This window comes from Formosa sp. Hel1_33_131, from assembly GCF_001735745.1.
Taxonomy (GTDB): domain Bacteria; phylum Bacteroidota; class Bacteroidia; order Flavobacteriales; family Flavobacteriaceae; genus Hel1-33-131.
This window is the reverse complement of sequence record NZ_CP017260.1, coordinates 555,172-612,842: the sequence shown is the minus strand read 5'-3', so window position 1 is coordinate 612,842 and position 57,671 is coordinate 555,172. Positions and strand designations below refer to the sequence as shown.

Sequence of the window (57,671 nt, the reverse complement as noted above, 5' to 3'; positions counted from 1 at the left end):
ATTTTGGAAATTGGCTGATTTATATAGGCAGTAAAAAAGTAAACAGCAAATGGAACATTCACAACGAGGTTCAGTACCGTAATTATGATGCCATTGGCGATTTAGAACAATTGTTACTCCGTACGGGAGTGGGTTATAATTTGTCTGAAAACAATCACAATGTATTGTTAGGCTATGGTTATATACTATCTCAAAATTATGTGGCAGATGCCCAAGAAAAATCAGACGTTAACGAGCATCGTATTTTTCAGCAATTTACATCGAAACAAAAAATAGGAAGTATGTCTTTGAGTCACCGCTACCGATTTGAACAGCGTTTTGTGGAAGCCGATTTTAAACTGCGTTTGCGCTATTTTTTAGCATTTAAAGTGCCAATAATTAAAACTGACACATTGCCGTCAAAGCTTTATATATCGGCGTATAACGAAGTGTTTTTAAATACCGAGAGTTCGGTGTTTGATCGCAACCGTGTCTATGCCGGATTGGGCTATCAGCTTCACAAAAATGTCCGTATAGAAGCGGGGTATATGAATCAGCTTTTTGAAAACTCCAGTCGTGATCAATTCAATCTGATTACGTTTGTGAATTTTTAAAGACTATATTTTCGTTAATTCTTTTTTGTTCTTTTTGTTTGTTGATGACTTCTCTGAGAGCTTCTTGACCTATGGGTTTTGAAAGAAAATCGTTGAAGCCTGCGGCAAATACGCGTTCTTTATCTTCGGCTGATGAGAAGGCTGTTTGCGCAACGATTGGTAATTCTGGACGAAATTCTTTTATCAATTTTATAGCTTCAAACCCATCCATGACAGGCATTTTTAAGTCCATTAATACGAAGTCAATTTCAGGGTTTTTTCGACAAATAGCAACGGCTTCTTCTCCGTTTTTTGCATGAACAATACTGCAATTTAAATCCACTTCATTTTTTAATAAAATTTCAAGGAATAAAAAATTTATTTCTTCATCTTCAGCAATTAAAATGTTGCATTTGTGCGCTTCTTCTTCTTCTTCTTCTTCTTCTTTTAAATTAGAAGTTGAGCTATTGTTGTCTAAGTAGCTAAGTGCTGGGTTGTATGGAAGTGTCACAAAAAAAGTACTTCCTTTGTCTTTTTTCGATTTAAGTGTGATTTCCCCACCCAGTAAATTAGTGTTTTCTCTAGCGATCCACAGCCCTAAACCGAGCCCTCCAATATTCTTTGAGGATTCTTTTTCTTCTTTTGAAAACCGCCCAAAAATGGATTTTTGACGATCGCTTTTAATGCCAATTCCTGTGTCTTTTACATAAATCTCTAAATTAGAACCTATTTTTTTGTAGCCAAATTCTATAAATCCATTTCTTGTAAATTTCAGCGCATTTTCCAGTAAATTGCCTAGGACGTTATTTAATTTAGTTTCGTCAATTAAAACGGTACTTTCTTTATCGGAAAGCCCTTTCCTTAAATATAAAGGGATTTTGTTTTCTTTGGCTTTCACATCAAAAACGGTAAACAATTCAAAGAAAAAATCATTTAAACAAACTTCTTTTTCAATGACTTTCACTTGTTTGGTTCCTAGTTTTGAGAATTCTAAAAGATCATCCATGGTACGCATCAATTGTTTTCCACTGTTTTGAATGATACTCACATAATGTTTTCTTTTAATATCCGTTAAATTTGGGTCGCTAAGAAATTTTGTAAACCCTAAAACCCCATTCATGGGAGTGCGGATTTCATGGGATAGATTGCTTATAAAATCATTGCTAAGTTTTTTGCTCTCTTCTGCTTTTTCTTTATCCGATACTCGTTTTAATTCAATTTGTTTGCGCTTTGTAATGTCTTCAAAAATCACAGCAATTAAGTTGATGCCTACCTTCCAAGCAAATATTTCAAAATAGTGTCCGTTATTTGTTTCATTATTTTGGTAAGTAACGGGCATTCCTGTCTTCATGACCTTATTGTAGGTTTCCAACCAGTAATTCTCTAAAGGCTCAAAGCATTGCGTTGATCGTTTGTCTATGAGTTGTTCCCTTGACTTTCCAATGAACATTTCGAATGCCGGATTTGTTTGTCGATAATAGTAGTCTATGCCTTTTCCATTTTCGTCATAAATTAACTCAATAATTTTAAACATTTTTGGAGTTGAATTCAGTAAGTCAGTGTACTGCTTTTTTCTCTCTTTCAAATGCTCAATAGTTGTTTTTTGAGCTAAGATTTGATTTTCTAATTCTTGATATGTAGGCTTGTTCATAAACTTAAATTGGGTTATAGTTCTATTTTCCTAAAAATAAATTTAATAAATGTTTAAGTAAAAAACAAATTAATTCAACAAAATAAATTTATAATTCCTTTATTATCATTTATTTGGGTAGTTTTGTGCTATAATTTTATTTCAAAATAGCACACGTCTGCTTTGTGGTAATGCGAAGGTAAATCAGAAGTATTTTTGAGTTTTTTCATTCCCAAAAACTCAAACCCAGAGTTCGTGTAATGGCTAATGAGTTTTTGATTATTTCCACAGGTGTCCATCCGAATGAACTGCTTGTTATGTTTTAGAGCATAATTTTTAGCCCAGTCCACAATTGTTTGCACAAAGTTATTGCCTCTAAACTCTGGGTTTGTGGCAATGCGGTGAATGTAGATTGAAGCATGGTTTTCACGTGCTTCCCAGATCTGAATGTCGCTAAATGTGAGTGCCCATATACAGGCTATTTTACTGTCAATTATTAATTTGAATTGTCTGTTTTCTAGGACTTCAGTTTTAATGAGTTTTTGATCAAATTCAGGCCATTGGTTTTCGGGGAATTTTAGGTTCTGAAAATCGGTTGCCAATTTATACAATCTGAAAATCTCAGAAATATCCTCTAAATTACTGTGGGTGATGGTCATGGTATGATTTATATAATTGCTTGACTTTTTGTTTAAGCAATTAAAGTATAAAACTAACACAATTTATTTAAAGTACAGCGGACAGAAGTATTGGAGATTGTAATCTGTTTGTTCAAAGACTCTTTGTCACATGAACCAAGCATAAATCAATTCAAAAGCGAAGGCTTCAATTATAAAAATAGGAAAATAGCTCAACCGAATAAAATCATGTACAGAATCATATTTACCTCTGTAATGCGATTCTGAAGGCGATTCCCCAAAAATAAGGTGTAATGTGTACATACAAATGTATTCGCCTGCATGGAAACAAAGCCCATAGATAAACCCTCTCAGTCCCCAATCAAGCGGATATACATAAGGAACGGCTACAAGGATCCAAAAGCTACTCAGTACAACGCCATACACGAGGATGTATAAAATACTCCAGTACCCGAAAAATCGTACATCCACTTTTTTCCGCCCCTCTTTGATGTATTGCACGATACTGTCATAAATGGATGTGAAAACCACTTCAAAAAAACATCCAAAAGCGGAAAAAAGAAGTCCTAGTTTAAGGTAGTCCATGAAATTTTGATGTTAGATATTGTTATACAATCGCACTTTTGTTGGTCGTCAAGTTTTGTTTTTTATAATTTGAATGTGAGCTTAATTCCTTCGGTAACCATCACTGTTCCCATGATCGCAAGAATTAAACCCATTAACTTTCCAATTACAGAAATTAAATTTACACCTACTTTTTTAACGATTAAATCACTTAAACTAAATGCTAAATAAGTTAGAAATATCATGAAGGCAAAAATTGTAATCACAATTCCAATATGAATGAACTCCGCATTAGGAACAAAGTTCATAGCTGTGACAATTGTGCCTGGGCCTGCAAGAATTGGGATGGCTAGCGGCGATATCGCAAGACTGCTTTTTTCTTCTTGACTGCTGTTGGTATGGATTTCAGATTTCTTAGACATGAGCATTTCAAATCCAACATAAAATATCAGTATTCCACCTGTTATTTTAAAGGCGGGAATTGTAATTCCGAACAACTCAAATATATATTTTCCAGCAATTACAAACACAACAACAATCACAAACGCTGTAATGGAAGCCGTCTTAGCAATCTGTTTTTTTTGTTCTTTAGACTCGCCTTCCACAAGACCTAAGAAAACGGGGGTGTTTGCTATTGGATTCATAATCGCAAAAAATCCCATAAATACTGTTAATCCATAAGTGACTAAATTTTCCATATTTATTTATTTTTTAGCTTTTTTTGACATCGTCAATAAAGCATATTTTGATAATTTACTATTATCGACAACGAGTTTAGATAAAATTCCACTATTGTACATTTGTGCTTGCGTCTTTTTTGCACGTATTCCTTTCACGATGTAGGTCTTTCCACCCAAAGCTTTCAAAGTTAATTTTTCCTTTTTTCTAGAATTCCCTGAGCAATACAATTCATACGTTTTATTTGCCTCAACTCTATATAAGTAATAGCTGTGTTTAGTAATCCTTACTACTTTCTTTTTATTTTGCATGACAGTGTAAGGGCGGTCATTCGCAGCATAAAAATAGATGTATGAGTATTTTTTATTAGGTTTTTCAACTTTTATGTTTAAAGGGTTTTTAACAATATCCGTTTTACTAAACTTAACATCCTTAAAATTACTGAGGTCTTCTGTTTTAATAAAAATGTTACCTTCTTGTTGAAACTTTATTTTTCCATTTTTTATTTCTCGAATGTTACAGGAGATTTTTTTGTTGTTTTTATCTAATAAATAATCTGAATATACTTGACGATCATTTGAGTAACCTTGTGAAAAACATAGGCTCGATATGAGCATTAAAAATGAGGGGATGAGTGTTTTCATTGGGGGTGTAGGTATTTTGTTGAGGTTATGTAAAGTTTGTTTCTAAATTTTTAAAGTAGGTAAAAGTTAGAAGTTATTTTATGTCATTATTTCGTGTTTTTTAAATCATTTTTTTTCATATTTAAGTATCTTAAATTGGATACAGCCACTGCGTATAAACCACTTTCCCCCAAGTGTTACATCTGTGTGTACTAATAATTCACAATAAAATAATCGCTTAACTTCGGTTAAGTTGCTTATGAAGATTTAAACTTGGGGTCGAAATCGGTTATAAATGTATAAAAAAATCACGTATATCCAATGATATACGTGATTTTAACAGTTTTTGTACTTTAATTTAGCTTTTATTAAATCGTCCAATTTTATTCACCTTATAGAAGTTAAAACAGGCAATTTGAGATGAAATTTTACAGCAATAATTCTGAAAACAATGACCGTTAATACCCCGATTACTTCAGGTAAAAAACCTTGTAGTTCTAATTTGAGACAAATGAAATATATAATTCCTCCCAAAATACATGTGAGCGCATAAATATCTTTACGAAAAATCAAGGGAACCTCATTAATTAGAACATCTCTCATGACACCCCCTAGACAACCTGTTATTGTGCCCATTAATATGCAGACCCAAATAGAGAGACCAGCGTCATAGCTTTTGCTTATGCCAACTATTGTAAATAATCCAAGACCAATAGCATCGAAAATAAATAGGGTGTTTCCCCATTTAAATAGTTTTTCTTTAAGTAAAATTATGGCTAATAGGGCCATCCCTGTAATAATAATATATCTAGAGTCAAGCATCCAAAACGGAGTTGCGTCCAGTAATAAATCTCTTATTGTACCCCCTCCAATTGCGGTTACCAATCCAATTAGATAGGCGCCCAACAGGTCAATGTTTTTGCCAGAAGCAAGCTTAATGCCACTTATTGCAAATGCAAAAGTACCAAGAAAGTCAATGATAACTGTAAAGTTTGTGATTAACTCATTCATCATAGTTGTCATTTTTTTATTTTACAACTCCAAAAGTGGTAATAATTCACAATAAAATAATCGTTTAACTTCGGTTAAGTTTCTTGTGAAGATTTAAACTTGGGGTCGAAATCGGTTATAAATGTATAAAAAAATCACGTAGATACAAAGATATACGTGATTTTAACAGTTTTAGAGTTATGACTGTGATGCATAATCACAAGCCTAAAAAACATTAAATTATGCCCTAATTATTTCTATTGAAATATTGATTGATCCCAGCAGAATCAAATTTAAAAGCGGTATTATTTTCCGATTTATCCAATTTATTGTGGACGGTCAATCCCCATAAAACCAGTTCCATACAAAAAGTTTGATCCTCTTTACTTAATTTAGAAGCATGTTCCTCCACAATAGCGACTAAGGGTTTTATAGATTGAAGGCTGGTAAAGAATTCGTCATCCGTGTCCGTATAGTTCAGTTCAATAAAATTGTTATCGAACCAATCAATCAAATCCGTGTAAGGAGTTTTAACACCTTCTTTTTCTAGTTTCGAAATGCGGGGAAATAGCTGACCAAATTGTATCATGACAGCATTGTCAATAAGTATTTTGGCAACTTCATCGGCACCTTCTTGCTCACCTTCGTACACCAGTTCAATTTTCCCAGTAATAGACGGAATGATGGACATGAAATCAACCAAACGAATGGTTGTTTTCGCGACCTCTTTTTCAATCAATCTCAATTTAGCTGCCGCCATTAGGTTTTCCATCGCACTGATCGTTAGCCGTGCACTCACACCACTTTTGGCATCGACGTATTCGCTTTTACGAGCTGTAAAGGCCACTTGTTCCAGAAGGTCTTTTGCCAATTCAGGAACCATTATACTTGCTTTATCTTCTTTAGAGACGTTTGCTTCTTGTGCTGTAATTTCTCGAGCCAGTGCAATTGATTTTGGATAGTGTGTGAAAATCTGAGACCCAATTCGATCTTTTAGTGGCGTTACAATACTGCCTCTGTTGGTGTAGTCTTCCGGATTTGCGGTAAATACAAATTGAATATCCAAGGGCATCCTTAGTTGAAATCCACGTATTTGAATGTCACCTTCTTGCAAAATATTAAACAAAGATACTTGAATGCGCGCCTGTAAATCCGGCAGTTCGTTTAGTACAAATATAGATCGATTCGCTCTCGGAATCATTCCATAATGCAAGACACGTTCATCGGAATAAGGCAACTTTAAAGTCGCGGCTTTAATAGGGTCAATATCCCCAATTAAATCCGACACATTCACGTCGGGAGTGGCTAATTTTTCAAAGAACCGATTCGAACGATGTACCCATGAAATTGGTGTTTCATCACCCATTTCTGAGATCAAATCTCTTGCATATTTCGAAATCGGTTGAAAGGGACTGTCGTTGATTTCAGAGCCTTTCACAATTGGCATGTATTCATCGAGCAAGTCCACCATACTTCTAGCTATTTTGGTTTTCGCTTGCCCGCGTAATCCTAATAAATTAATATGATGCCCAGCAATAATCGCCTTTTTTAATTGAGGCACAACCGTGTCTTCATACCCATAAAGCCCTTCAAAAACAGGCTGCTTCGCTTTGATGCGCGCAATTAAATTCGCCTGAATTTCTTGGTTAATGGTTTGGTTTTTATAATCAGAATTTTTCAATTCTTTAAACGTTATTTCTTTGCTCATATTCTTTTAATTCTATTTTTTTCGTAATCTTCAAATATCATTTCTCCCAAACCATCCAGTCCCGTTAAAAAGGCCTTTCCTTGATTTTGCGCCGTAAATACCTCCACAAATTCACGGAGATAGTGGTCTTGGGCAATCATAAAGGTGGTGATTGGAATTTTTAATTTCCGTGCTTGTGCTGCTTTGTTAAGGCATTTAGAAACGATCATATCGTCCAAGCCGTTACTGTTTTTATAAAACTCACCCGATGGCAGCTGAATACAACTCGGTTTCCCATCCGTGATCATAAAAATCTGTTTGTTTGTATTTCGTTTTCGACGGAGAATGTCCATGGCCAATTCCAGTCCAGCCACGGTATTGGTGTGGTAAGGGCCTACTTTTAAATAGGGGAGGTCCTTTACTTTAATGGGCCAGGCTTCATTTCCAAACACAATAATATCGATGGAATCTTTTGGGTATTTTCGATGGATCAACTCCACCAATGCCATGGCGACTTTTTTGGCGGGTGTGATGCGGTCTTCGCCGTACAATATCATAGAGTGACTGATGTCAATCATCAATACGGTACTCATCTGTGCTTTGTGCTTTGTCTCTTCTACAATTAAATCGTTTTCTGTTAAGCGAAGGTCTGAGATACCATTATTGATTTGTGCATTTTTCAAACTCTCGGTCATGTTGACCCGAGATAAATCGTCACCAAACTGAAACGATCGGTTATCGCCATCACGTTCATCACCAACACCTGTTTTTTTGGTGTTGTGATTTCCGAGTCCACTCTTTTTTAGTTTTCCAAAAATCTGGTTCAGGGCATAGTCGCGCAAAGCAGATTCTAGCTTGGCAGTGAGTATATTTTTTCCTTTTCCAGTTCCGTTTCCTGATTTGACCGCATCGGGATCAATGTCTTCTTTGATATAACCTCGCTTCTTAAGGTCGTCTTCGAAATTTTCGAGGGTATAGTTCTCGTTAAAAATATTGTATTCGTTGTCCAGTGTGTTTAGCCATTCAAACGCTTCCTCAATATCGCCTGAGGTATGTGTGAGGAGTTCTTTAAACACCCCAAACACCCGATCAAAATCCGATACGTCCTTTGGGATGTGCTTACTGAACGTAAACCCTTTTCCATAATTAAAATCTATTCCTGTCATTCTTACAAATATCGGGATATAGAATTCTTAAATGCGTTAAGGAGGTATTAATGTTTAAATATTCTAACAACTAACATTTAGGTTTCGTTAGGGTTTTAAGGTTTGGTATATTTATTTTTACTGTACACCACGCTAAAGCGTATGGCGCTAGTGGGGAGATTTTTAGTCCGTAGGTTTTTCTTGAAACCTCGTCAGACCAAATATTTCAATTTGATTTTTATTAATTCGAAAGACTATCGTATATCCTTTATGAATTAAATCTCGAACAGAATCGTTTTCAAAGTAGATTGATTTTTTAAATAAGTATGGGTTATCAGGAATCGTTTTTATCCGTTGAATAAATTCAGTCTTTAATTTTTTTTTGCGGATTTAGGGCTGTTTTCAGAAATATATTTTAGTTGTTTTTCTAGCCTCACAACAAAGGTTTCTTTATAAATGATTTTCATAAAAAAGTCACTTACACTATTTCATTTAATCGTTTTTCAAAATCTTCTTGAGAGATAAAAGTAGCTTTGCCATTCTTAATTTCATTCAATTCATTGTTTAAGTATTCTTTAGTCCAAGTGAAATCAGAACTTTCACTAACAATCTCTATTTCTTCTTTATTGAATTTACTTAGTAACCAAATAAACTTATCGTAAACTTTATCGCTAATTTTTAATTGAATAGTGTACATAATATTTTATTTTACACAAAAGTACAAAAAGCGTTGTTAAACTTATATTTTTTATAAAAAAAGAGTTTTTCAGTATGTTCTTGCTCAATGTCAAAATCATTTTGAAGCCCAACCAAAATTGAGCTGAGTTCCCAAAATATTTACTTCTGGCTGGCGTCACGCTTTTGGCGTGATGCCGTTAACAAATTCAAATAATTCAGTAACTCATTTATTTCTCTTTCGCATACTCGGCACCACACTAAAGCGTGGCGCTAGCGGGTGTTTACTTTCCGTTCATTCTTAAACATCAAGTGATAATTTTAAACTGCCTCCTAATCCTTCTCGGATAATTCTCATAAGAGTTGAAAGTCGTATATCACTTGCGTTATTTTCAATTCGAGAAATATAGTTTTTAGTTGTTCCAACTTTTTCAGCAAGCTGTTGTTGTGTTAAATGTTGTTTCTTTCTTTCCTCTTGAATGAGCACGCCAATTTTAAAGGTTTCAAATTCTTCTTGAAATCCCTGACGAGATTCAGTTCCGACTTTTCCGTACTGTGTATCTAAATGGTCATCAAATGATGTGATTCTTTTATGTGTTTTCATAATATTCTTTTTTTAACCGTTCCGCTTTTTTAATTTCATTTTTGGGCGTTTTCTGAGTTTTTTTTTGAAATCCATTCAAGAGAATTATTAAGTTTCCTTTGTCAAAAAAACAGAATAGTCTAAATATTCCATTTCCTGCTGAAATTCGCAATTCCCAAAGTCCGTCTGTATTCGTAAGGTTTTTTAAAAATTTTTCTGGAACAATTCGGGTACTTCTTAAAATTAAAAGTGTCCAATCTATTTTCTTATGCTATTTCAATATTCAGATGTTTCCCAAGACCTAATTCAATTAGTTTGTAATAAGTAGAAACTTGAATATCGCTTAATCCACGTTCAATTCGTGATATATAGCTTTTTTTAGTTCCAGTTCTTTCAGCCAATTCTTCTTGTGTTAAATTCGCTTCTTTTCTAGCTTCTTTTAGCATAATCCCTAATCGAAAAGCAAGAGAGTCAGCGTCATATTTATCACGCTTTTCTGTTCCTTTTTTTCCGTGTTCTGCAATTAGTAAATCTTCGAAATCTCTTATATTATTCATATTTGTTTTTATCTTTTAAATACTCTTTCTTGATTTTTTCAGCAAGCTTAATTTCCTTTTTTGGTGTTTTTTGAGTTTTCTTCACAAAACAATTCCCAAGGACAACTAAATTGCCACCATCGAAAAAGCACAATATTCTTATACTTTTAAAACTTGTAATTACACGTACTTCATAAATTCCGTCTGTATTTTCCAAATACTTAAAAAACTTTTTTGGTACTTGTCTTTCAAACCGAACTAAATCTAAAGCGTATCCAATTTTTTTTCGAACCTTTTCGTCTTGAGCTTTATAGAATTTAGTGAAATATTCTTTATATATAATCACCTTCCTTGTCACACTACAAAGTTAACTAATTAGTTAACTAAATTCAAATTAAATTCCAATTTTCTGTAAATCCACGAATTTTTTCACGTATTGTGGGCAACATGTTTGTGTATGGTTAGTGGCGTGTTTTAAGCACTAAAGTTAGCAAATAAATACTGAATAGAAAATCCGTGAGCTTGCCTGTGGTAGGCAGAGATTTCCGTAAGTAGACTAAAACCAGCAATTAGTTTTATACGGAGTTGGCAACTGTATTTTTTAATTCAGTCGGTTTATTATTTATTCGTCTAATTACATATGAAATTAAAAGTCCGATTGAAAATGTTGTTAGAATCGTACAAACAACAAAAGCAATAATAGGTGGAATCATCATTAGAAACCTTTCTTCTGTAGCAGTCAGTCCTATAATCAGACAAAAAGTTGTCCAGATTATTAAATTCACAACAGTTGAGTATTTAAAAGAGGTCAGAATTAATGATTTTCCATTTTCAATATCCTTATAGGCTAATTTTCCACCAATCCAAAGAGCAATCAAAAACGCAACTACAAGTCCGATTGTTGAAATGCCGTATGTTCCAAGAATAACAATTATCATTAGTCCTTTTCCAAATAAAAAACTCGGAACAAAAATCGTAGCGAAAACAACAATAATGCCAATTGGTGCTCCAATCAGATAAGAAGTCAGAATACTTTGTTTTAATTTCTTTTCCATTCGTTTTGCGTCTCGTTTAGATATTGTTGCCAACGGATAGTATATGGTTTTGTGGCGGTTTTGAAACACAAAACTTTCAACTTGCACCGATGTTTATTAATTGTTAAATCGCTCATAATTAGCACTTCACCCGCCATAAACTATATACAGTGTTACCACCTTTTGTTGTTATTTTTTAATGCATACATCCCATATAAATCTGACTGTTTACAATAAATGCTCTGTCAGAATATTTTTTCACTTCTGCCAATTTTTTTTCCGCCTTTTCCTTGTTGTCAGTTATGATTGTAACTAATGCGATAGTTCCTTCTGTCGGTTTCTTTCCATTTGTGTAATAAATCAAATATTCTAAACTTAAAGTCTCGGAAGGATAACGTCTCGGGAAATAATCACCTGCATAAATTTCGTCTTCGTCATTTTCAGGTAAGCAAATAAGGTTTTTCTTTTTATTAAACCCTCTTCCCATTGTGTCAATTTCCGTCTTCAGTTTCTCATTTAGGTTAAGCATTTTTTGTCTTAATTCAAAATAGTTTTGTGAAGTGTCAGATACTACAATATAGGCATTCATATACTGTTCGTCAGAAATTTCTTGAGCATTGATATTTAAACCCAAAAGTGAAATTAAAAATATGGTTATTATTTTTTTCATTTTAAAATCTCGTACATTTTGTCAATTACATTTTCACACATTAATCCAAATTTGTTCGGATTATATTCTCTATCAAAGCCTTGATAAACCAATTTGTCTTTAATTAATTCGTCAAATTCCATTGCTTGCTCAAAGTCCACAAATGATAAAATATATTCAGAATCATTTATTTGACTTGGTGTAAATAAATTTTTATTCTCGTCCAAAATTCCGCTAATTAAATCAAATTCAGACTTTGTAATCCTAATTTTCATATGTCTCTCAATGTCTTTCATTCAATTGGTGGTAACTAGTTATATCCAAATAAAAAGATGTGTTAACGGCTATATATCCCGGGAAAACACACCGTTTTGCTTGTCATTATACGTCACTGATTTTAGTGCAAACATCTTGTTTGCTCCCCCATATCTAAAATTCAAATAAAATAATTGCTTACAACGGGTTAAGTCGCTTATGAAGATTTAGATCTGGGGATTAAAATCAGTTATAAATGTATAAAAAAATCACGTACTTCCAAAGAAATACGTGATTTTAATAGTTTTCTAGCCTCTCAATAGCGGCTGCGTAAACGCTCCCAAATCATTCACTCCATGAGCCGTCACATGCTTTATAAACGCACTTCCAATGATGGCGCCTTTGGCATACTGCGTGGCTTGGCTAAACGTCTCATGATCAGAAATTCCAAATCCAATAATCTGTGGGTTGGTTAGCTGGAGGTCGGCGATCCGTTTAAAATAATCCGTTTGTTCGTTTCCAAAACCACTTTGGCTTCCCGTCGTGCTGGCACTACTCACCATATAAATAAATCCTTCTGAAATACTGTCCATATAACGGATGCGTGACTCGCTTGTTTGTGGCGTGATCAAAAAGACATTGAGCAATCCATACCGTTCAAAAATAGCTTTATATTCTTCGTGATACACTTCCACCGGCAAGTCCGGAATGATCAATCCATCAATGCCCACTTCTTGGCATTTTTTACAAAAGGCTTCTACTCCATATTGAAGCATTGGATTAAAATAGCCCATCAGAATCAACGGAATCGAAACTGTTTTCCGGATGTCTTTCAGCTGCTCAAACAAGACCGTTGAGGTCATGCCATTGTGCAAGGCTTGTGTAGAACTCGCCTGAATCGTAGGGCCATCTGCCAACGGATCGCTAAACGGCAAGCCAATTTCAATCATGTCCACGCCGTTTTTTTCTAAACTTTCAATCGTCGTTATCGTGTCGTTTAAGTTGGGGTATCCCGCCGTAAAATAGATGGACAATAGTTTTTTGTCTTCTTGTAATTTTGCTTGTATTCGATTCACAATCTTAGAGTTTAAAATAATCAATATAGGTATTCAAATCTTTGTCGCCACGTCCTGATAAACTAATCACCACCACATCTTCAGGATTGAATTTTTTATCTTCAAAAATAGCCAAGGCATGGGAAGTTTCAATCGCTGGAATAATGCCTTCCAGTTGCGACAATTCAAGTCCTGCCGTCATGGCTTCATCATCCGTCACCGAAATAAATTCGGCACGTTTGGTTTCATACAAATGCGCATGCATGGGGCCAACGCCCGGATAATCCAAGCCTGCCGAAATGGAGTAAGGCTCCGTAATTTGTCCGTCAGGGGTTTGCATCAATAAGGTTTTACTCCCATGAATCACGCCTTCTTTTCCAAGCACCGAAGTCGCGGCACTCTCGCCTGTATAAATTCCTTTTCCTGCCGCTTCCACTGCAATCAGTTTCACGTCGGGTTCATTCAAATAATGGTAATAGGCACCGGCTGCATTGCTGCCACCACCCACACAAGCCACTACATAATCGGGGTTTTCACGGCCTTCTACTTCTTTTAATTGCCATTTGGTTTCTTCAGACACCACCGATTGAAAACGCGCCACCATATCTGGATAGGGGTGTGGTCCCACAGCACTTCCAATAATATAATGCGTATCCACAGGATTATTAATCCAATCGCGAATCGCTTCATTGGTGGCATCTTTTAGAGTACGACTTCCAGACAATGCAGGACGCACTTCCGCGCCGAGCATTTTCATACGTGCTACATTGGGCGCTTGTCGTGCAATGTCAATTTCTCCCATATACACAATGCATTCCAAACCGGCTAAGGCACAAACAGTCGCCGTAGCTACCCCGTGTTGCCCAGCACCTGTTTCGGCGATGATGCGTGTTTTTTTGAGTCGCTTTGCCATCAATATTTGACCAATCGTATTGTTGATTTTATGCGCACCTGTGTGGCATAAATCTTCGCGTTTCAGGTATATTTTGGTATTGTATTTTGCAGACAATCGTTTTGCGAAATACAAAGGAGTTGGGCGACCGACATAATCTTTCAACAATTGATCGAACTCTTCTTTGAAATCAGGTTCCGCCATTACCTTTAAATAATTTTGACGTAATTCTTCAACATTCGGATACAGCATTTCTGGAATAAATGCGCCTCCAAATTGACCATAATAGCCTTTTTCATTCACGTGATAACTCATAATAAATCTTTAAATTTTTCTAATAATTCTTTATTTTTTTTGGCGGGTGCAACTTCAAACTTGCTATTCACATCCACCGCGTGGCAGTAGGTTGCTGCCGTACTCTTTTTAAATTCTTTAAGTTGGTCCAAGCTTTCCAATCCAATACCACCACTTAAAAAATAAGGTTTTGTGGAGGGATAGGTTTCTAATACCGACCAGTCAAAGCAGTACCCATTGCCGCCAGCCAAAGCCCCTTTGGTGTCAAAAAGAAAAAAGTCACAGACCGTTTCGTAAGGGGTGAGGGTTTCAAAATCAAACTCATTTTTAATGGAAAACACTTTGATGATTTCTATGTTGAAACCACTCAAGGATTTACAAAATTCAGGCGATTCTTCGCCATGCAATTGCACCGCTTGTAAGTCGTAGAGATTGATTTTTCCGACAATCGTATCGTGAGACGCATTGACAAAAACACCTACTTTTTTAATGGAAGAAGAGAGAGTCGGAATTGAATCCGTGACATGACGTGACGAGCCTTCAAAAAAGATAAAACCCATATAATCGAGTCCAATCGCTGAGATCTCCCGAATATTGTCCTCATAGCGCATGCCACATACTTTTAGTTTCATGCGTTCAATTTTTTAATGAAATCCGCTGCACTGGCCCCCGGATTGTCTGTTTTCATAAAATTCTCTCCAATCAAAAACCCTTTATACCCATAAGGCTGTAAACTCTGAATGTCTTTCACCGTGCGAATCCCGCTTTCTGAAATCTTTACAAATTCATCAGGGATGAGTGTACTCAGTGTTTTACTGGTTTCTAAACTGACCTCAAACGTTTTAAGATTGCGGTTGTTCACGCCTATCATATTCAGAGAAGGCATCAGCGATTTGTGCAATTCTTCTTCGTTGTGAATTTCCAATAAGACCTCCATCCCCAAACTTTGGGCGAGAGTTGAAAAGGTTTGAATCTCTTCGCGACTCAGAATGGCAGCAATGAGTAAAATCACATCGGCGCCGTAGGCTTTTGCTTCTACAATTTGATAAGTATCAATAATAAATTCTTTCCGAAGCAAGGGCATCTCACAACTGGCTCTGGCGGTTAACAGGTCTTCTAAACTACCACCAAAATATTTCATATCTGTGAGTACCGACATCCCGCAAGCCCCTGCAAATTCATAGCCTTTTGCGACGTCTTGCACGTTCAAATTCTGATTGATGCAGTCCTTTGAGGGCGAACGGCGTTTGTGTTCTGTAATCAAGCCTGAAGTACTTTCTGACAATCGTGTACTAAGCGACGGGCAGTGGCGTTCAAACAACACCGATTGTTCCAGTTGTTTCAACGGAATCAGTTGTTTCCGAAGGCTAACCTCGGTGCGTTTATCTGCGACAATACGATCTAAAATACTGCTCATTAGAGGGCGATTAATTTTGTGAGACATTCATTTGCTTTTCCTGAATAAAGGGCTTCTTTGGCCAATTCATAACCGTCTTTATGGTTAATTTTTTTAGCGGTTGCGATCGCAAGACCGGCATTGGTACACACCACGTTATTTTGTGCTTCGCTGCCGTTTCCACTAATGATGGTTTTAAATATTTTTGAGGCCTCAGCCACTGTATTTCCACCAAAAATGGCTTCTTGAGTATTGTTTTTTAACCCTAAATCTTCTGCCGAAAAAAGCACCTCCGAATGATTGGATACAATTTTCACTGAATTTGTTAAGGAGATTTCATCATAGCCACCAAGGTCATGAACAATGCTGTAATTTTTGTCAGAATCCTGATAGAGATAATTGTATAAGCGCAGTAATTCCAAGCTAAAGACGCCTACCATTTGATTTTTTGGAAATGAAGGATTCACCATAGGGCCTAACATATTGAAAAATGTTTTGACTCCCAATTCGCGTCGGATGGGTGCGACGTTTTTCATAGCCGGGTGAAACAAGGGTGCGTGTAATACACAAATCCCTGTTGTGGCAATGGCGTGTTCTAAAAAGTCGGGATCGTTTGAAAATGTAACGCCTAAGGATTCTAAAACATTGGAAGATCCACAAGCCGAAGAGACCCCGTAATTTCCGTGTTTTGCGACGGGTACGCCAGCCGCTGCGGTCACAAATGAGGAGAGCGTTGAGATGTTAAAAGTGTCTTTTCCATCACCGCCAGTACCACACAAATCGATGGGGTTGTAAGCCGATAAATCCACAGGAATACACAATTCTAAGAGGGCATCTCTAAATCCTTTCAATTCTTCGAGGGTGACCGTTCGCATCATGTAAATGGTGAGAAAGGCCGCAATTTGACTTTGATTGTAATCGCCTTTGGAGATGTTGATCAAAATCTGCTTTGCTTCCTCAGCAGAAATCGTTTCGTGGTTAATGAGTCTGTTTAAAACGTGTTTCATTGGTGTCTGTTATGAATTAATCCAGTTTTCTAAAATTTGTTTTCCGGTGGGTGTGAGTACCGATTCGGGATGAAATTGAACGCCTTTCACATCATAAGCTCTATGTCTTAAAGACATGATTTGTCCATTTTTATCTACCGAAGTGGCTTCTAAAACTGCGGGTAAATTCGCGTCCACCACCCACGAATGGTAGCGTCCAACTTGAATCGTTTTGTCCATATTATTGAATAAAGGCTCGTCCTCCACACAAACAGTAATGTCGGTATGTACCCCGTGATAGACTTCTTCTAAATTTACAATGTGCCCGCCAAAAACTTCACCAATGGCTTGTTGACCCAAGCACACGCCCAAAATACTTTTACTGGGAGCATAGCGCTTAATGACCGCTTTTAGAAGTCCGGCTTCTTCTGGAATCCCTGGACCCGGCGACAGCACAATTTTATCGAAGTGTTGGATGTCTTCCAAATCGAATTTGTCATTCCGAAGTACCGTCACTTCACAGTCGAGGTCTTCGAGGTAATGGACTAAATTAAACGTAAAACTGTCGTAATTATCTATGACTAATATTTTTTTCATTCTCTAAATGGTTTCGGCGAGTTTAATCGCTTTGGTTAAGGCGCCTAATTTGTTATATACTTCTTGAAGTTCGTTTTCGGGACTCGATTTGGAAACAATTCCAGCACCGGCCTGCCAATGGAGTTGGTAGTTTTTACTTAAAAACGTTCGAATCATGATGGCATGGTTATAGTTTCCATCAAAATCCATAAACCCAATGGCACCGCCATAAAACGCACGGCTTGTTTTTTCGTAGGCTTCAATAAGCTCCATTGCTTTGTATTTGGGCGCACCACTCAAAGTGCCTGCCGGAAAGGTGTCGGCTACAATTTGCATTGTTGGCGTATTTTTTCGCACTTTACCCATGACCTTACTTACCAAATGAATGACGTGAGAAAAGAACTGTACTTCTCTGTATTTTTTAACTTCCACTTCGGTACAATGACGACTTAAATCGTTTCGTGCCAGATCGACTAACATGACGTGTTCGCTGTTTTCTTTTTTATCGGCGACGAGTTTTTTGGCCAATTCGGCATCTTTTAAATCATCGCCAGTCCGTGCAAACGTCCCTGCAATGGGATGAATTTCGGCGTTTTGATCTTTTACGACCAGTTGTGCTTCAGGAGAACTTCCAAAGATTTTAAATTTTCCATAATCAAAATAAAAGAGATAGGGCGAGGGGTTGATGCTTCGCAATGCTCTATAGACATTAAAGTCATCGCCTTTAAAATCTTGTTGGAATTTTTTCGACAATACGAGTTGGAATACATCGCCGCGGGCACAGTGTTTTTTGGCTAAATCGACATTGGACTTAAACTCCTCGTCGGTCAGGTTGGAACTGATGTTTCCTTTTGATTCAAAATCATAGGACGAAAAACTTTGCACGTTAATCAGATGGTGAATGGCATCGATATTGCTTTCAGACTCGTAGCAGTGCGCAAAAATATAGGCTTCATTTTTAAAATGATTAATCGCTATGATATTTTGATACACGGCGTAATACATCTCCGGAATTTCAATAGAATCGTCCTTTTTTGAGATGGTGATATCTTCAAAATATTTTACAGCATCGTAAGCTGTAAACCCAAACATCCCATTATTTATAAACTTAAAAGAGGTGTCTTTTTGAGTTTCAAATTGTTTTGTGAATGCATCGATTTCCATGGTCACTTTATCGGCAGGGACCGTTGTTGTTTCACTGCTATGATCGGGATAGGTTTTAGTCACTAGCGAGTCTTCTACCTTAATGGATGCAATCGGGTTGCAACAGATGTAAGAGAAGCTGTTATCATTGCCGTGGTAGTCGCTACTTTCCAGAAGAATGCTATTCGGAAACTTATCTCGAATTTTCAGGTACACACTCACAGGCGATATGGTATCGGCGAGTATTTTTTTGTAATGTGTTTTTAGCTCAAATGTTTTCATAAAAAAAAGGCTTGTCGTGATGACAAGCCTAGATATTTTGTTTTAAACATACAAGGGTGTATCACGAATTTTGTTTTCGAGAGTTCCACCACCAAGTATTATTTAAAGTAAGGTTCATAATTTATTTATTAAAAATCAAATGTAGCAACGATTTTTATGATTGCAAAATTAATTTAATAGTTTTTTAAAATTTTAAAGAAACCTTTAAATCAAACTCATTATAGATGGCTTTATCCTTTAATCCATCAAAAAAACTAGCAGATCCGTATTTGATTCCAAATTTAGTACGGTCCACTTGAAAGGTCGTTGTTGCAGTATTATCTGAAACGGCTAAATCAAAAGTGATTTTGTTTGTGATTCCTTTGATTGTAAGGTCTCCAACAACAGCGTAGTTTGTTTCGTTTTTGGTAACCGATGTAAATACTAAGGTTGCTTTTTGATGGTTTTTAACGCCAAAAAAGTCATCGGCTTTTAAATGGCCGTCTAGTTTCTTTTTGTAATCTCCTTCAAGGTCGGTTGTGTTGATAGACGTCATGTCCATTACAAAATTCCCACCTGTCAATTGATCTTCATTGAATTCAAGAACACCTTCTTGAAGCGAAATAGTTCCTTCATGTTGTCCTGTTACTTTGTGTCCAACCCAGTTGATAATACTCTGGTCTGTATCGACTTGTTTAGTTTCTGTGGCAGTAAATGCTGTAAGGAGTAAAACAAATAAAAGGGCAGTTGATTTTAAGATTGTATTTTTCATGTCTCTATCTAAGTTAAAATTGGACTGCAAATTACACAATTTTTTAATTGCAAAATAATTTTATGGCTGGTAATTTTTTGTTAAAACTTCCGAGAACCTTGAACCGTTTTTGCTAACTTTGTAAAATGAAATATTTACTTGTCTTAGTGATTCTTTTAAATCTGGCCTGTAAGTCAGACCAAAAAGACCCCATTATATTAGAGGTTCATGATTTTACGGGTATTGCTCCTTATTTGGAACTCAAAGGGTCTAAAACCTATGTGGTGAATTTTTGGGCAACTTGGTGTGCGCCCTGCGTAAAAGAGTTGCCACATTTTGAAACACTACAAGAAAACTATTCAGATTCTGTAGAAGTCATTTTGGTGAGTTTGGATTTCCCGCATCAATACGAAACGAAATTAAAACCATTCATTCAAAAATACAACTTAAAATCAAAAGTTGTTGTTTTGGACGACCCCGATATGAATTCGTGGATTCCAAAAGTAGATCCCCAATGGGATGGTGCCATTCCCGTCACGCTTATTTATAATGCATCCAAGCGTTTGTTTTATAGTCGTACCTTTACCTACAAGGAATTAGAATCTGAACTAAAAACTTTTTTTAAGAACCTATAAAATCAAATTGTTATGAAAAAAACTATTTTCACTTTACTAGTACTACTTACGACGGTTGCTTTTGCTCAGAATTCTAGAGAAAAAGGGTATGACATTGGTGCTATTGCTACCGATTTTAAACTTAAAAACATTGACGGAAAATCTGTATCTCTTTCTGATTTTAAGGATGCCAAAGGCTTCATCGTTGTTTTTACGTGTAATACCTGTCCGTATGCAGTGGCCTACGAAGACCGCATTGAAGCACTGAATAAAAAATACGCAGCAAAAGGGTATCCAGTCATTGCTATTATGCCCAACAATGTCAAAACAAAACCTGGGGATTCGATGAAAGCGATGCAAATACGCGCGAAAGAAAAAGGATTTACGTTTCCGTATTTAATGGATGCTGATCAATCTATTTACCCCCAATATGGCGCTACTAAAACGCCGCATATTTATATCTTAGAATCTACAGATCTTGGGCCTGTTGTACAATATATTGGTGCGATTGACGATAATTATAAAGACGCTGCTTTGGTGAAAACCAAATATGTTGAAAATGCCGTGGATGCCCTCTTAAATGGTGTGGCTTTTGAGGTTCATAAAACCAAAGCCATCGGCTGCTCTATTAAGCTTTAGGGTTGTGGTAAGAGATACAAATAACAATATTATAAATTAATTTACTAAAAAGAGATACTATGTCAGATTTGTCACAAAATGAATGGGCTTCACAATTAGAGTCCGATTCAAAATCAATAATTTTAGATGTTCGTACAGATACAGAAGTCGAAGAAGGGATGATTCCAAAAGCGATTCACTTGGACATTCATCAAGGGCAGACCTTTATTTCGGAGCTTGAAAAACTCGATAAAACCAATCATTATTATGTCTATTGCAGATCAGGCGCAAGAAGTGGACAGGCGTGTTCAATTATGAAACAATTGGGGTTTACAGCTTCCTACAATCTTTTGGGTGGTTTCAATGAATGGGATGGCGCCACAATAATTCCAGAATAGATGCGGTTTTTTAAATTTGGATGTGCGTTGCTAGGCATGCTCACATTTTTTAATTGTAAAAAAAATCAGTCCGAGGCAATTGAATTGATTACGGCTGCAGAAATGAAAGAAATTTCTAAAATTGAAGGCATTCAATTGGTAGATGTGCGGACTCCAGGTGAGTACAAAGTTGGACACCTTCCAAATGCGCTAAACATTGATTTTTTAGATAAAAATTTTGAAGCAAATATCCAGCAGCTCGATAAAACCAGGCCCGTCATTGTCTATTGTCAGCGCGGGGGTCGAAGTGCAAAGTGCGCCTCACGGTTAATCGCTAATGGATTTGTAAAAATTTATGATTTAGACCGCGGTTTTTCCAAATGGAAATCAAGTGGTTTAGAGGTCGAAAATTAAGGGTTTTAGTTCCACAAGGGCGTCGGGTAGGCACCTTGTTCTGTGAGTTCTGCTAAGGTTCTGACCGCTTCTTTTTTGTCATCGTAATAAGTGACTCCAAACCAAGTACTTTGTGCTTCAATCACTTCCACGGTAATGTGTCCATTTTCCATCATTTCTTGTGTGACAAATGGCAAGTAGATTTCACTTTTTTCGTGGTTGTCAGTATTTTCTAAAAACTTCGTAAAATAGGTTTCGATATACTTAAATATCGATGCATTACAAATCCAGAAATTCATAGAAACGGCTGTGTCCGCGTCCAAAACAACTCCTGAATCTTCATCAATGATTTGAGCGTCTTTTTCTGAAATTTTTGTACGTTCTATGATGGAGGTCAGTTGGTGATTGTTTACTTCACAAACACCTCTTGAAACGGATCCAAATTTTGAAAGTGTATTTTTAAGGTTGTACGCCACAAGTGCAAACTTGTCAGGCGTGTCGTTATTTTTGATAAATTTCGCTGCACCATCAAACGCATTTTGCCCATAATAATCATCGGCATTTATAATGACAAAACTCCCTTTGATCACGTTTCGAGCGGTCCAAACGGCATGGGCGGTGCCCCAGGGTTTTTCGCGTTTTGTATCGAGGGAAATCGCTTCAGGAATGTCCTCAATCTCTTGAACTAAAACATCTAGTTTTACATTACTAGGAAGGCGTTCTGAAAGATGAGATTCCAGAAACGATTTGTTAGCAGCTTTGGTAATGACCACAATGTGGTTAAAGTTATTTTTGAGGGCATCAAAAATACTGAATTCCATCAAAAATTCTTCCGCAGGGCCTAAATCGTCAAATTGTTTTAGTTTTCCATAGCGGCTTCCGCTTCCAGCGGCCATCAGTAGTAAGGTCATTGTGTGTGTGTTTGTTCGCTGCAAAAATATAATTTTTAAACCGTAACTGAAATTTAATTTCGCAATTCAATTTTAATACGTGTCAAAACCCCAATTATTAGTTGTAATTTTGAATTAGAATTAACCAATATTTTAACTTTTATTTTATGAAAACAAAAGCCTTGATTACGCTTTTCTGGTCGCTTATATTGGGGACTATCTCGATAAGCGCTCAAATTCCCGCCTATTATTCGAGTGTTGAATTTACTCAAGAAGGAAATGCACTAAAAGACGATCTTTCGACTTTAATTATTGATACCCATACAACCCTGATACCATATACTTCGAGTTCCACCGATACATGGGATGTCATACACGAAAGTGATTTAGATGTTACCATACCTAACAATGTAATTTTGTTTTATGGATACGATGATACAGACAATGTTAGCATTAACGACAGAACCCGTGCGATTTCAGCTCAAAGCAGTGGTTCTTGTACAGGCTATTGGAATCGAGAACATGTGTTTGCTAAGAGTTTAGCAAATCCTAGTTTAGTAACGAACTCTGCTGGTGCGGGTACGGATGTCCATAATCTGAGGGCTGCCGATTGTCAGATGAATTCCAGACGAAATAACAATTATTTTAAGGATGGTAGTGGGGACTCTTTTTTGGATGGTGATTTCTATCCTGGAGATGAATTTAAAGGGGATGTTGCCCGAATTATCATGTATATGTATTTGCGCTACCCAACCCAATGTGAGCCAACTAATATAGGCGTTGGAAGCACCTCGTATTCTAATGATGCGGACATGCCAAATATCTTTTTGGAATGGAATGAAGAAGACCCTGTTTCTGAATTTGAACGCAACAGAAACGATGTTATTTTTTCCTATCAAGGCAATCGAAACCCATTTATTGACAATCCTTATTTAGCAACTCTCATTTGGAACGGTCCAAATGCAGTGGATTCTTGGGGACTACTATCTTCATCTGATTTAGACTTTCAAACTGTATTTATTCACCCAACCATCGTTCAAGATTATGTGTATGTCGAAGGATTAGAAGTTTCTAAAGACACCACGAAAATCTACAATCAATTGGGCCAGGTCTTAGAATTTGAACTAGAAGGAAACAGAATCGATGTGTCTAAATTCTCTAAGGGAATGTATTTGATGAGCATTCAACAGAAAAATCAGTCCAAACTATTTAAGTTTTTGGTGTATTAAAAACACAGATTTATGAAGCAATTCTTTCTCATAGTTTCTTTCATTGTTGTGGCACAGTTTGCATCTGCTCAAAAATTATTTTCGGTAAAATACCAAAACCAAGCGGATGTAAAAGTCTTTGTGGTGGACTATGCCAATCAAGCTGATTTAAAGGTTTTTAAGGTAGATTACAGCAATCAAGCAAAAGGGAATAAAGGACTTTGGTTTTTCACGGAGTATTCAAATCAGGCGGATACATCTATTTTTTTTGTGAGTTATTCCAATCAGGCCGATCTAAAAATTTTCTTTGTGGACTATCAGAACCAATCCGGTTGGCTAAATAACTCTAAAAAGCAGTTGTTGTATTGATGTTAGGGATGTTTTTTTGATTCATGTTTAATTTATTAATTCAATTTATTAAACAAAAATATTTACAGTTATTTTTAAGTATTTTATTTTAAGTACGTCAGAAAATCGATTCAGACTTGCGAATAAAATTGTTCTTTATAATTCTATAAATAGTGAGTATTAAATACTTATATTTGTTTACCAATTTAATTTAAAAGTTAAACAAAATAATTACAGATATGAACTTGAATAATATAAAATCTATTTTATTTATTATTTTTATAGCGGTTTTTACAAAATCGAATGCACAATCTCAGCTTGTTAATTGCCCAACGAGTTCTGTAATTGTGTTAGAACATTTTACTGCAGGTCCATATATTCAAGGGGGTCATGTAGCCGTGTTTTTTGATCCTCAGGGTATTTACGAGTTAGACAATCAATTTATCTTAGAATTGTCTGATCCATCTGGAGATTTCACGACATCAACAGTACTTTCAATCAAGGATGAGTTTTTTATACCTGTGCTCAATGGAGTGCTACCGTTAACTGTTCCTGAAAGTTCTGCTTATAAATTAAGAATTCGCTCTACAAACCCAGCAACGGATGTTGAGACAGATTCTTTTGAAATAGTTTCTGACTCCTCTTCGGATTTGACTGTTGGTACCATACAATTTATAAATAATTCAGCTACAGATATTACAGATTTCACAAAATGTATAGACTTAGAAGCAAATAATTACTTTTTTGGATATAAAAATAGAGGTCAGAATAGCTTAACGCCATCGAGTCCAGACGCTATTCAAGTTAGGGCAATTGGAGGTTCAGCTTCTAGTAAAGACGTTAGAATTTTAGTTGCAGGTTCTTGGCAATCAATTCCATTATCTGGTTTGGGACAATTTTCTATTCCAGGAGACCTTCCAGTTGACTATTATTTAATTGAGATTGACAGAACCATCCAAGGAGCCAGTTCTGAATACCACCACACTTCAGGATTTGTATTTAATTATAATACTGGAAATACAGGAATTGCAAATACAAGCGCCGAAGCCGTTTGTGTTGGTGAATTAGTTGGTTTTGAAGTGACTTCTTCAGTAATGGCAACCAATTACCCTGGATCTTTATATTCTATCTTTTATGGAGATACTGATCAAGATATACCTGAGACCACGGAGTATTATACACATTCCAGACTTCAAATATGTAATACATTAAATCACGTATATGAGTTAGCAACCTGCTCAAGCGACTTTAAAGATGAGAATGTTGATGAGGATGGGTTTTATTACAAATTAGATTTAAAACTTTTAAACAAAGGGATTTATGATGATGAACTTCTATCTGATAATTTTTTGTGTAATGAATACTCTCAAAATGGTAACGGTACTACTAAATGGGTCAATGTAAGTTTACAACCAAGTGTGGATTTTGAAACAGAACCTGTAATTTGTGCAGGAACAGTTTTGTCTGCTAATGATATTTCTCTTGTGGGTGCATTTGGCTATGGCGCTGAATGTTTAACAGAGTATAGTTATTATTGGGATGTATTATTCCCTGGAGCTTCTGCCTGGGATACCGTTACCGACGATCTGGGTTGGATAGACGTTGATGGAAACCTAAACATCCCCGGAGAAGTAACTTTAGACAATCCTGGTTGTTGGGAAATACAATTAAAAATAAACAATCCAGCGGGTTGTGTCCAATCCGATATTGTTGTAAAAACGGTTATTGTGGAGCCGCAACCACTTTCAAATTTCACTTATAATCCAACAAGTCTTTTGTGTGCACCACAAATTATAGATTTCACAAACACTTCAAACACCGAAAATTTTTCTGAAGCATGTGGTAATCCTGTTTATACTTGGACAGTGACCCCTGTAGAAGCACCTGCTACCTTAACAGGTTTTGATTTTATTGTGGATCCAAATTTAATGGGTGATCCCATAAATTACGTAGATCCATCAATTAATTTCACTCAACCAGGTACTTACTCGGTTGTGTTAAATACGTCTAACACCTGTGGAGATGATGATTCTGAACCCGTTTTAATAGAAATCATAGGAGATCCAACGGTTAATTTTCCAACGCCATTTTTTGCCGCATGTCAGGGTTTAGCGGGTCAAACTGCTGATGGTTTTATCTTAGATTTTTTAAATAATACACCAATAAGTCCAGTATATAGCGAAGCACCTTTTGAGCCTACAACGTTCACATGGACCATTACGGGACCCGGAGTGACTGCAGCAGATTATACATTTTGGGGGGGAACCGATGCTAGTAGTGAATTTCCAATCATTAAGTTTTTAAGTTATAACACCTACACGATTACGGTAGAAGTTGATGGCAATTGTGCGAATTCAAATTCGGATACTTTAACGTTTCTATATGAGCAAACGCCCATTATCACAAATACCGATACGCAACAAGACATCTGTACTGGGGATACAACCCAACTCGTTCAGTTTACGTCTGATATGGATCCGGCTACAGACTATATAATATTTGTCAATGTAAATACAAATATTTCTGGATATGATGCGACTTTAAATTCTGGAGGTACGATTCCAGTCATGACTTTAATAAATTCAACGAACGTTCCACAAGACCTCGTATATTCAGTGGCTCCTGTCGTAAACAATTGTCAAGGGGGGACGGTCAATTTTATGTTTACCGTGAATCCAGAACCACTGATTCCAAATCAAACGGATGAGATTTGCTCAGAGGAAACTTTTACAGTTGATCCTGTAAATAACCCACCCACAACGATTGTACCAGTAGATACTACCTATACTTGGACGGTAGTTGATAATCCAAACGTTGATGGGGAGTTAGATGAAACAACTCCTCAAACTTCTATAAGCCAAACACTTACCAATATAACGAATACGGTTCAAACAGTTGATTATATTGTCACGCCAACTTCTGGTGCTGATGGTTTTTGTGTTGGTGCTGATTTTACGCTCACAGTGAGTGTCAATCCAAAACCATTTATGGATCCCTTTACTCACGCACCGTTCTGTTCAAACTTTACTTTTATTGTATTACCAATAGACGGTCAAGGCAATACGAATAGCGATATTGTTCCAGTAGGTACCACCTATACATGGACGGTAGTTGATGTAAATGGTTTGGTAACTGGCGATTCTGATGTAACAATAGGTCAAACGTCTATAAGTCAAAACTTAATAAATATTTCAGATGTCCCTCAAACGTTGGTCTATACAGTGACACCAACTTCAGGAGATGTAGGTGCTTGTGTCGGAGATCCTTTTATTGTAACTTTTACGGTGAATCCTGCTCCAGTGATTCCAAATCAAACGGATGAGATTTGCTCAGATGAAACTTTTACGGTCAATCCTACAAATAATCCACCCACAACGATCGTACCAACAGATACAACTTATATATGGACGGTAGTTGATAATCCAAACGTTGAAGGGGAGTTAGATGAAACAACTCCTCAAACTTCTATAAGCCAAACACTTACCAATACAACGAACACGGTTCAAACAGTTGATTATATTGTCACGCCAACTTCTGGTGCTGATGGTTTTTGTGTTGGTGAAGATTTCACGCTCACAGTGAGTGTCAATCCAAAACCATTTATGGATCCCTTTACTCACGCACCGTTCTGCTCAAACTTTAATTTTGTTGTATTTCCAATAGACGGTCAAGGCGATACGAATAGCGATATTGTTCCTGCAGGTACCACCTATACATGGACGGTAGTGGATGCGAATGGTTTGGTAACAGGTGATTCTGACCAAACTATAGGGCAAACATCTATAAGTCAAACCCTAATAAATATTTCAGATGTCCCTCAAACGTTGGTCTATACAGTGACACCAACTTCAGGAGATGTAGGTGCTTGTGTCGGAGATCCTTTTATTGTAACTTTTACGGTAAATCCTGCGCCAGTGATTCCAAATCAAACGGCTGAGATTTGCTCATCTGAAATTTTTACGGTCACTCCTTTAAATAATCCACCCACAACGATCATACCAGCAGATACAACCTATACTTGGACGGTAGTTGATAATCCAAACGTTGTTGGCGACTTAGATGAAACAGACCCTCAAACGGATATAAGTCATGCACTTATCAATCTAACAAATATAGTTCAGACTGTCATTTATACGGTCACTCCAACTTCTGGCGCTGATGGTTTTTGTGTTGGTGAAGTTTTTACAGTGACAGTACAAGTAAATCCTGAACCTGTCATACAACCCGTTAACTTTGGAGCGATTTGCTCAGGTACAGCTTTTACTGTAATCCCAACCAATGATGGAGGTTCATCTCTTAGCGATATTGTTCCAGTAAATACAACTTATACATGGACTGTGGTCGATGCAAATGGGTTGGTGACTGGCTATTCTGACGAAGCTACAGCTCAAACCTCTATAAGTCAGACTTTAACAAACACATCAATTGTAACTCAAACAGTGGTGTACACAGTGACACCAACTTCGGGAGATCAAGGTAATTGCGAAGGGCTACCATTCACAATAAGTGTGGATGTAGATCCGCGACCAATAATGGATCCAATTGACTCTCAAACGATTTGTGGAGGGACTGCTTTTACAACACCAGTTCTTGGAGCGGATGTTGCAGGGACCGATTATAATTGGATATTATTAAATGTTGCAATGATCCCAGCCACAATAACAGGCTATCCAACAGATCCAACGCAAGCTTTAGTAGGAACTACTATTTTTAATTCAGGAGATGATGCTTACACACTGACTTACGAATTTACACCAAGTTTTAATGGTTGTGTAGGCCCGTCAAAATTCTTTGATATCACCGTGGAGCCAGCACCTAGTGTTGATTTTGATATTCTAGATCAAAGTGTTTGTTCTGGAGGGACTTCGGTTCAAGTGAATTTAGATTCAGAAACTGCTCCAGTGGATATTTCATGGACTATAGATCCAACTTTATATCCTGCGATTACAGGAATCACAACAACTGCGGGGACGATTGTAATTCCTGCCTTTAACCTTAGTAATTCTGGATCCACTCCAGTCGATTTAATTTTTAGTGCTGAGGCGGTTACCACTTCTGCGGGAGCTTGTTTAGGAAGTCCCGTATTTTATACAATTACGGTGAATCCTGCAGCCGAAATGGATGCAGTAAATAATGTTGTTTTTTGTAATGGAGAAACGACTCCTGAAATTACGTTTTCAACTCCTTTAGTTACAGGAAACACTACTTACGAATGGACGATTGATACCAATATTGGTTTAGCACCTTTGGCAGATACCGGCGCAATTCCTTCATTTATTGCAATAAATACTACAAATGATCCTATTATAGCAACTGTGACTGTGGAGCCCATTTTTTCAAATGCGACAGATCCGACGGTTGAATGTGACGGAGTTCAACAAGTGTTTACAATCACAATTAATCCATCACCACAAATTACAAATACTGAAAACAGTCAAACGATTTGTTCACAAGAGCCGTCAACTCCGGTGGAATGGACAAGCTCAATTGTGAATGGAACTCCAACCGAATACAACTGGACATTTGTGTCTGCGACTGCCGGTATTTCAGGACATTTAACAGATCCAGGTACTGGAGATTTACCAGTATTTACATTATTATCAAACTCATCTAATACTATAGGTGAATTGGTTTATGAAGTCATTCCTACTTCCTTAGGTTGTGCAGGAGATCCTTTCTTATATACCATTTTTATAAACCCTGTAATTGCAATTACCAATACAGAAACTTCACAAACATTGTGTAGCGGAGATATTTCCGCAGAGGTTGTTTGGGAAAATACAAATGCGGCATTGGCTGTCGTTTACAATTGGGTGTTGGATGCAAGTACAGTACCTGCTGGCACAACCGGACTGGAAACTGTTGGGACAGGAAATTTATCTGCAATGACTGTAGATATTACAGCTATTGTAACGACCAATATTGATTACATTGTAACACCAAATTTTGATGGATGTGATGGAACACCGTTTACTTATACGCTCACTGTAGATCCTTTACCAATAATGATTCCAATTGCCCCCCAAACGATTTGTGGCGGCACTGCTTTTACAACACCAATCCTTGATGCAGATGTTATTGGTACCGTTTATGAGTGGGTATTATTAGATGTTGGAATGATCCCAACCACAGTAACGGGTTACCCAACAGATATAACGCAGGCTTTAGTAGGAACCACTATTTTAAATTCTGGAACTGCTGCTTACACACTGACTTACGAATTTACACCAAGTTTTAATGGCTGTGTAGGTTTTTCAAAACTCTTTGATATTACCATCAATCCATCTCCAACAGTCACCTTAACTTTAGACACTCAAGACGTATGTTCGGATGCAATAACGCTGCCTTTCACTGCGAGTTCACTTACCGATCCTTCAACAACGTACCAATGGAATGTTGTAAGTGGCGCCGCTGCTTTAGATGGAACAGATCCAATTACTGGGAATACGAATGCGATCCCATCATTTACGGTCACTAATTTTGGAGTAACTCCCATCGCTATTGAGATTGAAGTTATAGCCTCCACAACAGGAGGAGCTGTTTGTCCTGGAACCCCTACAGTTCATACAATCACGGTTTTTCCAGATCCGCTAGTTAATATTATTTCTGTTGCACCAACAGCGATCTGTATAGGTGGAAGTATTCCAGATATAGAAGTGAGCACAGCGGGTGGTGCAGGGACAAGATCCTTCGAGTGGTATATTTCAGATATTTCAGGAACCTTAACAAGCATCCATCCAAACTCCACAGATTCAGCAACTTTTAATCCAGGCGTTTTTACAACAGCAGGACAATATCATTTTGTAGCCGTCGCTAATTTTGATGGCAATGGTTGTAATTCGAAAGAAAGTTTAGTTGTGACAGTAGAAGTTGTAGAAGACCCAACGTTAACAGCACCTTTAGCTTTCCAAGAATTATGTGAAGGCACTGCCTCCACAGATTTAGAAGTGATTGCAACAGGAGGAACCGGTACTTATAGTTACCAATGGTTTTCAAATACGACCAATACAAATACAGGCGGCACCTTAATAGCATTAGCTATCAATCCAGTTTTCACACCAGAAACCACCCCAGCAGGGACCGTGTTTTATTACTGCGTCGTAACCACAGACGCATCAGGATGTGAAACGATAAGTGCAATTTCAGAAGTTCAGGTGAATGAAGGTCCAACCATAAGCGTAGATCCTTTAGCCACGCAAACCGTTTGTTTAGATGGAGCAACAACAGATTTAGAAGTAGACCATATAAATGGAGTTGGTGTTCCAACCTACCAGTGGTATTCAAGCTTGACTTGTGATAACACCGATTTAAGCAATCCAATACTCGGAGCCACCGCAAACACTTTTACTCCGTTAAGTACAGCAGTAGGTTCAATCAATTATTTTGCAGTGTTGACTTTTGCCGATGGCGGATGTGATCCAATACCTTCAGAATGTGCACTAGTCACCGTTGTACCAGATCCAGAGGTCATTATAGACTCTGCTCTACCAACATCAATCTGTATTGATGGAACCATTTCTGATATAGAAGTGAGCACCACCGGTGGAACCGGAACAGTATCCTTTGACTGGTATATTTCAGATACTTTAGGAACCTTAACAAGCATCCATCCAAACTCCACAGATTCAGCAACTTTTAATCCAGGCGTTTTTACAACAGCAGGACAATATCATTTTGTAGCCGTCGCTAATTTTGATGGCAGTGGATGTGATCAGGCACAAAGTTTAGTTGTGACAGTAGAAGTTGTAGAAGACCCAACGTTAACAGCACCTTTAGTTTTTCAAGAATTATGTGAAGGCACTGCATCCACAGATTTAGAAGTGATTGCAACAGGAGGAACCGGTACTTATAGTTACCAATGGTTTTCAAATACGACCAATACAAATACAGGCGGCACCTTAATAGCATTAGCTATCAATCCAGTTTTCACACCAGAAACCACCCCAGCAGGGACCGTGTTTTATTACTGCGTCGTAACCACAGACGCATCAGGATGTGAAACGATAAGTGCAATTTCAGAAGTTCAGGTGAATGAAGGTCCAACCATAAGCGTAGATCCTTTAGCCACGCAAACCGTTTGTTTAGATGGAGCAACAACAGATTTAGAAGTAGACCATATAAATGGAGTTGGTGTTCCAACCTACCAGTGGTATTCAAGCTTGACTTGTGATAACACCGATTTAAGCAATCCAATACTCGGAGCCACCGCAAACACTTTTACTCCGCTAAGTACAGCAGTAGGTTCAATCAATTATTTTGTAGTGTTGACTTTTGCCGATGGCGGATGTGATCCAATACCCTCAGAATGTGCACTAGTTACCGTTGTACCAGATCCAGTTGTCACTATTGATTCCGCTATCCCAACAGATATTTGTATAGGTGGAAGTATTTCAGATATAGAAGTGAGCACTAGTGGTGGAACCGGAACAGTATCCTTTGACTGGTATGTTTCAGATGCTTTAGGAACCTTAATAAGCATCCATCCAAACTCCACAGATTCTACAACTTTTAATCCAGGTGTTTTCATAGCAGCTGGACAATATCATTTTGTAGCCGTCGCTAATTTTGATGGCAGTGGATGTGATCAGGCAGAAAGTTTAGTTGTGACAGTTGAAGTTGTAGAAGATCCAACCTTAACAGCCCCTTTAGCTTTCCAAGAACTATGTGAAGGCACTGCCTCCACAGATTTAGAAGTGATTGCAACAGGAGGAACCGGTACTTATAGTTACCAATGGTTTTCAAATACCACCAATACCAATACAGGAGGCACCTTAATAGCAGGAGATATCAATCCAGTTTTCACACCAGAATCCACCCCAGTAGGGACCGTGTTTTATTACTGTGTTGTAACCACAGACGCATCAGGATGTGAAACGATAAGTGCAATTTCAGAAGTTCAGGTGAATGAAGGTCCAACCATAAGCGTAGATCCTTTAGCCACGCAAACCGTTTGTTTAGATGGAGCAACAACAGATTTAGAAGTAGACCATATAAATGGAGTTGGTGTTCCAACCTACCAGTGGTATTCAAGCTTGACTTGTGATAACACCGATTTAAGCAATCCAATACTCGGAGCCACCGCAAACACTTTTACTCCGCTAAGTACAGCAGTAGGTTCAATCAATTATTTTGTAGTGTTGACTTTTGCCGATGGCGGATGTGATCCAATACCTTCAGAATGTGCATTGGTGAATGTAGGCGAAATACCTGTAATTGATGATGTACAAGTAATCATTTGTTCTGAAGCGAATTTTAATGAATCCCCAACAAATGGTGGCGGTATAAACGCAACCGATATTGTGCCAACCACCACAGAATATACTTGGACGGTTTTCGGATCCACTTTTATTACTGGTGCTTCAAATAATTTGGTTCCAGCAACTTCAATATCACAAACACTACAAAATACAACAAATACAACCCAACAAGTTTTTTATACAGTGACGCCAATTTCTACAGCTATTGGGGACTGTATTGGAGATGCATTTATCATTACAGTAACCGTTGATCCAACACCAACGATTGCTGATACAACGCTGACTGTCTGTTCAGAAATTCCGTTTAGCTACAGTGCTACCGGAGATGGATCGGCAGGTTCAGACAGTGTTCCAGCCAACACCACCTATACTTGGACAGTTGCAGCGAATCCAGATGTTTTAGGACAGTCTGCTGATAATACAGGTCTTGCTTCCTTAGATCAGACACTTATAAACCAAACAAATACCCCACAATTAGTGGTCTATACGATCACACCAACATCGGATTTAGGATGTGTTGGAGACGAATTCACTCTGACGGTGACTGTAGATTCAGTACCTTTTATTTTAGATACGACAGCGGATATTTGTAGTGGTGAAGCCTTTACGGTCACGCCACTAAATGATGAGCCAACAGAAATTGTACCTGACAATACAACTTATACTTGGACTGTTTCAGCCAATACAAATATTACGGGAGCATCTGATGTTACTGTAGGTGAAAATTCAATAAGCCAAACACTCACAAATACGAACCCATTAAATATTCCTGAGAATATCACTTATACCGTCATTCCAATGAGCGGTGTTTGTGTAGGAGTCCCTTTTGACATTGTCGTCACAGTCAAACCAAATCCTGAAGTGACTGTTTCAATCCCTGTTCAAACAGCGTGTAGTGGTGATTTATTTTCTCAGGTCGATTTCAATTCGAGTGTTCTAGGAACAGCAACAACCTATCAATATGAGCTGTTGAACCCAACTTTAGTACCTGCTGGTATCGCAGGCTATCTTGCAAATGTGACAGGTATGGGAGATTTCTTTCCAGCCTTAACACTTACGAATACAACGGCAGACCCATTTACACTTACATATTCAGTCCAACCATTATCAGACGGCTGTGACGGATTGCCTTTAACTTTTGATATCACAATCAATCCAAGTCCAGGAATCATATTCGATGAATTGGATCAAGAATTGTGTGACTTAGAAACCTCAGTAGCGGTAACGCTTACATCTGCATCTCCGAATGTGGACATTCAATGGACAACGTTCGTTCCACTAGGATTATTAGGGGTAGATGTTTTAGCAGGAACGGATGAAATTCCAGCCTATACATTGGACAATACATTAAATGTGCCTATTGACTTGGTGTTTACAGCAACAGCAACCACCAATGATCCATCGGCTTGTCCAGGGGCTGATTTTACGTATACAATTACCGTGAATCCAACCACTACAATTGATGCCATACCAAACCAGATAATTTGTAGTAGAGGTGATTTTGCAGATGTATTCATTACATCGCCAACCACACCATTAGGGTCATTGACCTACGAATGGGAAGTCACTTCTGCAGGGTCAAATCTAACTGGCTTTACCACAAATGCTGGGCCTATAGTATTTACAGACCCAATTTTGGGAGAAACAATTTTTAATGCTTCCAACCTTGCAGAAGATTTGGTTTACACACTGACACCATTTTTTAATGGATGTGCTGGAGACACGCAACAGTTTACGATTACTGTCAACCCAACGCCAGAAATTTTCGATACGGTCGATACGATTTGTAGTGAAGATACTTTTGACATCAATCCAACGAACGGCGATCCAACAATCGCAACGATTGTTCCTGCAAATTCAACTTATATATGGACAGTCCTTGCAAATGATGACGTTACTGGGGAAGCGGATGAAATTCTTCCACAAACCAATATCAGTCAAACCTTGGTTAACGAGACCAATATCCCTCAAGATGTAGTGTACACAATCACACCAGTGTCTGATTTAGGATGTGATGGACCAACGTTTGAACTTACAGTGACCGTAGAACCGCGTCCAATAATTTCAGATAAACAAGATGGTATTTGTAGTGGTGAAACGTTTACAGTCACACCCGTAGATGCGGCACCTCTTGAAATTGTACCAACGAATACATTATATACATGGACCGTTGTTCCAGCGGCGGATAATGCTTTTGTAACAGGCTTTAGCGATGTGACAGTGCCAACGGCTCCAATCAGTCAAACACTGATTAACGGATCGGATGAGGTAAGAATCATTACCTATACAGTGACACCAAGTTCAGGAACTTGTATCGGGCTTCCATTTGAAGTAGAAATTACCTTAAGCCCAAGTCCTACAATTGAAGATGTTGTTGTAGATCCGATTTGTAGTGAAGATACGTTTGTTGTATCGCCAACCACAGGCATTCCAAACGCGAATACTGTAGTGCCAATAGGAACTACTTATACATGGACAGTGCTTGACAATCCAGATGTAGATGGGGAAAGCGATGAAGCCGTTCCACAAACAGACATCAGTCAAACCTTAACAAATACAAGCTCAGTAACTCAAACAATAGAATATACCGTGACACCACTCTCTATTGGATGTGCAGGATTAACATTCCAAGTATCTGTAGATGTGAAGCCACGCCCATTTATTGTTGAAGGTACAGCAACTCAAGACACCCAATGTAGTGGCAGTCCATTTGTAATTTCTCCACAAGATGGAGTCCCTACCCCAGCAATGATTGTTCCAATAGGAACGCAATATACTTGGGTAGTGTCAGTACCAAATCCAGATTTAACGGGTTGGAGTGATCAAATAACTGCGGTTGATGATATCACGCAAACCTTGATAAACACCTCTAATACAATTCAGCAAATCACCTATACCATCACTCCTGAAGCAGATGGATGTGTTGGGCCATCATTTGATGCGGTCATTACCATAGAGCCAAGACCCTTTGTTCCAGATGTGTTTGTACAGATATGTGATGCGACCTCTTATATATTGAGTCCTGAAAATGGAGTAACACCTGATGCGACAACTATTATTCCAGATGTGACCTTATATACTTGGGCTTTACCAACGGTTACGGGAGGAGTCACAGGCGGTTCTGATGGAATTGATGAAGCATTTTTTGAGACAGGTGTTTTAGAAAATCCAACTACGGATTTGCAAACATTGGTTTATACCATTACACCTATATATTATAAAGTAGCAGATCTAACGACCCCAGTGTGTATCGGAGATCCGTTTACAGTGACGGTTACACTGTCGCCCTCACCAGAAATTAATGAGGTAGTCACCAATATCGCTTGTAGTTTTAGCGCACTTTGTGAAGCGACGATCGATATTAGTCCAGTAGGAATCTTACCATTCTCGTACAATTGGACGTCTTTGGAAGGCAATCCGATCGCAGATCCAACAGCGGAAGATTTAGTTGACCTCTGTCCTGGTACCTATGAATTAGCAATTACAGATGGTTCAAACTGTACTTACATATTTCAATACCTAGTGGAGCCACCAACACCGGTCGATTTCACACTTGAAAGACGTGTTGATATTTCATGTAATAATGTCGATGTCCCACCTTGTGATGGGTATATTGAAATGAGTATTACAGGGGGAACCTTGCCTTATACATTGATTGAATATTATACAGAAACAATTCCAAATTCAGGAATATTTGATGCAGGACCTCTTACCAATTCAACCAATCCACTCGAGTTATTCAATGCTTGTGAGGGAAACTATGTGTTGAAAGTACTAGATGGCAATGGATGTCTGTTTGTCTCTAACACGATTCTAATCGAACAGCTAAACACACCTGTTTCTTTAACGTCAACACTTTCAGATTTTAATGGATTTAATATCGATTGTGCAACCGCAAATAGCGGTTTTGTATCCGTTGATTTATCAGGCGGTTCAGGCATGTACAACTACAGTTTTGAAAACAATGCCGGAGCTGTTTTATTTGATGGAGTATTGATAACTGCACCAGCCAACATCTTATTTGATAACTTGCTTGCAGGCGATTATACACTGACCGTTGAAGATCCAAACTGTCCGAATCTCATCGTTCAAACATATACACTGACCGAACCAACTCCTTTAATAGTGACTGCTACTTTAGTAGATCCTATTCTATGTTTTGGTGGATTGGCAACTTACGAAGTCACTGCCACAGGAGGTGTACCTCCTTATTTCGGCACAGGCTTTGTGGATGTCTTAAGTGGACCAGCAGTATTTGTAGTGTCTGATTCCAACGGTTGTTCGCAACAAGATGCAACAGTTGTTGCAGAGCCAGCGCAAGTATTAGCTACTGAAATTGTCAACGATGCGCTTTGTTTTGAAGATAGAGGCTCACTGGTGATTACACCTACAGGTGGAACGGGTATTTTAACCGTTTCACTATTTGATGCTGCCAATAATTTTATGAGCAGTCAAATCACCACCACAGGAGTTGCAGTACAGTTCAATGAATTTGAGGGTACTTATTTTTACAATGTTTTAGATGAAGAAAATTGTGAATTTGGCCCGATCGCAATCACGATTGGCCAGCCAGATCCTATTGAAATAATTGACACAGTCATCATACAACCCAATTGTGATACAGTCCCAGCATGGGCGTTTGATAATGGGTCTATTTGTATCACTATCACAGGTGGAACAAATCCATTCCCTGTAGGCGCTGGATGGGTTGATAATGGCGGCGGACAATGGTGTTTAAGTGGACTTACAGAAGGCACGTATCCATTGGATGTCACCGATATCAATGGCTGTCCATTATTTGTGCCAGTTCCAGATGTGATTCTTACACGACCACCAGAAATTACAGCATTCTTTACAGATACCTTAGCAATTGATTGTGCGACGGATACCGCAACCCAAACCAATGTTATCTTTGTAAGTGGGGGCGTACCTCCTTATGAGATCACATGGTCAGGCGGCGTATGGGATCCAGCAACGCAAGTAGTCATGTCAACCACTGTTGGTGGAATATACACGGCTTTTGTAAACGATCAACATGGAATCGCCAATGGCTGTCCTCCAATACCATTTGTTTTAGATCCGATTACATTCTTTGAATTTGGAATTGCAGACTTTACTCTGAATTCTCTCAACAGTGATTTCTGTGGGATCTTTGCAATTGATGATCCAGTAAATTTCCAAAATACATCTACAGGAGATATCGTTAATTTCACATGGAACTTTGGCGACGGTTCTGCACCATTAAGCGGTGTAGATGCTCCAACACATGTATATGATCAACTAGGTATTTACACAATCGATCTCACAGTAGAAGACGTCTATGGTTGTTTTGATACGTACACAGAAACCATCAGAGTCACCAAAGGTTATGAAATCGTATTGCCAACCGCATTTACACCCAATAACGATGGTATAAATGATACCATGCGTCCAGTGTTTAGCTGTATGACCAATGTCCAAATGAGTATCTATGATACTTGGGGCTCCAAACTCTATGTCGAAGAAGGCGATACCATTACAGGATGGGATGGCACCATCGATGGAAACCCAGTTGAAAATGGAAACTATATCATGGTCGTCATTGCAAATACATTCAACGGCATACTGCTAGAGATGAATGGACCAGTAACCTTAATTAAATAAGATTTTAAGATGAAAAAATATATTGTAATACTAACCGTTTTAGTGTGTTTCAAAGGCTACGCCCAAGATCCCATACACACGCAGTTTTTTATGATTCCCGAAACAATAAGTTCTAGCTTTACAGGCGGGAAACAATCCACTAGAGCGGGGATTATTCACCGTACGCAATGGGCAGGTTTGAATTTTAGTATCAATACCCAATTTGCTTTTGTAGATAACTGGTTTGAAGAAGTTAGTAGTGGTATTGGAATTAGTGTATTGAACCATCAAGAAACCACCACGCGCTATAATTTTACGCAAGTAAATTTAAACTATGCCTATCAATTTGCGATCTCAGATGAGTGGAATGTAAGACCGAGTATCTCCGCAGGGTATGGAGCTAAAGATTTTGGCTTTCAAAATTTATTATTAGAAGATCAGATCAATGTGTTTAGTGGTATAATTAATGCCAATTCTATTGATCCTATTAATTTACAAGAATCGATTCGATTTATAGATTTTAGTGCCTCTGTGCTTTTCAATAATGAAAATTCTTGGGTAGGGTTGACGCTAAAGCATTTGAATCAACCGAACATCTCAATGAGTTTTGACGGTCAAGAAAGCTTGGAGATGTTTATGTCTTTGCATGGATCACTCTATATTCCTACGGGGAGTTATAGAAATGAGAATAAACTATTTGTATTGGCAAATGCCATGCAACAAGGAACTTACAGTCGGTTAGATTTAGGTGCCAAATATGAACTGGATCGTTTCTCGTTTGCGTTGTTAGCAGCCACCAACCCTAACAAAGTAGATCCAAACAGTCACCTCTTAACATCTGTTAATGCGTTTGTAGGGATGGACTGGGAAGGTTTTGTGTTTGGATACTCTTATGATTTTAACATGACGGATATTGGACAAACAGGCGGTGTCTATGAACTCTCAATTTCCTATGATTTCCTAAACAACTACAAGTGTTTTGGATGTCCTGATTATTAAGCATTCTTAATTTTAATGAAATACTTTTTTTCTGATTCTGGCTACGGATTGCAATATATGTAGTAATCTTGTCGTTCGGTTTACCGATACATTTGGATATTAAATCTTATTAAGTAATGCAGTCACCTCCGTTGTTATCTATCGTCATTCCTGTGTTTAATGAAGAAGACACTATTAAATTATTGATTGCTTCTATTGAAAAGGAACTGTCAGCTTACAGTTACGAACTTATTTTTATAGACGATTTCTCATCAGATGCCTCTTGTGAAATCATAAAATCAGATACAAACCCACATACCAGTCTGATTGCCTTTGAGCACCATAAAGGCCAGAGTTCAGCACTTGCAGCAGGAATTAAAAAAGCACGTGGACAGTATATTGCCACCATGGATGGCGATCTTCAAAACGATCCTTCGGACATTCCGAAAATGCTAGAACTTATTCAAAATGAAGGCTGGGACATGGTCATCGGTTTTCGTCAAAACCGTCAAGACCCCTTCCTTAAAACAATGCCCTCTAAAATTGCAAATTTTATAATCCGACTCACCACCCAACTACAAATTAGAGATTCAGGCTGTGCTTTGAAAGTCATGACTTCCAAAACCGCCAAAGAACTTCCGCTTCATGGCGAACTGCATCGGTTCATGGCACTCAATGCGCACATCAATGGCGCACGGATCAAAGAAGTTCCCATCATTCACCATCCCCGAATTTACGGCGTTTCTAAATATGGCTTAGAACGCACCTTTAAAGTACTGAAGGATTTAAGCCGGATTATCATTGATCATAAAACAGCACAGTCTAGGAGAATTAGGACTTAGTTTCAATCCATTGCTTTATTTCATGTGTCTTTATCTATAATTTTTAAAAGGTCACATGCTGATCGCTATTAGTCATTCCCATGGGTGATCATAATTTTAGCGTGCTCGTTTCAAAAAATAATAGTAATTTTAGAGTCTGAATCAATTGGATGCAACCACCACTAAAAATAATTGAATGCCCACGAGATGCCATGCAAGGCATCAAGGCGTTTATACCCACCGCCCAAAAAGTTCAGTACCTTCAATCGTTGTTGCGCGTAGGTTTTGACACCATTGACTTTGGAAGTTTTGTATCGCCTAAAGCCATCCCTCAAATGGCTGACACGGCAGAGGTATTGTCCCAGTTAGACCTAAGTACAACCACAAGTAAATTGCTCGCCATTGTAGCGAACAGTAGAGGCGCATTAGCTGCCGCCTCCCATAAAGAAATTGATTTTTTAGGCTATCCGTTTTCAATCTCTGAAAATTTCCAAATGCGAAACACGCATAAAACAATAGCGCAATCTATTGAAACCCTCCAAGAGATTTTAGAAATTGCACAAGCCAACAATAAACGCGTTGTGGTGTACATCTCCATGGCTTTTGGAAACCCCTATGGTGATCCTTGGAATGTTGACATCGTTTCTAAGTGGACGGAGCGCTTGCATAAAATGGGCGTCGAAATACTGTCCTTAAGTGATACCATTGGCAGTTCAAATCCTGAGAGTATTTCCTATTTATTTTCAAATTTAATTCCCGCCTATCCCCATATCGAATTTGGGGCGCACTTGCATACGAACCCTCTGCATTGGCATTCCAAAGTAGATGCTGCTTATAAGGCTGGGTGTTTACGATTTGATGGCGCGATTCAAGGGTTTGGAGGCTGCCCGATGGCCAAAGACGATCTGACAGGTAACATGCCAACAGAAAAATTACTCTCTTATTTCACAGCTCAAAAAGCACTAACCAATTTGAATGCCCTTAGTTTTGAAAGTGCCTATAACGAAGCCACAAAAATTTTCTCTGTTTACCATTAACAATAGAGGTGTCTAAAAAGGTTTGCTTTGTCAATCTAAACCTGACTACCGTCAGGTAGGTTCAGAATGACAGATTTACTACTTTTTTTAGACAGCTTTTTTGAGGTTTTTAATTCTTTTAGTTTAGAATCTAAAGTCCAGGCCTCCGTAGATCCCAAAAGGATGTCCAGGGCGTAAGCCAGCAGGTACTTTTGCAACTGCATAGGTTTTGTCTAAAACATTAATAATTTTAGCCGAAAAACTAAACCTTTTTGTCACATGGTATTTCCCTACAAAATCGATGATAAAGTTAGAAGTAATCCCATTAGCAGCGTTGACCGCATCTGCACTCGCCTCGGTTTTAAAAGCACCATTCAAACGCCCACTCAAGTTCAACTCAAACTTCGCATGCTCTAAAGATATAGAAGTGTTAAATTGATGCTTGGCGATATAAGGCAACTCGTCACCACTTTGAACTTCACCCCACAAACCGTCATCACTTCCAAAACTATTTAAAAAGGTCGCATCTGTGAATGTGTAGCCGAAAGTAACAGGCAGCGCATAAGACGTATTCTTTTGGAGTAGATCATAATTTAGCAGTAATTCAATTCCTTTCACGCTCACTTCTCCAGCGTTAAATTGCTCTAACGACCCAGTACCGCCAGAAGCTGCTAAATCACTCCCTAACAAGTTGCTGTAATCGTTGTAAAACCCAACGACCTCTCCGCGTAATCCTTTGAAGTTGAAACGCGACCCTAATTCGTAATTGATACTTTCTTCGGATTCTTGTCCAACTGTATTTCCAGGAGGCGAAAAGCCTTTATGCACCCCACCAAATACCGAAGTCGAATTGTTGAATTTATAATTGAACCCGATGCCAGGAATAAAAATAGCGACTTTATTTTCTCTACTAGAAATGTCAACTCCAGTTCTGCTAGGGTCACTAGTTCCAAAATTGTCTCTTCCCAATACAATATCTTCGTAACGCAATCCAGGCGTTATAGTGATGTTTTTATATTTTAATTTATACAAAATAGACCCTGCAAAAGCCGTTGCTTTACTGATGCGGTTGGCATCACTTCCTGGTGCGCCTGCGGAAGTTAAATTCATCTGTCCGTCCGTAATGCTGTAACCATCTTTCCACTGAAAACGGTCTTCCTCATCATAATGGTAACGCAATCCAATTTCAATATCATGAAATACATTTGCACTGTCCCAATGGAAGTCCAATTTAGTCTGCACCCCTTTAGAGAGGTAACTTCGGTTGTTTGCTTTTAAGACGAATGCATCCGCAGCTGAGTTAGACGTCCCATTGACAATATCCATATAGCTAGGATAATCTTGAGGTGCCTCAAGTATTTTAGAAATCTTCACTTTGTCACCGCCAAAGACCACGTCATTTAGTTTATACCAATTCCGTGAGAAATCGTTATAATAAGCGTTGCTCGTAACTCTTAAGAATTTAGATACCTCTATTTTATGAGTCACCATAAATTGAAGGTGCTCATTCGTCATTTTATCTTTTTGGGAACCTGCATAGCGATCGAAAGGATTGGACTCAAAATCTTCAGTGGTTAACCCAAGATACGTTTCATTGGAAGTTTCATCGGAATATTGAAATTTAAATTCAAGCGATTGATTAAATTTTGTATCCTGTTTATTTTGAAGTCGAAACTTGGCCACCACATCATTTTTGTCAAAGCCAGTATTGTCACCATTAGGTAAGTTTTTAAAACCATCCGAATTGTTATTTAGATACTCAAGAGAATACCCAAGATTGGTTTTAGAATCTCCAATTTTTAAATGGGTTTGACTGGTGTTAAAGCTCCCGTAACTTGATTTTATACTCCCTCTAAAAGTATCAGGAATTTGCGTACTTACCAAATTAATAGCACCTCCAGTTGTAAACGGACCATACTGTATTTGACTGCTTCCTTTTAGAATTTCAACAGCTTGCATTCTGGCAACCGAAGGGAAATAATAAGCGGCTGGCGCACTGTAAGGAGCTGGCGCAATCAAAACGCCATCTTCCATGATGGATATTTTTGCACTTCGTTCTGGAGAGGTTCCACGAAGACTGATGTTTGGACGCAATCCATAGCCATCTTCTTCGTAAATATTCACACCAGGCACTGATTTCAAGACTCTATTGATATCTGAGTAAGAGAATTTTTCTAATTCTTCTGGTGAGAGGTAAAAAGACGATCCTGTTCTGTTTTTAGCTTCATATTTACTGCCAAAAATAACTTGCGAATTGATGAAAACAGGTTCCAATTTTTGAATTGAATCTGTTGCTTTAGTGGATTCTTGGGCGTTTAAAATGCCAATTCCTAGTAGGGTAAGTTTGAGTAAGTTTTTCATTTTATTTAGACTGATTAAAAATAGCGTTCAATTTCAGCCGCAAAGTTACAAATGAATTTTAGTTTCACAAAGCTTATTTAGAATAAATAAAGATAAAAAAATTAAAAATCTGTAATTCAGTATTTTAAAGGGTATCAATATTTAGTTCAATAAAAAATAGCAACTTAATAGCATTGTTTTATGCCATTAGATATGTGAATTCATGGTTTTTGTTAAATAATAGAGTATTATGCCTTATTGAACTAAAAAAAATCTTAAATTTGCATGCAATTATAAGCTATTTGCTATGAATGCACATCTATCCAAAATTGTCGGCGAAGGTCTTACTTACGACGACGTCCTTTTAATACCAGCCTATTCAGAAATACTACCACGTGACGTGAGTATTAAATCTAAATTCACCAGAAATATTTCGTTGAATGTTCCGATCAGTTCGGCAGCAATGGACACCGTTACCGAAAGTAAAATGGCCATTGCCATGGCGCGTGAAGGCGGTATTGGTGTGTTGCATAAAAACATGACCATTGAACAACAGGCCATTAAGGTTCGAAAAGTAAAACGTGCTGAAAGTGGTATGATTATCGATCCAGTGACCTTGCCATTAGATGCGACGGTGAAAGATGCACAGATGAGCATGAAAGAACACAGCATTGGCGGAATTCCAATCATTGATAAAGACGGCTACTTAAAAGGGATTGTTACCAATAGAGATTTACGTTTCGAAAAAGAAAGCAACCGTCCTATTACTGAAATTATGACCACCGAAGGTTTGGTCACCACTTCTGAAGGAACTTCCTTACAACAAGCAGAGGTCATTTTACAAAAGAAAAAAATTGAAAAACTTCCTGTAGTGGATGCCAACTTTAAACTCGTTGGTCTTATCACTTTTAGAGATATTACAAAACTTACGCAGAAACCAATTTCTAACAAGGATAGCTACGGCAGACTCAGAGTTGCCGCAGCCATTGGCGTCACACAAGATGCCGTGGAGCGTACCGCCGCCTTGGTGAAATCTGGAGTGGATGCCGTTATTATTGATACGGCTCATGGACATACCAAAGGAGTTGTGAGTGTTTTAAAACTAATCAAAGCAAAATTCCCAGACCTTGATGTGGTGGTTGGAAACATAGCCACAGCCGAAGCTGCTAAATATTTAGTAGAAGCTGGTGCCGATGCGGTTAAAGTCGGCATAGGTCCAGGATCTATCTGTACAACGCGTGTGGTTGCAGGTGTTGGATTCCCACAATTTTCCGCCGTACTTGAAGTTGCAGCAGCACTGAAAGGATCAGGCGTGCCCGTCATTGCAGATGGAGGGATTCGATATACCGGAGACATTCCAAAAGCAATAGCTGCCGGTGCTGATTGTGTGATGCTAGGATCGCTCTTAGCAGGAACCAAAGAATCGCCGGGAGAAACCATCATCTACGAAGGTCGTAAATTCAAATCGTACCGAGGAATGGGCTCTGTAGAAGCTATGAAGGAAGGTAGCAAAGACCGTTATTTTCAAGATGTTGAGGACGATATAAAAAAATTGGTTCCCGAAGGAATTGTAGGGCGTGTCCCTTACAAAGGAGATCTGTATGAAAGTATCCACCAATTTATTGGAGGCATCAGAGCAGGGATGGGCTATTGCGGTGCTAAAGACATTCAAACACTTAAAGAGACAGGTCGTTTTGTAAAAATTACTTCCTCAGGAATTAGTGAAAGCCATCCGCACAACGTTATGATTACAAAAGAGGCACCTAACTACTCTAGATAGTAAGCTCCCTTTTCATTTTTTTTAAGGCATAAGGAATTTACATTTGTAGTCTCCCTTATAATTAGTATTTTTGATTTTCATAAAAATTTTCAACATGCAAAAAACGTTCCTATTTCTAAGCATTTCCTGCTTTTCATTTCTTTTGTCAAATGCTCAAATAACAGATGACGATGTCTTACTGACCATTTCGGGGGAGTCTGTCTCGGCAAATGAATTTGTGAGAGTTTACAATAAAAATTTAAACTTAGTTCAAGATGATTCTCAAAAGGAAGTCAATTCATATTTAGAGTTGTTTGTGAATTATAAATTAAAATTAACAGAAGCAAAAGCATTGCGATACGACAAAGATCCTGTGTATCTAAATGAATTCAAGTCCTATAAAGACCAATTGACTCAATCCTATTTGACCGACAAAAATGTGACGGACGATTTAATTCGTGAAGCTTATGACCGAACTGAAAATGAAGTCAAAGCGCAGCACATCTTAATCTTATTGGATGAGGTTGAAACAGATACCTTAGCAACATATTCAAAAATTCAAGCCTATAGAGAGCGTTTTGTAAATGAAGATTTTGAGTCTCTCAAAAAAGAACTCCACAATGGTAAATCTATTTTTGTGGAAGATTTAGGATATTTTTCTGCTTTTAAAATGGTTTATAATTTTGAATCGGCGGCTTATGCAACTGAAGTTGGCGGCGTTTCCCAACCCTTCCGAACCAGATTTGGATTTCATGTCGTTAAAGTTTTAGAAAAACGCAAGTCAAGAGGGCAGGTGACTGTGGCTCATATCATGATAGCCAATACACAAAAAGACAGTACACTCGTGCCAGAGGAGCGCATCCAAGAATTACACCGATTGGTACTACAAGGCGATGATTTTGCAGACCTCGCAAAACAATTCTCAGATGATAAAAGCAGTTCAATGCGTGGTGGGGAACTCAGCCCTTTTAAGTCAGGTCAAATAAATTCTGAGATTTTTGAAACAACAGCTTTTGAACTCAGTCCTTCTAATATGATATCTGAACCAATTCAAACGCAGTTTGGATGGCACATACTAAAATACATTAATAAAAAACCCGTACAATCTTTTGAAGAATTACAGCTAGAGTTAAATAGCAAAATTGGAAAAGATTCGCGCTCACAACTCGTAAAAGCAAAAATGTTGGAGCAATTATTGGCGGAATATCAAATTGAAAACCCAAATTCTAAGCTCGCGAATTTCGAATCAAATCTTTTCTTTAATGCGTCTCAAAACGTTTGGGAACTTTCTAAGAATTTTGACAACAACCAATCATTCTTGATCATTAAAAATCAAACGTTCACGCATCAAAACTTTTTAGACTACTTGAACAAAAACCAAAAATTGATCAAAAAAGAATGGTCAAAAGCGGTAGTTGTTAAAAAGCAATATGCTTCCTTTTTAGAGCAATCTGTATTCAAATACAAAGAAGATAATTTAGAAAATGAAAACAAAGAATTTGCACATATTCTTGATGAATACAGAGAAGGCTTGTTGTTATTTGAATTGATGCAAGACAAAATTTGGGAAGGTGCTAAAAACGACTCTATAGGCTTGCAAGAATTTTACAATGCCAACAAACAAAACTATGTATGGCCTGATAGAATTGAAGGGTCTGTAGCACGATCATCAGATGAGAAGCACATCAAAAAGGTTCGCAAGTATTGGAAAAAAAATCAGTCCAATGAAATGATTGATGAAGCACTAAACAAAGAGCAGCAAAACGTCATATTTTCTAATGGTGAATTTGAACTAGGACATCCGACATTGCCTAAAACTCTTGAATTTAAAACAGGACTTTCTAAAGTGATTGAAGAAAATTCAAATTTTTATGTTGTCAATGTCACAGCTTTGAAACCAACCACTCAAAAAACTTTTGAGGAGGCTCAAGGACAACTGATTGCTGACTATCAAATTGCGTTAGAATCCGAGTGGATTCAAGAATTACGGACTAAATTCAAAGTCGATATCAATGAGGACGTACTCGCAAAAGTGAACGTCTTAATTTCTAAATAATTTTGAAACATCTCAATCAACTATTAGGGCTTTCTTTTTTGATGTTGGCGGCGTGTAATTTACGACCAGCTCCCACAGAAGCGAACCCTTTAGCGCGAGTCAACGATGCATTTTTGTTTGAAACCGACATCGATTTTAGTTTTGTAGAAGGACAAACTGAGTCGGACAGTATTATTTATGTTCAAAATATTATTAATAATTGGGCCACCACCCAACTCCTCATTGACGGTGCAAATTTAAACCTAACAAAAGAGACGCAAACGGAGTTTGAACAACTGGTCCAGCAATATAAAAGTGATCTTTATACCTCTGCCTATGTAGAAGCCTTGGTAAATAAGAACTTGGATACTTCCATAACAGATCAGGAATTAGACGAAGTGTATTCTAGTAACAAACAGCTTTTTGTTTTGAAAGAAGACCTTTTAAAAATGAGATATGTGAATGTGAACTCAAAACTATCCAATTTAGAAGAAGTTAAAAAACGATTCAAGCGGTTCAATGCGGAAGACAAAACGCGCTTAGACTCTATATCCATCCAGTTCAATTCATTTTATTTGAAAGACTCCATTTGGATAAAATCCGAACAAGCAATTTCTAAAATCAACCCCTTACAAATAGGATTTAATAAAGTACTGTTAAAAAAACCGAATTTTATACAGCTCAAAGATTCTTTAGGGTTATATTTGATGCAGATTAATGAAGTTTTAGAGCGAGGAAGTCAAGCTCCTATGGAGTATGTATTGCCAACCTTGAAACAAATAGTCATTAATAACCGAAAGTTAAAACTCATCAAACAACTAAAAAGTGATATAGTTAATGATGCCATTAAAAATAAAAAATTTGAAATTTATAATTAAGTCTTACGTACTCGGGTTCTGTTTTTTGACAACCCTTTCTTCTTTTTCACAAGAAATTATTGAAGAGTCTGTTGAGGTCGAAGCACCAAAAATGACGGTCATTGATTCTGTAAAGGATTCAATGAAACGCGTCAAGCTTGACGGTGTTGCTGCTGTGATCGGTGATTTTGTCATCTTAGATTCCGATATTGACAAGCAATTCACCCAACTAGAAGCAGGTGGTATTTCTACTGAAGACATTACCCGTTGTCAGCTTTTTGGTAAACTGTTAGAAGACAAACTATACATTCATCATGCCATTCAAGACAGTCTAGAAGTGAATGATGCGGAGGTTAAATCCTATGTAGATCAACAGTTAGAAGGCTTTGCAGAGCAGATCGGTTCTATGGAAAAACTGATTGCTTACTACAAAAAATCTTCTGAAAAAGAACTCAGAGATGAAATGTTTGAGTTGAACAAAAACGGCAAGATGGCATCCATGATGCAACAAACTATTGTGGAAGAAATTGAAGTGACTCCAGACGAAGTACGTCAGTTTTTCAATAAAATCGCAGAAGATGAACGACCGCAGTTTGGTACTGAAATGCGAGTTGCTCAAATTGTAGTGATTCCAGAAACAACCAAAGTAGAAGTTGATAAAGTAATCAATCGTTTGAATGAATTCAGAGCCGATGTCTTGGACAACGGTGCAAGTTTCACCACCAAAGCTGTTCTTTATACCGAAGATCCAGGGTCGAAACGAACCGGAGGAAAATACACTCTTAACAGGAAACGTCCTGTAATGGCCAAAGAATTTAGAGAAGTCGCCTTTTCATTACAAGAAGGTGAAGTGTCCAAACCCTTCAAAACAGATTTTGGTTATCACATCATTCAATTGGAAAAAATTAGAGGTCAAGAATACGATGTCAGACATATTTTATTAATTCCAAAAGTGACTTCGGTAGCCATCAAAGAAGCCAAAGAAAGACTTGAAAAAGTAAGACAAAGCATTGTCGATGGTGAAATTACATTTGCAGACGCAGCTAAAGAAGCGAGTGACGAAAAAGAAACGAAGTTTGACGGCGGACAACTTCGAAACCCAGAAACGCAAGATTATAATTTTGAACTCACAAAAATGGATCCTGAGTTGTATGCTCAAATCCAGAATCTAAAAGACAACGAAGTCAGTCCAGTCTTTAAAGATGAAGATCGCATCAACCCTGTGAAATTTAAAATTTTGACGGTTACTGCACGTGTCGATGAGCATGAAGCTACCTTTGCACAGGATTACTTAAAAATTAAAGCCCTTGCACTTCAAGAAAAACAATTGAGTGCGATTGAGAAGTGGCAAGCAGAAAAAATAATGGACACTTATATTAAAATTAATGGTGAGTTACGTAGCTGTGATTTTAATAGTAACTGGTTTAAAATTAACTAAGCGATGTCAGATGTTGCGTCTTTAAAACAACACCTCCAGAAGTACGAGACTTTAAAGCAAGAAATTTCTAAAGTCATTGTAGGTCAGGATGCCGTCATAGAACAAATTCTAATCTCCATATTTTCCGGGGGTCATTCCTTGTTAGTCGGCGTTCCCGGACTGGCAAAAACCTTAATGGTTAATACCATTGCCAAAGCACTTGGATTGGATTTTAAACGCATCCAATTTACTCCAGACCTTATGCCTAGCGATATCTTAGGAAGTGAGATTTTGGACAACGATCGTCAATTCAAATTCATTAAAGGCCCAATTTTTTCAAACATCATACTGGCCGATGAAATCAATAGAACGCCACCAAAAACACAAGCAGCGCTTTTAGAAGCGATGCAAGAACGGTCGGTGACCATTGCAGGACATCATTATAAATTAGATGCGCCTTACTTTGTATTGGCAACTCAAAACCCGATTGAGCAAGAAGGAACCTATCCGTTGCCCGAAGCACAATTGGACCGTTTTATGTTTTCCATCAATCTAACCTATCCAAGTTTTGAAGAAGAGGTTCAAGTAGTGAAACTAACAACCGCTAACGCACAGTCGGACGTTGCTGTTGTGTTTTCTGCGAATGAAATTTTAGAATTTCAAGCACTCATCCGAAAAATTCCAGTGGCAGATAATGTGATTGAATACGCTGTTAAAATGGTTGGTAAAACCCGTCCAGATTCTTCGGAAGCGATTCCAGTAATTAAACAATACGTTGATTGGGGAGCAGGGCCAAGAGCCTCTCAAAACCTAATCTTAGCTGCCAAAACCTATGCGGTCATCAAAGGGAAACTTTCACCAGACATCGAAGACGTGCAAGCTGTTGCAATTAGCATTCTTCGCCACAGAATTATCAAGAATTACAAGGCTGAAGCCGATGGAATTTCTATAGAGTCCATTATTAAAAGTTTATTCTAATCTCACCTTTGTCATTTTTTTGACGTATTTACCCCTTTAAAATTACTAATAATATATTTTTTAAAAGAGAAGTTTACGTTTAATTAAAATCTAAAAGTAAACACGTCTTATTCACTTTTTAATTGAATATAATTTTATTTAATTCGTACTTTTACGAACGATTATTACGAAATAAAATTATTTAGATTATGGCTTTCGATATAAATATTATTAAAGAAGTGTACCGTCAAATGCCGGCACGCATTGAAAAAGCACGTCAACTTGTTGGACGTCCGCTTACGTTATCAGAAAAAATTCTTTACAGTCACCTTTGGGATGACAAATCAACCAAAGCATACGAGCGCGGAAAAGACTATGTGGATTTCGCACCGGATCGAATTGCCTTACAAGATGCAACGGCTCAAATGGCGTTGTTGCAATTTATGCAAGCAGGTAAAAGTAAAGTAGCGGTACCTACCACGACACACTGTGATCATTTAATTCAAGCAAAAAACGGAGCTGGAACTGATTTACAAAGTGCTTTAAACACGAGTAATGAAGTTTTTAACTTTTTAGAATCAGTCTCAAACAAATACGGATTAGGATTTTGGAAACCAGGCGCAGGGATTATTCACCAAGTGGTGTTAGAAAACTATGCGTTCCCTGGTGGAATGATGATTGGAACTGATTCGCATACCGTGAATGCGGGTGGATTGGGAATGATTGCCATTGGTGTTGGTGGAGCAGATGCTGTGGATGTGATGGCAGGAATGGCTTGGGAATTAAAATTTCCAAAACTAATCGGCGTTAAATTAACTGGGAAACTTTCCGGTTGGACTGCACCCAAAGATGTCATTTTAAAAGTAGCAGGCATTGTTTCTGCAAAAGGAGGAACTGGAGCTGTTGTAGAATATTTTGGCGAAGGTGCTATCGGAATGTCTTGCACAGGAAAAGGAACCATTTGTAATATGGGAGCAGAAATAGGAGCAACCACTTCTACTTTTGGGTATGACGAATCAATGGAGCGTTATTTACGTGCGACCGATAGATCAGATGTTGCAGATGCTGCAAATACAGTAAAAGAACATTTAACTGGAGATGCTGAAGTATATGCAAATCCAGAACACTATTTTGATCAAGTCATTGAAATCAATTTATCAGATTTAAGTCCTTTATTAAACGGTCCTTTTACACCAGATTTATCTACAAAAGTAGGTTCAGACATGAAGACCATTGCAACTAAAAACGAATGGCCTTTAAAAGTTGAATGGGGATTGATTGGATCTTGTACGAATTCTTCTTATGAAGATTTATCAAGAGCTGCTTCTATAGCTCAACAAGCCTTAGACAAAGGTTTAGGGATCAAAGCTGAATTTGGAATCAATCCAGGTTCTGAAAAAGTACGTTATACAGCAGACAGAGACGGAATCTTAAGTGTTTTTGAACAATTGGATGCAAAAATTTTCACCAATGCTTGTGGCCCTTGTATTGGGCAATGGGCACGCTACGAAGACCCTAAAAATGCACCAAAAAACTCAATCATTCATTCTTTCAATAGAAACTTTGCAAAACGTGCAGATGGAAATCCAAACACACATGCCTTTGTTGCTTCACCAGAAATGGTGGCTGCAATTACCATTGCAGGTCGTTTAGATTTTAATCCTATGACAGATGCTCTAATCAATAAAGATGGTGAAAAGGTGATGTTAGACGAGCCAACAGGATGGGAATTACCTCCAAAAGGTTTTGAAGTAAAAGACGATGGATATCTTGCTCCCGAAGAAGATGGAAGTGGAGTCGTGATCAATGTGAATCCAGAATCTGAAAGATTACAATTATTAGCGCCTTTTGAGCCGATTGGGAATACAATTGACGGAGCAAAATTGTTAATCAAAGCGCACGGAAAATGTACGACCGATCATATCTCAATGGCGGGACCATGGTTGCGTTATAGAGGGCATTTAGACAATATTTCTAACAACTGTTTGATTGGTGCTGTAAATGCATTCAATATGAAAACTAATTTTGTAAAAAATCAATCAGGTGGGGAGTACGACGCAGTGCCTTTAACGGCAAGAGCCTATAAAGCAGCCAATATAAAAACAATTGTTGTTGGGGATCATAATTATGGTGAAGGATCATCAAGAGAACACGCGGCGATGGAGCCACGTCACCTTGGAGTCGCTGCAGTGATTGTAAAATCATTTGCACGTATTCACGAAACCAACCTTAAAAAACAAGGAATGTTAGGTTTGACTTTTGCAACAGAATCGGATTACGATTTAATTCAAGAAGACGATACTTTTAATTTTGTGGACTTAAATGCATTTGCACCTGGTAAACCCTTAACCATTGAAGCGATTCATGCGGATGGTTCTAAGGATGTTATTATTGCAAACCATACGTATAACGATTCTCAAATAGAATGGTACAATGAAGGTTCTGCATTGAACTTGATAAAAAAACAAAATGCCTAAGAAGTGAATTAACTCACCTTAGTATTCCGAAAGTTAGTTGTGACTTTCGATAAAAATTAAATCGAGACCCTTTTAAATATAAGAAAGGTCTCGATTTTTTTGTGCATTTGTCAGTTCGAGTGTTTTTTGTTTTACAAAAAATGTATCAGACAAAGTATTAAGAATTAAAACAAAACCTAAGAACCCTCAGCATCTGGTCACAAGGGACTTAAGTCCCTTGATTTTATATGTACTGGTGGTTGTGTGATTACATTGAGTTTACTTGCCGAAGGTAGGAAGTCCTGCCTGTCGGCAGACAAGCTTTTCTAACGAAGGTATGCTTGTTTCAGATTCTGAAACAAATTATATTTCAGTTCATTGAGATTCTGAAACAAACCTGCCTACCGTCAGGCAGGTTCAGAATGACAGATTTTCTACTTTTTAGACAGACTCGTTTTTACGAAATTTCTTCACAAAAAACTCCGTCAAAAACAAATTACATAGAATCATGGTATAGGCATAAATACTATCTTCTACAGGGATAGTTCCCATTCGAATGCCTAAGTTTTCGGCATTGTTGTACCAGACTACTTGATTGTCAATAAAGCTGCCGGTTAAGATACCATTCACAATAAAAAACGGAATCAACATCACCAAAAAAGTCAAGAAAAAATGTTGTAGCAATTTAAGATTGTATTTATAAACAAGAACCGTTAACGGAATCGCCAAGCCAAAATTAATCACTGTGTACCATTTGTCATAATTGACAACAGCAAGGATGAACAACAGAAGTATAAGAAGTATACTGACCCTTTTTGTGGCTACCGCATTGACTTTTAAATTCGGAAAATAGAGGAGGAGTGCATAGTGTGTAAACACACAAGCAAAAGGAATACAAATGAAAAACAACCATTCTTCAATAGGGAGACTAAAAAGTTTGATGCCTAAAAAGTAAGTGTCGTTAAACCCCCAAATTCCATTCATTGTGAAAATCACATCCCAAGGGATAAAAATCCCCATTGTTAGGAGGATCGAAACGAAGATCCATAAAAACCGTTTGTGGAGTTGTAGCCTCGGATGAAAACTATACAAAAATGGCACTGAAACCGACCCTAAGTTTAATAAAAGATAGAGTGTGTTCATCCGTTAGCGTTTAAAATATTTGAAGGGTACAAACAACATTCCAAAACATTCGCCATCGCCTTTTCCGAGGTGTTTGTGATGTATTTTGTGTGCACGTCTCAGCCCTTTTGCGTACCAATTATTGGCGTTTCTAAAAAACTTGAAACGTTGATGAATAAAAATATCATGCACTATAAAATAAGTAGCGCCATACGCCATAATTCCCAAACCGATCGGAAGTCCTGCCCAAAAGCCTTCGTAACTCCAGAAATAAAAACAGGTCATACTAACGACTGCATAGAAGATAAAAAAGGCATCATTACGCTCAAACCAACTTTTGTGATCTTTGTGATGGTGGTCTTTGTGAAGCTTCCACAAAAAACCATGCATGATGTATTTATGTGTAAACCACGCCATAAACTCCATGGCCGAAAAGGTTCCCAAAAAAACGAGTATCCATAAGAATGTATTCATAATAAAGGCTATAATAGATTGAGTTGATATTTGACATAACTACGGGTGAGCAGTTCTACTTTTTTATAATCAGGGACTCGAATTCGGGTACTTTTGATTTCGAGTGCAGGGGTTGTTTTTAGTTTTTTAAGCAGTTGATTGTAATAACGGTACGCCATAAAAACACCAAACTTAGCTTCTAAAGGCAGTTGTTTAATCCCTTTCAATCCTTCAGCGAAATCATTTTCAATATCGTCAATAATTGCCTTTTTAGAGATTTCATCTAAATTATTTAAATCCGTGTTAGGAAAGTATGTTCGATTCAATTCATCGTGATCTGCTTTTAAATCTCTCAAGAAATTTACTTTTTGAAATGCAGAGCCCAACGCCATAGCTGTTTTCTTGAGCGACTCATAGCGTTTATCATCCCCTTTTACAAAGACTTTTAAACACATCAGACCAACCACATCGGCAGAGCCATAAATGTAATTTTTATATTCTTCATCCGTGTGATAGACCGTCTTATGCAAATCCTGACGCATTGAATTCATAAAAGCATCTACCATGTCTTTATCAATAGCGTAGGTATGATAGGTGTGTTGAAAGGAATTCAAAATAGGGTTGAGGCTGATTTTATTAATAAGTGCCGCTTCTAAATCTGCTTCAAATTGAATGAATAACGCTTGTTTGTCATAGTCGTGAAATGAATCTACAATTTCATCCGCCAAGCGTACAAAGCCGTAGATATTATAAATATCCTGACGAATCGAGTTCGACAGCATTTTTGTGGCCATCGAAAACGAGGTGCTATAGGTCTGAGTAATAATCCGACTACAGTCTTGTGATACAGCATCAAATATGGACTTCATAAACTTAAATTTTAAATTTTTTAACTAAGCTGCTTAACATTTGTCTAGCATCTTTTGTATAAGTTCTGAGGTCAGTTTTCCGGAGATTAGAGAAGGGGGCACTCCTGGTCCAGGGACGGTCAATTGTCCTGTAAAATATAAATTCTTGACTTTGTTACTTTTTAATTTCGGTCTTAAAAAGGCCGTTTGTAATAGTGTCATTGCCATTCCGTAGGCGTTTCCTTTGTATGAATTGTATTCAGATTTAAAGTCGTCAACACAAAAGGATTCTCTAAATATAATATTATTTTGAATCGATTGCTTTGTTTTTTCTTCAAATCTTTCAATTATCTTTTCAAGATAGTGGCTTCTGAGCTCAGGAGTGTCCTCAATATTTGGAGCGATTGGCATCAAAATAAACAAGGCTTCACAACCTTTTGGTGCCATTGAAGGATCTGTTTTTGATGGAACATTGGCATAGAACAACGGATGGCTAGGCCATTTTGGATCGTCGTATATTTCTTCGGCATGCTTCTCAAAATCAGCATCAAAAAACAAATTGTGATGTTCTGCGTTTTTAAGTTTTTTATCCAATCCAATATAAAATAGCAAGGAGGAAGGCGCAAATACTTTTTTGTCCCAATACGTTTCAGAATGTTGTCGGTATGCTGCGTCTAGCAAAGTTTCGGAATGGTGATAGTCTGCACCACTGAGTACAATGTCAGATTCTATAAACACATCTTTGGTCACAATTCCGCTCACAGTAGTCTTGTCCACCACAATTTTATCTACAGGGTGGTTGGTGTGAATTTGCACTCCCAACTCTACAGCTAAGGCTTCCATTGCCTTGATGATTTCATACATGCCACCTCTTGGATGCCAAGTCCCTAAACCAAAATCGGCATAATTCATAAAACTAAAAAACGAAGGGGTTTTAGTCGGTTTGGCTCCTAAAAATAGGGAGGGAAATTCAAGTGTTGAAATTAACTTTGGATTGCTAAAGTTTTTTCGAACTTCGTGACTGATGGTTTTGAAAAACTGATCTAAGCGCTTCACAGTATCTTTTGTAACTAATTCTAAAGGAGAGACTCCTGGCGCATTGTACAAGATTTTATTGACAGCAATTCCGTAATTGCTTTGTGCTTTGTCTATGAATTTTTTAAGCTTGAGGCCACTTCCTTTTTCGATGCGTTCAAATTCTGCACAAATTTTATCCATAGAATCTCCGATGGTGATAATCTCATCGTCGAAAAATATTTTATAAGCGGGGTCTAGTTTGTCAATGTGGTAGTAGTCAGACGTTTTTTTACCAAAATCGCCAAAAAAGCGATCAAATACATCCGGCATCCAATACCAGGAAGGACCGATATCAAAAGTGAATCCATCTTTTTTTAGTTGGCGTGCACGACCGCCCACAGTACTGTTTTTTTCATAGACGGAGACCGTATGTCCCGCTTGTGCTAAATAGCAGGCTGCAGACAAGGATGAAAACCCAGAACCAATAATTTGTATTGTTTTTTTCATTTAGCGTATAAAAATAAGCAAAAGCCAATACAGTTAGTATGTGTCTAACGATTTTTTACAAATCTTTAACTAAATTCTTGATAGATTTATAGAGTTTCATCTGTTTTGGAAGTTTTTTGGGTTTAGAATCTATAAAACGTGTTCCAAG

Annotated in this window: 49 protein-coding genes (2 of these 49 only partly in view); 17 read left to right on the top strand and 32 right to left on the bottom strand. The window is 37.7% G+C overall.

What is annotated here, in order from left to right; all coding sequences use genetic code 11:
- A protein-coding gene (locus FORMB_RS02635) for a DUF2490 domain-containing protein (protein ID WP_069675975.1) crosses the window boundary here: on the top strand, positions 1-593 show its 3' portion. The gene continues 58 nt to the left of window position 1, outside the view; 593 of the gene's 651 nt are visible here — the last part of the coding sequence; its start codon lies off the left edge, out of view; its stop codon occupies positions 591-593.
- Here the strand turns inward: FORMB_RS02635 and FORMB_RS02630 are convergent.
- From FORMB_RS02630 to FORMB_RS02520, 25 genes are all read right to left on the bottom strand, one after another.
- Complete coding sequence (locus FORMB_RS02630; protein ID WP_069675974.1) at positions 574-2,223, bottom strand: hybrid sensor histidine kinase/response regulator; 1,650 nt, start codon at positions 2,221-2,223, stop codon at positions 574-576. The two genes, FORMB_RS02635 and FORMB_RS02630, sit on opposite strands and share 20 nt — an antisense overlap.
- A 128-nt stretch (positions 2,224-2,351) precedes the next feature.
- Positions 2,352-2,861 (bottom strand): GNAT family N-acetyltransferase, encoded by a 510-nt coding sequence (locus FORMB_RS02625; protein ID WP_069675973.1) that lies wholly within the window; start codon positions 2,859-2,861, stop codon positions 2,352-2,354.
- 126 nt (positions 2,862-2,987) lie between these two features.
- On the bottom strand, positions 2,988-3,425 hold the full coding sequence (locus FORMB_RS02620) for a hypothetical protein (protein ID WP_069675972.1): 438 nt from the start codon (positions 3,423-3,425) through the stop codon (positions 2,988-2,990).
- Positions 3,426-3,487: 62 nt separating this feature from the next.
- Positions 3,488-4,102 carry a MarC family protein gene (locus FORMB_RS02615; RefSeq protein WP_069675971.1) on the bottom strand — a complete coding sequence of 205 codons (615 nt, stop codon included), beginning with the start codon at positions 4,100-4,102 and terminating at the stop codon, positions 3,488-3,490.
- A 6-nt stretch (positions 4,103-4,108) separates the two neighbouring features.
- Positions 4,109-4,726, bottom strand: a complete 618-nt coding sequence (locus FORMB_RS02610; protein ID WP_069675970.1) for a hypothetical protein — start codon at positions 4,724-4,726, stop codon at positions 4,109-4,111.
- 366 nt (positions 4,727-5,092) lie between these two features.
- Entirely contained in the window at positions 5,093-5,719 is a 627-nt protein-coding gene (locus FORMB_RS02605; RefSeq protein ID WP_083243968.1) for a trimeric intracellular cation channel family protein, read from the bottom strand.
- Positions 5,720-5,942: 223 nt separating this feature from the next.
- A complete protein-coding gene (locus FORMB_RS02600; RefSeq protein ID WP_069675969.1) occupies positions 5,943-7,403 on the bottom strand; it encodes a sigma 54-interacting transcriptional regulator in 1,461 nt (486 codons plus the stop codon).
- A complete protein-coding gene (locus FORMB_RS02595) occupies positions 7,400-8,548 on the bottom strand; it encodes a vWA domain-containing protein (protein ID WP_069675968.1) in 1,149 nt (382 codons plus the stop codon). The genes FORMB_RS02600 and FORMB_RS02595 overlap by 4 nt, the downstream gene beginning before the upstream one ends.
- Positions 8,549-8,710: 162 nt before the next feature.
- The gene (locus FORMB_RS13315; RefSeq protein ID WP_442856532.1) at positions 8,711-8,917 is read right to left on the bottom strand and encodes a type II toxin-antitoxin system RelE/ParE family toxin; all 207 of its coding nucleotides are present in this window, start codon (positions 8,915-8,917) and stop codon (positions 8,711-8,713) included.
- Between the two features lie 88 nt (positions 8,918-9,005).
- Complete coding sequence (locus FORMB_RS02590) at positions 9,006-9,224, bottom strand: tRNA pseudouridine synthase A (protein ID WP_069675967.1); 219 nt, start codon at positions 9,222-9,224, stop codon at positions 9,006-9,008.
- Positions 9,225-9,503: 279 nt separating this feature from the next.
- A complete protein-coding gene (locus FORMB_RS02585; RefSeq protein WP_069675966.1) occupies positions 9,504-9,806 on the bottom strand; it encodes a helix-turn-helix domain-containing protein in 303 nt (100 codons plus the stop codon).
- Positions 9,793-10,011 (bottom strand): type II toxin-antitoxin system RelE/ParE family toxin, encoded by a 219-nt coding sequence (locus tag FORMB_RS12790; RefSeq protein ID WP_231925576.1) that lies wholly within the window; start codon positions 10,009-10,011, stop codon positions 9,793-9,795. Before FORMB_RS12790 ends, FORMB_RS02585 begins: the two co-directional genes overlap by 14 nt.
- A 40-nt stretch (positions 10,012-10,051) precedes the next feature.
- Positions 10,052-10,342, bottom strand: coding sequence for a helix-turn-helix domain-containing protein (locus FORMB_RS02580; RefSeq protein ID WP_069675965.1), 291 nt, complete (start codon positions 10,340-10,342; stop codon positions 10,052-10,054).
- Positions 10,335-10,679 carry a type II toxin-antitoxin system RelE/ParE family toxin gene (locus tag FORMB_RS02575; protein WP_069675964.1) on the bottom strand — a complete coding sequence of 115 codons (345 nt, stop codon included), beginning with the start codon at positions 10,677-10,679 and terminating at the stop codon, positions 10,335-10,337. The genes FORMB_RS02580 and FORMB_RS02575 overlap by 8 nt, the downstream gene beginning before the upstream one ends.
- A 217-nt stretch (positions 10,680-10,896) precedes the next feature.
- Positions 10,897-11,376, bottom strand: a complete 480-nt coding sequence (locus FORMB_RS02570) for a hypothetical protein (protein WP_157498068.1) — start codon at positions 11,374-11,376, stop codon at positions 10,897-10,899.
- A gap of 175 nt (positions 11,377-11,551) precedes the next feature.
- Positions 11,552-12,025 (bottom strand): hypothetical protein, encoded by a 474-nt coding sequence (locus FORMB_RS02565; RefSeq protein WP_069675962.1) that lies wholly within the window; start codon positions 12,023-12,025, stop codon positions 11,552-11,554.
- On the bottom strand, positions 12,022-12,279 hold the full coding sequence (locus FORMB_RS02560; protein ID WP_157498067.1) for a hypothetical protein: 258 nt from the start codon (positions 12,277-12,279) through the stop codon (positions 12,022-12,024). The genes FORMB_RS02565 and FORMB_RS02560 overlap by 4 nt, the downstream gene beginning before the upstream one ends.
- A gap of 288 nt (positions 12,280-12,567) precedes the next feature.
- Positions 12,568-13,335 (bottom strand): tryptophan synthase subunit alpha, encoded by a 768-nt coding sequence (gene trpA, locus FORMB_RS02555; protein ID WP_069677869.1) that lies wholly within the window; start codon positions 13,333-13,335, stop codon positions 12,568-12,570.
- A 4-nt stretch (positions 13,336-13,339) separates the two neighbouring features.
- Entirely contained in the window at positions 13,340-14,521 is a 1,182-nt protein-coding gene (gene trpB, locus FORMB_RS02550; protein ID WP_069675960.1) for a tryptophan synthase subunit beta, read from the bottom strand.
- The gene (locus tag FORMB_RS02545) at positions 14,518-15,132 is read right to left on the bottom strand and encodes a phosphoribosylanthranilate isomerase (protein WP_069675959.1); all 615 of its coding nucleotides are present in this window, start codon (positions 15,130-15,132) and stop codon (positions 14,518-14,520) included. The genes trpB and FORMB_RS02545 overlap by 4 nt, the downstream gene beginning before the upstream one ends.
- Positions 15,129-15,917, bottom strand: a complete 789-nt coding sequence (gene trpC, locus FORMB_RS02540; RefSeq protein ID WP_069675958.1) for an indole-3-glycerol phosphate synthase TrpC — start codon at positions 15,915-15,917, stop codon at positions 15,129-15,131. The genes FORMB_RS02545 and trpC overlap by 4 nt, the downstream gene beginning before the upstream one ends.
- The gene (trpD, locus tag FORMB_RS02535; protein ID WP_069675957.1) at positions 15,917-16,903 is read right to left on the bottom strand and encodes an anthranilate phosphoribosyltransferase; all 987 of its coding nucleotides are present in this window, start codon (positions 16,901-16,903) and stop codon (positions 15,917-15,919) included. The genes trpC and trpD overlap by 1 nt, the downstream gene beginning before the upstream one ends.
- Before the next feature lie 9 nt (positions 16,904-16,912).
- Positions 16,913-17,479 carry an anthranilate synthase component II gene (locus FORMB_RS02530; RefSeq protein ID WP_069675956.1) on the bottom strand — a complete coding sequence of 189 codons (567 nt, stop codon included), beginning with the start codon at positions 17,477-17,479 and terminating at the stop codon, positions 16,913-16,915.
- Between the two features lie 3 nt (positions 17,480-17,482).
- Positions 17,483-18,883: an anthranilate synthase component I family protein gene (locus tag FORMB_RS02525; protein ID WP_069675955.1), complete on the bottom strand. Its 1,401-nt coding sequence runs from the start codon at positions 18,881-18,883 to the stop codon at positions 17,483-17,485.
- Positions 18,884-19,067: 184 nt separating this feature from the next.
- Positions 19,068-19,634: a YceI family protein gene (locus FORMB_RS02520; protein WP_069675954.1), complete on the bottom strand. Its 567-nt coding sequence runs from the start codon at positions 19,632-19,634 to the stop codon at positions 19,068-19,070.
- Positions 19,635-19,759: 125 nt separating this feature from the next.
- On the opposite strand from FORMB_RS02520, the gene FORMB_RS12960 reads away from it, so the two are divergent.
- From FORMB_RS12960 to FORMB_RS02500, 4 genes are read left to right on the top strand one after another with little or no spacing between them, the layout of a single operon-like run.
- The gene (locus FORMB_RS12960) at positions 19,760-20,248 is read left to right on the top strand and encodes a TlpA family protein disulfide reductase (RefSeq protein ID WP_069675953.1); all 489 of its coding nucleotides are present in this window, start codon (positions 19,760-19,762) and stop codon (positions 20,246-20,248) included.
- A 12-nt stretch (positions 20,249-20,260) separates the two neighbouring features.
- A complete protein-coding gene (locus tag FORMB_RS12955) occupies positions 20,261-20,866 on the top strand; it encodes a thioredoxin family protein (protein WP_069675952.1) in 606 nt (201 codons plus the stop codon).
- Positions 20,867-20,925: 59 nt separating this feature from the next.
- Entirely contained in the window at positions 20,926-21,243 is a 318-nt protein-coding gene (locus FORMB_RS02505; protein WP_069675951.1) for a rhodanese-like domain-containing protein, read from the top strand.
- Entirely contained in the window at positions 21,244-21,636 is a 393-nt protein-coding gene (locus FORMB_RS02500; RefSeq protein WP_069675950.1) for a rhodanese-like domain-containing protein, read from the top strand.
- A gap of 5 nt (positions 21,637-21,641) precedes the next feature.
- On the opposite strand, the gene FORMB_RS02495 is transcribed toward FORMB_RS02500, so the two are convergent.
- Entirely contained in the window at positions 21,642-22,526 is an 885-nt protein-coding gene (locus FORMB_RS02495; RefSeq protein ID WP_069675949.1) for a nucleotidyltransferase family protein, read from the bottom strand.
- A 146-nt stretch (positions 22,527-22,672) separates the two neighbouring features.
- Between FORMB_RS02495 and FORMB_RS02490 the strand changes: the two genes are divergently transcribed.
- The 6 genes from FORMB_RS02490 (at position 22,673) to FORMB_RS02465 (ending at position 41,776) form a co-directional block, all read left to right on the top strand.
- Positions 22,673-23,734, top strand: coding sequence for an endonuclease (locus FORMB_RS02490; protein WP_069675948.1), 1,062 nt, complete (start codon positions 22,673-22,675; stop codon positions 23,732-23,734).
- Positions 23,735-23,746: 12 nt separating this feature from the next.
- Positions 23,747-24,082 carry a DUF6150 family protein gene (locus FORMB_RS02485; protein WP_069675947.1) on the top strand — a complete coding sequence of 112 codons (336 nt, stop codon included), beginning with the start codon at positions 23,747-23,749 and terminating at the stop codon, positions 24,080-24,082.
- A gap of 218 nt (positions 24,083-24,300) precedes the next feature.
- The gene (locus FORMB_RS02480; RefSeq protein ID WP_069675946.1) at positions 24,301-38,961 is read left to right on the top strand and encodes a PKD-like domain-containing protein; all 14,661 of its coding nucleotides are present in this window, start codon (positions 24,301-24,303) and stop codon (positions 38,959-38,961) included.
- Between the two features lie 9 nt (positions 38,962-38,970).
- Positions 38,971-39,939: a PorP/SprF family type IX secretion system membrane protein gene (locus tag FORMB_RS02475; RefSeq protein WP_069675945.1), complete on the top strand. Its 969-nt coding sequence runs from the start codon at positions 38,971-38,973 to the stop codon at positions 39,937-39,939.
- A 116-nt stretch (positions 39,940-40,055) separates the two neighbouring features.
- Positions 40,056-40,760, top strand: coding sequence for a glycosyltransferase family 2 protein (locus FORMB_RS02470; RefSeq protein WP_069675944.1), 705 nt, complete (start codon positions 40,056-40,058; stop codon positions 40,758-40,760).
- 149 nt (positions 40,761-40,909) lie between these two features.
- Positions 40,910-41,776: a hydroxymethylglutaryl-CoA lyase gene (locus tag FORMB_RS02465; RefSeq protein WP_069675943.1), complete on the top strand. Its 867-nt coding sequence runs from the start codon at positions 40,910-40,912 to the stop codon at positions 41,774-41,776.
- A 123-nt stretch (positions 41,777-41,899) separates the two neighbouring features.
- Here the strand turns inward: FORMB_RS02465 and FORMB_RS02460 are convergent, their stop codons facing one another.
- Positions 41,900-44,116 (bottom strand): TonB-dependent receptor family protein, encoded by a 2,217-nt coding sequence (locus FORMB_RS02460; RefSeq protein ID WP_069675942.1) that lies wholly within the window; start codon positions 44,114-44,116, stop codon positions 41,900-41,902.
- A gap of 286 nt (positions 44,117-44,402) precedes the next feature.
- Here FORMB_RS02460 and guaB point away from each other — a divergent pair, with 286 nt between their 5' ends.
- From guaB to FORMB_RS02430, 6 genes are all read left to right on the top strand, one after another.
- Entirely contained in the window at positions 44,403-45,875 is a 1,473-nt protein-coding gene (gene guaB / locus FORMB_RS02455) for an IMP dehydrogenase (RefSeq protein WP_069675941.1), read from the top strand.
- Positions 45,876-45,969: 94 nt separating this feature from the next.
- Complete coding sequence (locus FORMB_RS02450) at positions 45,970-47,910, top strand: peptidylprolyl isomerase (RefSeq protein WP_069675940.1); 1,941 nt, start codon at positions 45,970-45,972, stop codon at positions 47,908-47,910.
- Positions 47,911-47,912: 2 nt separating this feature from the next.
- Positions 47,913-48,767, top strand: a complete 855-nt coding sequence (locus FORMB_RS02445) for a peptidyl-prolyl cis-trans isomerase (protein ID WP_231925564.1) — start codon at positions 47,913-47,915, stop codon at positions 48,765-48,767.
- Positions 48,751-50,184 (top strand): peptidylprolyl isomerase, encoded by a 1,434-nt coding sequence (locus FORMB_RS02440; RefSeq protein WP_335583324.1) that lies wholly within the window; start codon positions 48,751-48,753, stop codon positions 50,182-50,184. The genes FORMB_RS02445 and FORMB_RS02440 overlap by 17 nt, the downstream gene beginning before the upstream one ends.
- Positions 50,185-50,187: 3 nt before the next feature.
- Entirely contained in the window at positions 50,188-51,141 is a 954-nt protein-coding gene (locus FORMB_RS02435; protein WP_069675938.1) for an AAA family ATPase, read from the top strand.
- 188 nt (positions 51,142-51,329) lie between these two features.
- Positions 51,330-53,597: an aconitate hydratase gene (locus FORMB_RS02430; protein WP_069675937.1), complete on the top strand. Its 2,268-nt coding sequence runs from the start codon at positions 51,330-51,332 to the stop codon at positions 53,595-53,597.
- Between the two features lie 420 nt (positions 53,598-54,017).
- Here the strand turns inward: FORMB_RS02430 and FORMB_RS02425 are convergent, their stop codons facing one another.
- The 5 genes in view from FORMB_RS02425 to FORMB_RS02405 are tightly spaced (at most 55 nt apart) and all read right to left on the bottom strand, a layout consistent with a single transcriptional unit that may run on beyond the window.
- A complete protein-coding gene (locus FORMB_RS02425; RefSeq protein WP_069675936.1) occupies positions 54,018-54,719 on the bottom strand; it encodes a lycopene cyclase domain-containing protein in 702 nt (233 codons plus the stop codon).
- 3 nt (positions 54,720-54,722) lie between these two features.
- A complete protein-coding gene (locus FORMB_RS02420) occupies positions 54,723-55,172 on the bottom strand; it encodes a sterol desaturase family protein (RefSeq protein ID WP_069675935.1) in 450 nt (149 codons plus the stop codon).
- Positions 55,173-55,180: 8 nt separating this feature from the next.
- Positions 55,181-56,020 (bottom strand): phytoene/squalene synthase family protein, encoded by an 840-nt coding sequence (locus FORMB_RS02415; RefSeq protein WP_069675934.1) that lies wholly within the window; start codon positions 56,018-56,020, stop codon positions 55,181-55,183.
- A 33-nt stretch (positions 56,021-56,053) separates the two neighbouring features.
- On the bottom strand, positions 56,054-57,523 hold the full coding sequence (locus FORMB_RS02410; protein ID WP_069675933.1) for a phytoene desaturase family protein: 1,470 nt from the start codon (positions 57,521-57,523) through the stop codon (positions 56,054-56,056).
- Positions 57,524-57,578: 55 nt separating this feature from the next.
- Positions 57,579-57,671, bottom strand: partial view of a MerR family transcriptional regulator gene (locus FORMB_RS02405; RefSeq protein ID WP_069675932.1) — the end only. 807 nt of this gene lie beyond the right edge of the window; the window shows 93 of its 900 coding nt (coding positions 808-900); the start codon falls outside the window, past its right edge — the gene reads right to left on this strand; its stop codon occupies positions 57,579-57,581.

Coding starts and splice junctions, on each gene's coding strand:
- FORMB_RS02630 (WP_069675974.1), bottom strand. CDS start 2,223: ATGAACAAGCCTACATATCAAGAATTAGAAAATCAAATCTTAGCTCAA.
- FORMB_RS02625 (WP_069675973.1), bottom strand. CDS start 2,861: ATGACCATCACCCACAGTAATTTAGAGGATATTTCTGAGATTTTCAGA.
- FORMB_RS02620 (WP_069675972.1), bottom strand. CDS start 3,425: ATGGACTACCTTAAACTAGGACTTCTTTTTTCCGCTTTTGGATGTTTT.
- FORMB_RS02615 (WP_069675971.1), bottom strand. CDS start 4,102: ATGGAAAATTTAGTCACTTATGGATTAACAGTATTTATGGGATTTTTT.
- FORMB_RS02610 (WP_069675970.1), bottom strand. CDS start 4,726: ATGAAAACACTCATCCCCTCATTTTTAATGCTCATATCGAGCCTATGT.
- FORMB_RS02605 (WP_083243968.1), bottom strand. CDS start 5,719: ATGATGAATGAGTTAATCACAAACTTTACAGTTATCATTGACTTTCTT.
- FORMB_RS02600 (WP_069675969.1), bottom strand. CDS start 7,403: ATGAGCAAAGAAATAACGTTTAAAGAATTGAAAAATTCTGATTATAAA.
- FORMB_RS02595 (WP_069675968.1), bottom strand. CDS start 8,548: ATGACAGGAATAGATTTTAATTATGGAAAAGGGTTTACGTTCAGTAAG.
- FORMB_RS02590 (WP_069675967.1), bottom strand. CDS start 9,224: ATGTACACTATTCAATTAAAAATTAGCGATAAAGTTTACGATAAGTTT.
- FORMB_RS02585 (WP_069675966.1), bottom strand. CDS start 9,806: ATGAAAACACATAAAAGAATCACATCATTTGATGACCATTTAGATACA.
- FORMB_RS02580 (WP_069675965.1), bottom strand. CDS start 10,342: ATGAATAATATAAGAGATTTCGAAGATTTACTAATTGCAGAACACGGA.
- FORMB_RS02570 (WP_157498068.1), bottom strand. CDS start 11,376: ATGGAAAAGAAATTAAAACAAAGTATTCTGACTTCTTATCTGATTGGA.
- FORMB_RS02565 (WP_069675962.1), bottom strand. CDS start 12,025: ATGAAAAAAATAATAACCATATTTTTAATTTCACTTTTGGGTTTAAAT.
- FORMB_RS02560 (WP_157498067.1), bottom strand. CDS start 12,279: ATGAAAATTAGGATTACAAAGTCTGAATTTGATTTAATTAGCGGAATT.
- trpB (WP_069675960.1), bottom strand. CDS start 14,521: ATGAGTTATCACGTGAATGAAAAAGGCTATTATGGTCAATTTGGAGGC.
- FORMB_RS02545 (WP_069675959.1), bottom strand. CDS start 15,132: ATGAAACTAAAAGTATGTGGCATGCGCTATGAGGACAATATTCGGGAG.
- trpC (WP_069675958.1), bottom strand. CDS start 15,917: ATGAGCAGTATTTTAGATCGTATTGTCGCAGATAAACGCACCGAGGTT.
- trpD (WP_069675957.1), bottom strand. CDS start 16,903: ATGAAACACGTTTTAAACAGACTCATTAACCACGAAACGATTTCTGCT.
- FORMB_RS02530 (WP_069675956.1), bottom strand. CDS start 17,479: ATGAAAAAAATATTAGTCATAGATAATTACGACAGTTTTACGTTTAAT.
- FORMB_RS02525 (WP_069675955.1), bottom strand. CDS start 18,883: ATGAAAACATTTGAGCTAAAAACACATTACAAAAAAATACTCGCCGAT.
- FORMB_RS02520 (WP_069675954.1), bottom strand. CDS start 19,634: ATGAAAAATACAATCTTAAAATCAACTGCCCTTTTATTTGTTTTACTC.
- FORMB_RS12960 (WP_069675953.1), top strand. CDS start 19,760: ATGAAATATTTACTTGTCTTAGTGATTCTTTTAAATCTGGCCTGTAAG.
- FORMB_RS12955 (WP_069675952.1), top strand. CDS start 20,261: ATGAAAAAAACTATTTTCACTTTACTAGTACTACTTACGACGGTTGCT.
- FORMB_RS02505 (WP_069675951.1), top strand. CDS start 20,926: ATGTCAGATTTGTCACAAAATGAATGGGCTTCACAATTAGAGTCCGAT.
- FORMB_RS02500 (WP_069675950.1), top strand. CDS start 21,244: ATGCGGTTTTTTAAATTTGGATGTGCGTTGCTAGGCATGCTCACATTT.
- FORMB_RS02495 (WP_069675949.1), bottom strand. CDS start 22,526: ATGACCTTACTACTGATGGCCGCTGGAAGCGGAAGCCGCTATGGAAAA.
- FORMB_RS02490 (WP_069675948.1), top strand. CDS start 22,673: ATGAAAACAAAAGCCTTGATTACGCTTTTCTGGTCGCTTATATTGGGG.
- FORMB_RS02485 (WP_069675947.1), top strand. CDS start 23,747: ATGAAGCAATTCTTTCTCATAGTTTCTTTCATTGTTGTGGCACAGTTT.
- FORMB_RS02480 (WP_069675946.1), top strand. CDS start 24,301: ATGAACTTGAATAATATAAAATCTATTTTATTTATTATTTTTATAGCG.
- FORMB_RS02475 (WP_069675945.1), top strand. CDS start 38,971: ATGAAAAAATATATTGTAATACTAACCGTTTTAGTGTGTTTCAAAGGC.
- FORMB_RS02470 (WP_069675944.1), top strand. CDS start 40,056: ATGCAGTCACCTCCGTTGTTATCTATCGTCATTCCTGTGTTTAATGAA.
- FORMB_RS02465 (WP_069675943.1), top strand. CDS start 40,910: ATGCAACCACCACTAAAAATAATTGAATGCCCACGAGATGCCATGCAA.
- FORMB_RS02460 (WP_069675942.1), bottom strand. CDS start 44,116: ATGAAAAACTTACTCAAACTTACCCTACTAGGAATTGGCATTTTAAAC.
- guaB (WP_069675941.1), top strand. CDS start 44,403: ATGAATGCACATCTATCCAAAATTGTCGGCGAAGGTCTTACTTACGAC.
- FORMB_RS02450 (WP_069675940.1), top strand. CDS start 45,970: ATGCAAAAAACGTTCCTATTTCTAAGCATTTCCTGCTTTTCATTTCTT.
- FORMB_RS02435 (WP_069675938.1), top strand. CDS start 50,188: ATGTCAGATGTTGCGTCTTTAAAACAACACCTCCAGAAGTACGAGACT.
- FORMB_RS02430 (WP_069675937.1), top strand. CDS start 51,330: ATGGCTTTCGATATAAATATTATTAAAGAAGTGTACCGTCAAATGCCG.
- FORMB_RS02425 (WP_069675936.1), bottom strand. CDS start 54,719: ATGAACACACTCTATCTTTTATTAAACTTAGGGTCGGTTTCAGTGCCA.
- FORMB_RS02420 (WP_069675935.1), bottom strand. CDS start 55,172: ATGAATACATTCTTATGGATACTCGTTTTTTTGGGAACCTTTTCGGCC.
- FORMB_RS02415 (WP_069675934.1), bottom strand. CDS start 56,020: ATGAAGTCCATATTTGATGCTGTATCACAAGACTGTAGTCGGATTATT.
- FORMB_RS02410 (WP_069675933.1), bottom strand. CDS start 57,523: ATGAAAAAAACAATACAAATTATTGGTTCTGGGTTTTCATCCTTGTCT.